Here is a 54,103-nt window from a genome sequence, read left to right on the forward strand (position 1 = left end):
GCGTTTAACCCCATTCTGAAGAACCGTTATCTACAAAGTGAAGCGAAGAATCCCTCCGCTTTTGTATCATGCTTCGCCTTAAAGAGATCCTTCAAGCAGCGTAGCTGCTTTCAGGATGACGTAGTTGGAGTACTCATCTCAGTTGATATAAACGTCATTCTGAACGTAGTGAAGAATCTTCTGTACCTTATCACTGCTGTGATTTGTGAGCATACAATTAAGCTGTTAACTGAAATAATGCTATACTCGACGCGCATTAAGTAGAGAAATAATTTAGCGATGTAGGGATAGATTTCTGTCAGTGATTCCTCATAGATAAACTATTCTCTGCAAATGCGAGCTTATAAACGGTTTTTTTGTCTTCGCTGTATGATCACTATAGCTTGAAATATACAAAGGATTTCGAAAGATGTTTAATTTTACGGGTAATTATACTGACAAGTATCAACTTACTATGGCGCAAATTTACTTTTTAAAAGGAGTAAAGGAGCCTGCCCTATTTGATTATTTTTTTCGAAAACTTCCTTTTAATGGAGGCTACGCAGTTTTTGCTGGTTTAAATGACTTATTAGAAATACTTGAAAATTTTCATTTCAAAAAAGAAGAAATTGATTTCCTGAAAGAGCAGGGATTTGATGCTAATTTTCTTGCTTACCTAAAGGATTTTCGTTTTAAAGGCAATATCTTTTCGTGCCAGGAAGGGGAGATAGTTTTTCCGGTTTGTCCCATTTTAACCGTTGAAGCGTCAATTATTGAAGCGCAGATTATAGAAACCATTCTCCTAAATACATTGAATTTTCAAACCCTTATTGCAACAAAAGCTCGTCGTATGCGCTATGTGGCAGGAAAGCGGCAATTGATTGAATTTGGTTTAAGAAGAGCGCAAGGTCCTGGTGGTCTTTATGCAAGCCGTGCGGCGATTATTGGTGGATTTAATGCCACCAGTAACGTTTATGCGGGGCAAAGGTACAAACTTCCAATAGCGGGAACAATGGCCCATTCATTTATACAACGTTATGACGATGAATTAGAGGCTTTTCGCGATTTTTCTAATTTATGGCCAGAGGATTGTATTTTATTGGTGGATACTTATAACACCCTAGAAAGTGGATTGCCTAAAGCTATTGCAGTTGGTAAAGAAATGCAAAGAAGGGGGCAACCATTAAAAGGAATTCGCTTGGACAGTGGTGATTTGGCTTATTTAGCGAAGGCTGCACGTGAAATGCTTGATGAAGCCGGTTTGCACCAAGTACAAATTATTGCCTCTAATCAATTGGATGAGTATGTGATTAAAAGTTTAATTGATCAAGAGGCTCCTATCGATGCTTTTGGGGTGGGTACTAATCTAGTTGTTGGACATCCTGATGCTGCTCTCGATGGTGTTTATAAGTTAGCTTTTGCGAATGGCAAGCCCCGTATTAAGTTGTCTGAAAATATTAGTAAAATTACCTTGCCAGATAAAAAACAAGTTCTGCGCATTGTTAATGAAGAGGAAATTTTTTATGGTGCTGATGCTGTCGTTATAGAAAGCGAAAAGGATGTGACCCTGATGCACCATCCTTTTGATGTTTCAAGAAAACTCAGTTTGCAAAACTATAAAAAGGAACCTTTATTAAGAAAAGTAATGGAGAATGGTAAATCCTTACAACAAGCTATAACGCTTTCCAGTATAGTACAATACAGCCAGGAACGATTTAATCAATTACCTGAAGAATATAAAAGATTTGATAATCCACATATTTATAAAGTCGGATTAAGTTCTGCACTTAGAGATGAGCGTGATGCATTAATAAAGAAGTATAAAATATTATGAAAACATTAATTATTCTTGACGTACAAAATGATTTTTTACCGGGGGGTAGCCTTGCTGTTCCTAACAGTGAACCTATTATTCCAGTGATTAATCAGCTATTACCTCGCTTTGAACTGGTGGTAGCCACTCAGGATTGGCATCCAGCAAATCATAAAAGTTTCGCGTCTAATCATATAGGCAAAGAGCCTTTTGAAAAAATAAAGTTACGAGGCAGAGAGCAAACGCTATGGCCAAATCATTGTGTACAAGGAACCTCTGGAGCTGAATTTCATCCTCAACTGGAAACGCACCCTATAGAAGCTATCTTTCGGAAGGGAACTGCGCCTGACATAGATAGTTATAGCGGCTTTTACGATAATGATCACAACAAAAGCACAGGCTTGTCTGGTTATTTAAAAGACAAAGGTGCCGATGATCTTTATTTTTGCGGGTTATGTGCGGATATATGTGTTTATTTTAGTATTAAAGATGCTCTAGCTGAGGGTTTTCAGTGTTCTTTAATAGAAGATGCTACTGCGCCTCTTAATCATGCTGTTTTTGAGAAAATAAGAGAAGAGTTAATTAGCAATGGTGTTCGTCTAATCAGGAGTGATCAGCTGATATAGCTTTTTCAGGGCACATAATAAATTTAGCATTGTCATCTTGCGAAAATTGCCGCCATCCTGAGCAAAGCGAAGAGCTCCAGCAGATAACTCCTTTATTTTTAAACAAAGAGATCTTTTGTTTTGCTCAGGGTAACGTCGTTTTGTTTGTATTTTACATAGAGTATGATTTTGCCCTTCAGGGCAATAATTTATTGTCTTTGCACAAGTAATTATTTATTCAGGTAATTTATCCACTAAATTATTTTCTGCTTTAGGTATAACCAACGCTTCTCCAAAATAGACACGCCCATCTTCTCGTATTCTAAGCTTAACTTCTTTCACCCAAGGTAATTTGTTTAAATAATCGAGGATAGTGTTAATAATGGGATAATAAATTTTACTCGGTTAATTGTCGTTTAGCCATGGTTTGAAATAATCCTTCCACTTTCATTAGTTCAATATAAGAACCCGATTGAACAACTTCTCCTTGTTGCATGACCAGTATCAAATCAGCTTTTTCAATAGTGGATAATCGATGCGCGATAACAAGACGTGTCACGTTTAATTTTTCAAGGCTTTCAATAACAATAGCTTGTGTGAGATTATCTAAAGAGCTAGTCGCCTCATCAAAAAATAAAATTCGCGGGCTTTTAGCAAGCGCTCTTGCTATTAATATTCGTTGGCGTTGTCCTCCAGATAATGTCCCGCCACGCTCAGAAATCACAGTATGCATCCCCATAGGCATTTTACGAATATCATCTGCCAAACCGGCCTTTTCTGCGGCTATCCAGGCGTCTTCCTGTGTCAGAGGGGCTGAGCCCACAATATTGTCAAAGAGCGTACCTGATATTAAAAAACTGTTTTGTAACACAACTCCACATTGCTCACGAACGCGTTGGATATTTAATTGTTTAATATCGTGATCATCAAAAAAAATATTACCTTGGTCAGGCTTTTCAAATCCTAGCAGAAGGCGCAGCAGCGTTGATTTTCCTGAGCCTGATGGGCCGGTAACTGCTACATACTGTCCGGGTTCAATGGAGAAGGATACGTTTTTAACAACTGTTTGCTCCTTAGTATAAGAGAAGCGTAGTTGGTCCACTTCCAATTTTCCTTTTAAAACGCCCGGATCATGCTTTCCGGCATGGATTTCTGGTATGTTTTCAATAATTGGGGTTAGCCGCTTCATAAGAGGAATACTGTTAATAACAGTACTAATAGCATCAGTCATTGCTAGCATGCCTGCAGCAAATTGTCCGAGTGCCGCATTAAAGGCTAGAAAAATACCCAAACTCAACGCGTTTTCACGGCTAACAAATTGGGCAAAAATAATTACAGACAGTAAAGTCAACCATAATGCATTTAAGCTCGATAATAAAGCGTTATACCAATTCGCTTTATAAGTTTCGTTTTTTATCTGGCTATTTTTGAGGGCCCATAACGAAAAGGCTGTTTTTTCGCGGCCTGTTGCTTGAATTTTTCCAATACCACCGAGTAGCTGAATGACCATTCCAGAAAGTTCACCACTGATGGCTGTAACCGATTTGTAATGGGAAAGTTGTTTTTTGCTAATGAACAGCGTATAGATGCAAATAAGGAGAATAATGAGTGTAGCAGTCAAAGCTAATCCGCGATCATAATAAAATAGCAGAGCCAGGCTAAAGAGAGAAAAAATCCCGCTCAGGAGGGAGTTTATGACTACGCCTGCCATAATTTGACGTACACTACTGGCTGCCATGGCTCTTTTAGCTAAATCGCCACTGGTAAATTCACGAAAAAAAGTAGCTGGAAGGCGAATAAGACGATCCCAAATAGCAATCTCAAGATTAAGATTTAATTTACTTCCAATTCGAAGGACGGTAACTGCACGAACAAGCTCAAATAAACTTGCTGAAAGGGCCGCCACAGCTAAAGCCCAAATAATCTGTTTAAGTTGTGAGAAATTCCCTGCTGGGACGACTTGTTCAAATAAAACACCGGTAAACCAGGGGGGAACAAGACTGAGTATCGCTGCTAAAGAGCCTACCGTTATTAAACGCAGCAGATCACGTTGGGTGCCACGAAATGAAAAAGGAATTAAATTCCGGATTTTTAGTTTTTCTGAAGGCAAGGGGCAATAAATCTGCCAGGCTGTTAATGCAAAATGTTGAGCCTCCTTTGCTGTAAGTTTTTTTCTTACCCCATCGAGTGGATTAATCAAGATTAGTCCATACGTTAACCTGGGAACTGCTAAATAGAACCCTTCTTCATTAGGTTTTTGTAATAATAAAGGATTCGTGGCACTACGCCACCATTTTGCGCCAAGTTGCACCTGACGTACCAACAGGCCTGATTTTTGAGTAATTTCTTCCATTGTGCCAATGTGAAGAAATTCAGGAATTATTAACTGATAAAAGTGCGCCACATGCCGAATACAAAACGTTAAAGTGTTTTTTCGCCCGGCTTTACCAATAGCTGTGTAAGGCTGCAAAGTGGAAAGCATTTGTCCATAGGCACGTTTGAGTAAATTATTCTCAATTTTTTTTCGTTGAGTGGCACGTTGTTTTTCAGTTTGCCGAATTAAATGAGTTATCTTAATGAGTGACTCATGGATGTTTCTATAAAATCTTAAGGTTATTTCAGATTTGTTTTGTTTGCTCTTAATTAGCAATGCTTTGGAATCAGTGACTTTGTGTTGATGCAAATAATCTATAAAATGTTGCTGCCATTGACGTAATGCGGTGTTTTTTATGTCTTTCCAGTCAATAGGCGTAAGTTCAATGTCTACTGAGGAAGAGGCTAACAATTGCCACTTTGACTGAATATTGCTTCCTTTTAACCCGATCAGTAACTCACCTGTTCGCCAATGTCCCAGCGGGTAGCGCTTGCCAGATTCAATACCTTCCGTAGGAATCAAAAAAAGATCAACATTGCCTTTGGCAATTAGATAGTTGCAATCTATTTCAAATAAATCAAACTCCCGACCAAGGGAATGAATAATTGATTGATCATTCATCACTTAAGCCTCGCTTGCCAATAAATGGCAATAAGCCCCTTTAATGGCTAATAACTCTTCATGTGTCCCTCGTTCAACCACTTGACCTCCTTCCAGTACAATAATCTCGTCTGAGTCACGTATGGTGCTTAATCGGTGGGAGATAATTAAAAGGGTGCAGCCTAATTGCCGTAAATGTGAATCTATCATTTGTTCCATTTGAGGATCGAGTGCAGAAGTGGCTTCATCCAGAATAAGTATACTCGGTTTTTGAAGTAGAGCACGCGCTATTTCTAAACGCTGCCGTTGTCCGCCGCTAAAATTGGAGCCTCCTTCACTAATCATGCTTTCATAACCTTGCTCCCGTTCACCAGCAATGGCTTCGTGCATTAAAACTGCCTTACAGGCATTGAGAATTTCCTCGTCTGGAATGGTGGGATTCCATAACGTCAAATTTTCTTTTAAGGTAGCATGGAATAAATTAATGTCCTGATCAATGCTGGCTATTGAATTAATTTTTATTTCGTTGGGGATGTCTTGAAGCGGTTTTCCATCAATGCGTATATTTCCCGTCCATGGTTGATAGTGCCCTAGCAAAAGTTTGCCAATAGTAGATTTACCGCTCCCGGAACTACCTACAAGCGCTACTCGCTTACCTGGTTTAATTTCCAGGGAAAAATTAACTAACAGAGGTTCGGCTAAGGGGCTATAACCAAACGTGATTTTATCAAAAACCACATGACCTGTTAGTTTATGATTTTCGGGAAATTCATTGGTTTGAGGTTTGATATAACGTGGTGCTAGTCGATGTGAAGTAATATCTTTTACAGTAAATAAGTCGGCTGAAATCTCCTGTACTTTTCCTGCCAGCATTACCAGCATTTTAATTGGAGAAATAAAACCACGATACAAAATTTGGAAACCTATCACAGTACCAATAGTCATTTCTCCCAAAATAGTTAACCAGGCACCGATACCCAGAATTATAGTATTGGTAAGTAAATCCAATGCCATGGGGACTATTGAGGAGGCATCTCTTGTCCAGCCTAATTGTTGTTCTGCCAGCAAATGATTGGCATGCATACCGCTAAATTTGCGAAAAAAATCATTTTCAGCACCGGATGCTTTGTAAGTTTCTATAAGCTGTAGTCCACTAACAGCAGTACTCATTAACCCATTGATTGCTTTTGTTTGGCGTTGACTTTCACTGGCTCGTCGATTGGCAATAAGCAATAGCGTTATAATATTGATAAGGGTGGTAAATATAACCAAAAGAGTCAACGGTACGCTAAGCAGGAATAAAATCATAAGATATATTAAAGCTAGCATCAAATTAACCATGTTTGTGCCAAACTGTTGAGAAACCAAATTGGCTATAGCGTCACTGGATTGCAAACGGTTAAGGATATCCCCAAGATAACGTTGATTAAAAAAAGACATCGGAAGCCGCAGTAAATGCCAGAAAAAAGTTGAACCATTCACCAAAGCCATTTTAGTTTCCAGACGGGCCAGCATTATTCGTTGATACCAGGTTAATAGGCCACTAAAAAGGGCTGCTACGATTAGGCCTAACAATACAGGTCTTTGCCAGTTCGTTAATTGTTGTACTAATACCTCATCAATAAAAATTTTATTTAATGTCGCAATAGCAATCCCTGGAATAGCTAAAGACAACGTTGTTAAAATAATGAAAAATACTGCTGCTTGAGAGTGACGTAAACGATTAAACAAGCTGGGTAGAATTCTAGGTTTATTGCCTGCTTTTACGAACTGAAGACTAGGTTTTAGTTCAAGAATTATTCCTGTGAAGCCTTCATCAAATTCTTCCCAGGTTAAAGTACGAGACCCATAGGCCGGATCATTAATATAAACAGCATGCTTACTTGCTCCTTCCAGAACGACGAAATGGTTGAATTCCCAATGAATAATTGCTGGCAATTGAGAGTCAATGATTTCCTCAGGTTCGATACTGTAAGCTTCAACTTCCATTCCATGCTTTTCAGCAGCGCGATAGATATTGTCAGCCCTACTTCCATCACGAGAAACACCACAGTCATTTCGTAATACATCAAGAGGAACCCATCGACCATAATGGGCTAGCACAATACCAAGGGCGACAGCGCCACATTCGACAGCTTCTATTTGTAAGACGGTCGGCGTTTTTTTTATCTGATTGATTACTCTGTCAAATAACATGATAGCTTTAGTCTATTCCTAAAAATTGTTTAATAGCTGGTACGACCAAAGTAATTGGAGGTTGTGTTTTGATAACAATATCGGCGGTGCATAAAGTTCCATTTGTAATAATCATATTAGGTCCTTTTGAGGTAGTCCATTTAAAACGGCTTGGTGTATTCGCCTCTTTTAAATCAATACGCACGTACAACTGAGGGCCATCTTTGGTAAAGTTTTCGACTAATTTTTCATTGGATAGAACGGCCATCATGCTGCTGTGGGTACTGGGAAAACTGGCGACGGTCTCAACCACCCCTAAAATACTGCCATATTCCTGTTTTTTGACGGTACTGGGTACGACATGGGCTACCATGCCGGGAAGGATAACTTTACCCATCCCTGCAGGCACATAAACCGCTGCATCTATTGTTTCAGCATAGGGTTCTATGTCCATAACCTTACTGCCCGTCTGAACAATTTCACCCGGTTTGCCAAGGATATTAATGATTTCCCCATCCACAGGACTGACAATAATGCTGTGAACCTTAATTTTTTTTTGAACTAGAGCCAACTCCATTTGTGCTTGCAGAATACGATTCTTAAGCTCTATTATCCGCTGTTGATTAGCTTCTGTACGCCGTTTAAATTCGATAATGTTGTCGGTCATTTTTTTTTGGATTTCATCGCGCTCTTGTATTTCTTTAAAATAATTACTTTTTAAATCTGCCAGCTCTTGCCGTGATACAGCTTTACCTACAAGTTTTTCACGTTCTGCAATAGCGCTTTTTAAGTACTCCAAATGCAAATTGGCATTTCTTAAATCACTGGCCCAATTTGCTTGAAGGACTGCATTCTTTTCCTGCTCAAGTTTAAAATCCTTTTGAATAAATTGCTGTAAATCATTAAGCTGCCTTTGCAGGGTGCCAAGAAGTTGTTGTTTATTTTCTAATTCCAAATTAAGAAGAGGGAGCTTAAGGGTTGCCAGTTGTTGTCCTTTTTTAACGATTTCGCCGATTTCTACGTCAATTGTTAATAAACGTCCTGATTCTTCGGCGATAGCGTCATAAATTTTTTGTCCACCACTGATTAAGATACCGTTTCCTGATATTCGGGTATCAATTCGACCCCATATAGACCAGGCAACAATCATTAGTAGAAGTAAGGCCAATGCTATCAGTATTAACCAATTTAATGGGGAAACAATTCGAAAAAGGTTGTCTAATTTTTCAGGGTTATTTAACCGAAGAAGACTTTTTTCTCGAAACAATTTTGGCATTAGAACAATATCCAAATCATGCGATGTATGTTTTCAGTATATCCTTGATATTCAAAGATTTCGAATCTTGATGATAAGTTTACGAAAAGATAGTATAGGCCAGCACTAAGCTATAAATCCCTGTTAAATAAACGCGGGAAGTAGGTAGGCGAGCTCAAGTTGGGCAATCAACGATAAGAACCTGCAAGGAATGTTCCTTGATAAATTTAGTTGGCATTGTTTTGTGCTGTCTGATTTAACTTAACACCAAAAAAACGGGTGCTAAGCACATTAATGCAAAGACCGCTTATAACGAGTAGGCCAGCTGCTAATTTCCAAAGCTGAAAAGGCTCACCAAGAATAATTACAGAACTTAAGATGCCCACCACGGGAATCAAAAGGGTAAAGGGCACTATCGTGCTAACTGGATAACGGCTTACCAACCAATTCCAAACCCCGTATCCTACCCAGGTTGAAATATAAACAATGTAAGCTAAAGCAGAAAATCCGCGCCAGGTCAGGTGATTGTAGGTATTGATAACACTGGTCATGCCTTCAAAAGTCAGTGTGATTAAGAGCATAGGGATAATGGCAACAAAGCTACCCCATACAACGAGAGAAATCATATTAACGTTGATTGCCTTTTTAGTGATTAAGTTACCGAACCCCCAGGTTGCCGCTGAGCTTAAGATTAAAATAAAACCTAAAACAGAAATATTGCTATCAAAATGCAAAGCAACTAAACCAATGCCTGAAAAAGACACAAGCGCGCCCACAATTTGAAAAGGGTTAGGATGTTCTTTTAAAAATGCTGCAGCAAAAAACATACTAAAGAAAACCTGCACTTGGATTAATAATGAAGCCATCCCGGGCGTCATGCCTGCATGCATACCAAGGAAAAGTAAAGAAAATTGCAAAGCAAACATAATCAGGCCATAAGACAGGATTAACCTGAAAGGTGCTGCGGGAGGCTTTATAAAAAAAACAGCTGGAATACTGGCTAATAGGAATCTTAAGGTACTTAGAAACAAGGGGGAAATTTCTTCAAGACTTAACTTAACAAAAAGAAAATTAATACCCCAGATAAGAGCAACTAAAAGAGCAAGTAAAATATGAGAAGCTGGCATTTTATTAATATCCGCATAATAAGTGTCCTATTTTAGCGTAAAAATTTAATATTGTTTAGAGAAAAATCAAATTGTTGCAGAAAAATCACCTTTAACGCATTCTTGAAGTGGTTTTTGCAATTGCTGTTTTAAAAAAGCTAAATCGGCGTTTCGCGCTTTTTTTAATGTAAAGAGGGCAACCCAATCAACCATGGCAATTTCACTCGGGAAATCCAAACGTAATGTCGCTTGTGTGCTCCATGCCTTGGATATTGCATAGGAATGGCCTAATGACTTTAAGCAAGCAAACCAATTTCCTAAGGAGTTAGCACCCAAATAACAGTTAAGCGAACGAGTAAACTGTTCTTTTTTAAATGTCGGTGTGGGAGTAAAGGGTACGTTAGTATCACAATAGTGTTGGGCTACATGGGCAGGGACTAGTTGTTGGGCGTCGCTAATTGATTTGATCCGAGTACTTATTGGGGTGTCGCTAAGGCTATAACATTCATTATAATAGGCAGACAATACGCTAATGATTGCAAAGTCGTAGTGTTTTTCGTTAAAAGTATTACCGTTTAACTCATAAATTACCCCATGAGTTTCCACTTCATCCAATTGTTTAGCGAGTTGTAATCGCATCGCTTCCCCTTCTTCCGTATGAGGCAAACAATGCAGCATCATAGGGGCCATGTAGCGCACGTCAAGTGCCCATAAGATGTATTGCCAAACAGAGAGGTTATAAAAGGTTCGGCCAGACAAATCGGTAATCTTATCTTTTTTTTCAATCATCAGTTCAGGATATCGTTGGAGAATTTTTTGAGCTTTTTCTTGATTGCCGCAAATACAGGCGTCGATTAAATGAAGCATTAGCCACTGTTGATGATAATTGTTATAAAAAAACCGACAGCTAAGGTTTAAGTTTCGCTGAGCTTCAGGTTCTTTATTTAGTGCATCAACAATGATATTGATTACTTCGTTTGGCACATCTTCAAAGAGACTTTTCTCTTCTCTTTCTATTTTCGTTTTCATAAGGGGCAATATTGATTATTAGTTGCTCACGTGCCTATGATAAATATTTTACTATCTGTAATAAAATTGATTATTGTTATAGGAGTTATTAAAACTTTATATGGATGGTATTTGAGAGTTGTTTAAGGTTTTCCATGGCATCCGAAGGATAGCTGTTGCACTTTAATGAAGTCGCTAACCGTAATTTTATCCGCAATTATTCACTATACTGTAAGGATGAAATGAAAGGTAATGCTATGAAAACACTGATTGTTGCCATGTGGGATCCAGGTGTTTCTATTCAGAGTTTAAGTCTTCATGAAAAGATTGAGGTTCTTGAGAAAAAATTCAAATTTGCCTATGAATTAGCGAGACCCTCTATTGATGAAGAAACAATGTTTCTCTTTATGTGTCCTGAGTTTAGCTTATTAGATATGAAAGACTTAACCACTAATTTTTCCTATACCAAGCAAGCGTTTATAGAAGCGGAGAAACGCTTGCAGAAGTTAGCAAATGATTATCCTCAGGCTATTATTATTCCAGGTACTGCCTACATTGAAAAAACAATGGATTTGAATAATCCGGATAAAGAAAAAAAATATGCAAGCTTTATTAAGAAATGGCAACTTGAGCACTATCAGACTTTAAAGCCTTTTCGACAAGAAATTAAAGACAAGACTTTTGTGAAAAGCACAGCCTCTATTTTCTTTCAATCGACAACAGCTAAACCTAAACGATACAGTAAACGTATAGAGGCAGGGGAGTATCTTGATTCCATTACCAATTTCCTTTACCCAGGCCATTCAACGCCCTTTTTTACCTATAATGGTATTCGTTTTGGTATAGAGATTTGTGCTGATCATAAAGATGGCATATTAATTTCGGAACAAAAAAAGACAAAAGAACCTGTTGATGTTCATCTTATTATTGCAAACGTTATGCATACTATTCCTGGACGGGTAGCAAATGGCAAAGAGAATGTTATCGTTGTTAATTGTGCTGGTAATTTTAGTTATGTCCCAACGGCGGCCCGGGAGACAGGAGTTTGGGTTGCAGATGAGAATGGAAGGTTGGAGCCAATTACTCCCTCTGATTCTTCAACCAAGGATTTAAAAATTTTTCCAAGTATACTGCTTCCTAATCAAAACACTACCCCAACTCTTAAATAAATATAATATGTTCATTGTCTTTTCTATAGGCCATTTCATTGCTATTAACGCTTAAAGGTTGAGCGGCATAGTCTGTATTAGAAAGAAGACATTGGTAAAGAAAAATAGGGATGATATGTTGGGCGACAAAGCGTGCTGTTTGACTGCCTCCATGGCCATCATAAACGCCTAGAAAAACGGGTTGACCTTGCATAAGGGATTGTACACCGACAGAAATGTTATCCCAGGAATGTAATTTTGCTTTTTTAACTAAGTGTTTTGCAATTTCTTTCTCTGATTTTTGGCCTGGCTGGCCTCCATTTAGCATGGATAAGGTGCTTGCAAGGTAGGCTTCTTGTGTGCTTTTAGTAGCTTCATAGCCTGCAGCATCAGTAAAGCCATCACAGGTTATAATAACTTGTAATTTAGCAATTCTTTTTTGACTAAAAAGACTATCTACGTTAACAATATCTATTGTTGCATTTGATGATATTAATTTTTCAGTGGCTTGACCTTTAATATCATAATCACCAATAGCTCGAGATACAGCTAAAACACCATTTACTCGATAGACACCTCCATTGCAAGTAATAAAACCACCAAGTTCTTTTATTCTTCTTTGTTCTGAGGGTAAATTGGGTTTATGAATGACTGAGTTTAATCGACTTACTTTTGAAACTTGTCCTTGTGGATCATACATGACTAGAAAAGAGGCTGCATCAGCCAGGGTGGCAACTAAGAGACTATTCTGGCCATCGAAAACAGTGGTTGAAGCCGTAGTGCCACTTTTTTCCGGAAGAGATTTGACTGCCTCGTCGAGGTATTTATAAGTTGTCCATAAACGTTTACTTATATCTTGAGGCGTTAGGTGTTTAATTTTTTCTTTCTCTATCACACACCAGGCTAAGGCATCTTCCTGGGTAGGACGGGCATGTCTCGCTTCAAAACAACCAAATTTATAGTCGTTATTTTCTTCCTCTACCTCAGGAGCCTCGGGCAGAGAAATAATTTCAATCACCATAATTCTCAATAAGAATAGATTTAACTATTACTAATTGTAGAACGAAGGCAAGGAGATACCCTTTTAAATTTTTTTAACACCGCTATTCTGTGTAAATTATTTTAAATCAATCATGCATTAGTTAAACGTCCAGCCTGTGGTAGCTGAGGCAAAATAGCTTGTTTCACTTTGATTTCCATTCCAATGTTGACTAACGGGCAAGGATAATCCCAGCTGGAAAAACCATCGTTTGGTTGAAAACCACAATGAAGGGGTCGCGTAAATGATATTACCACCGGAGTTGGGATAGGAATGGCCATCAATTTTATTTTTTCCAAGGTAAGTCCCGTCTAATTCCCCTAAAAGAAAAAATATATATTGTCCAGGTACACTGTGAATATTTCTTCCCAGCCCACATTGATAAAAATATTCTGTACCTAATTGGATATTTTGATTTTTGGTTATCCATATTACTCCAGGCGATGCAAACAATAGCCAATCCACTGACATCCTGTTAAAAGTTGCCCCTGCGAAAACACTGGGGGTTCCAAAACCGGTGGAAGGTTTTTTATTAAAGGATCCTGTAGGAAGCGATAAGCTATTAACAAAGGTGAATTGGTCTACATAAGTTGCAGTGCTCTTTTCAAAAAATGCATATTCAACCTGAAAACTTATATCTCCTATTCCAGAGGAATGATAAGGTTTATTTACATAATCGACAGCCCATGGAAGTGTGACTAAAACGGACGCTTGATCAGATAAACCATAAAGCGCACTGAAAGGTACTGTTAGGTAATGTTGGTTCGGCTCTTTTAAATAATTGGGGTCAACAAAAATCTGTAGCTGATTTTTATCAATGATATTTTGACCAAAAGAAAGTAAAGGTCCCGGCTGTTGGGCTGAAGGTAATGCAAAATTGCCGAGAGATGGTGGCTGGGCTTCTGCCTGGGTAATCTTTGGAAAAAGATAAACCAGCAGAGCAATAAGATAGGGGATAAAATTTATAGCGTTGAATTTTCTCATAAAAGAGCTGGGTTTCTATCTTTAAAAGATTATTTAATGACTTTAAATATTAAGCAAGCACTGGTTTCTATAATTTAGGGTGGGAGAGGCCTCTGCTTGCTTAATATGTGCATAGCCAGCTAAGAAATAATTGATAAACTCGCCTTCAGGTTCTGGTAAGGTATTTTTGATATTTTCTTTGTCAATATTGCCTCGGATGACCAAATGGATAAAGGAATGAACTGCGCTGCCTCTAACCAAATGGTCAGAGTGGTGGGTTGCTTGGCATAAAAGGTTTATGATAAGTGCTTGAGTTTGCCGATTTACCTTATTAAAAAGAAGAGCCATATTTTTTAAGTAAAGCGTGGTGTCCTCTGCATCTGATTCATTAGGGATCAAAAATCCAGGTTTTTGTGTATATTGCTGTACCTGATGAATGCTCAGATAACTGTGCATGATATTTATAATTTCAAGTGCGATGCGTTGCGTTGTGCTATCTTTAGAGTCAAAAAAGTGCATTGCTTTTTGAAAGAATATTTGGCGTTGTTTTTGATTCAATATAGGAAGAAAAATTTGAAATACATCCAATGCCAAGTCAGAATCATATTGATCAAGGCCTTCTAAAATGACTTGATTAACCGCTTCCAAATGTTTTTCTTCCAGTTTTTTAGCTAGACGACTAAAAAAAGTTAATTTTAAAGAAACAATATCTGCTAAATAATCGTGGATATTAAATTTTGTTTCTACAATCAACCGAATAGCGTTATCAGTTTTTTCAGACGTTAACACAATACTTAGGGCGATTAGAATTTGCAACGCAAAATCAAAGAACCCATCTGATTGGGCATAGTAAACTGCTTGGTTAAAAAATTTGTCAATTTGCTTATTGCTGAGAAGGTGGCTATACGATGAAAGAGTCTCAAAGGCTGCTTTAAGTATTTCCGGATCTTGGTTTTCATTGATAGTTTTTGCGGTTATATGAATTGCTTCCTGCTGAACTTCTTTATCGAGATAACTGGCTGCGAGAGCTAAATTTTTGAAAGCGAGTTGTGGCACTTTCGAATTCTGAGCGTTTGAATTAATAAGTTTAAACAGTTTTTCAATTATCTTGGGAAAAAGAGCATGAGAGGCTATAACCGGTATATTATTCTTTAATACTGTCTCCAATACTACTTGAATTAACTGCTCGGAGCTGCATTCAAGAATACTGCGTATTTCCAGTATTGCTTCGCTAAGACTAAGCCCAGATAATTGAGGAATTAATGCTGAGAGTGTTTTTAATGCCGTTTTTTTGGTTGGGATTGAATGTTCAGCCTTTAAACTTTTCCATACAAATGCAAAAGCTGATTTTAACTCTTTTTTACTTAATTTTTTTGTTGCAAGGTATTGCCAAACTAATAATTGTCTCGCCTTTATTGTTTCGGAATGGCTTTGGTTTAAAAAATTTAACAGCTCCGATCGAACCTTTCCCTTACTCAAAGGCAAAAAATAGGCCATATGGTGTTGATCTGCTAGGGTTAACGGCTCTGATTTTTTAACAAGTTTAATACTCTCTGACGCATAGTAGTCAAGTTCAGACTTAGGAATGACTATCGTAATCTTTTGAAACACCTGCCATGCACAGTCGGCAACAGCCTCATCTTGATCATAAAGGGCGTGGGTAAGGATTCCTAAAATGATTAATTGTTGCTCGGGAGCTGCAGTATCAGCAAAACAAGAAAAAAAATACAAAGCCATCAGCCGATTGACACTATAAGTAGCTGCTTGATACTCCTCCTTAAAAAAATAATCAGAAAGAAGAGAAAAGAAATTATTGTGAATACTTAAATCAATCCCATTTTTTGTAGCAAGCAAGAGAAGCCCATGCCAGCAATAATAAGGATCGCTAGATGTTCTTTTGATTGCATCCCATATAATATTGTCATTTTGAGGTATGCTTATGGAATTGCCTTCCCTAATCCATTTCTTTAAAAGTAACAGTTGACGTTTTTGGGCTTGCTCATCGTCTTTTTTAAATAAAGCTTCTATAGCTGCTGCATGGTGTTTTTTATTGGGCATGCCCGATTTAAGAATTTTGTCAGCCGTCATATGGGAGTAGATGTCGACTAAAACGTGATGCGGTATATTGGCGAAAAAGTCAAAGTGAGTAGGCATAAGAGTCCGTTTAAATTTTAATCCAAATTTCTAAATATGAACCATTTTCGCATTGATGAACGAATATTTTAATGGGTAATTCTACCCACAAAAAATAGCTCTTGTTGCCACAAGAGAAAAAGGAATAGGTGTTAAGAGGTATATTGAACACCAGGTAATGCATCAACCTGTTTGATTTGGTTATATAACTCAAAGAAGCAATCGATGAATTCGTTTTCCAGGTCCGGTAAGTGGCCTTTAATATCGTCTTGATTATATCGTCTTGATTATATCGCCTCGAACAATTAGCCCGGTTAGGGTATTCATTTACATAATTACTAAAAACTAATAACGCTCTAAGCGTACAACTTCGTATGCGGGTTCTTCATAAGGATGACTCGATTTCAAAGCCTGCACGACTGATTCAATACAATCTGCCGTGCATAAAATTTCTACTTTGTATTCAGGGACAAAAGTAAGTGCGTCCACTGTCCCAATCATTGGGTTTGCGCCAGGAAGCGGTTTGAATTGTCCTTGTCCTAAACATTGCCAACAGCAATGCTCATAATCACCCTGTCTGCCTGCGCCAGCGGCAAAAACTGCCTGTTTGACTTCTTCAAGGTGAGTTTCCGGGACATAAAATGATAATTTATAGTTAATTAATTTTTCCACTTGATATTGCATCCTAAGCTAGGCTTTTGTTCAATAGTTATTGGCTCGTTAGCTAATAGGCTATCTAATGCTTGTCGCAAATGCTTCCCTGTAACTTCAATGTTGTTTCCTGGGCGAGAATCATCAAGTTGACCTCTATAAACCAAAGAAAGGTTAGAATCATAAATATAAAAATCAGGGGTACAGGCGGCCTGATAAGCCTTGGCAACTTCCTGGGTTTCATCAAAAAGATAAGGGAAGGGATAGTTTTGTTCAAGCGCGGTTTTTTTCATATTTTCAGGAGAGTCATCAGGATAGGCCGTCACGTCATTGGAATTAATCGCCAAAAAACTGACGCCTTTTGGCATATAGTCCTGTGCCAGTTTTGTCAACTCATGGTTAATATGTTTTACATAAGGACAATGATTGCAAATAAACATAATAACAGTAGCCTTGCTATCCCAACTCTCATTGAAATTTACGAGGGTGTTATTAACCGTATTCACTAATGAGAATTGCTTTGCAGGGGTACCTAAAGGAATCATGTTTGAAGGAGTTTTAGCCATAAATTTTTTTATCCTTGTGAAAAAAATAATTTACAAATAGCAATTAAAGCAAAAAGAGAGTTAAGAATAGCCCATAATAAAGTAATCGTTTTACCTTTGTAGGCTGTATAAAAGGCATAAATGGCTATAGAAAAGCTGCCTATGAAAAATATCCATTGGTTCTCGTATGAAAACCCTACGGAGAGCACTGCAATGCCTGTGATTCCTATCAAGAGAAAAATATTATTCAATTGCCCACTCATAAAATAGAAGGCTAGCAATTGAATACAAAGAAGAACAGGCAGCGCCAACTGAAGGGTGGTGCCAATTCCTAAAAGAATGGCACCATGACCCGCCATAAGAATCATTTCAAGTGCGATAAAATAAATTAACTTGAAATGAATGGAGGTAAGAAGAAGTAAAGTTGATCCGATAACATAATATTTCCCGGCAGAGGTGTTGGCTAGCCCTAAAAGCAATATGAACGAGCCAATTATACCTACTAGAAGAAATAGTTGATCCTGTATTGTTGTTTTCACCTAATCACCAACGTAAATAAATTCCTTTTTTTGTTGCATCAGTAATAACTTCATTTTGCGATTTATTGGTAGATACCCAATAATTTCCCATATTACTTAATGCAAACTTGACACGTGGATATTGGCAAACATCTAAAACGTCACGACAATCCAATGTCCTAATGGTTTCTTCTTCTTTAATAAAACATTGAAAATGTAAATTTTCAACATCGGAAGCAAAAGCTGCCCAATTTAGAGGATCCAGTTTTGCGTTTAATGAAGGGCTCATAAACACCTCACGGGTTTCAATTCGCTGCAACTCAATGGGCTTACTGCTGCGATTTTGAATTAAATAAAAAGATTGTTCACCTGTTTCATTGAGAATGAGCTGGGTGTCGCTAAAGCCGAATCCTCTAACTTCGCAACCATGAGGAAATTGAGTGGGCGCAGAAACCGCTCCGAATGCTTTGCCCAGATACATAATAACCATTATTGCTGGCATCATTGCTCTACAAAATGACATGAAAAACCTCGTAAAAATTTTGGAAGCGGTATTTTAATGATAACTGCATTAAAAGTGAATCAACTTTGTATTATTTACTGGTCTACGCAGGAAGTATCTGGTTTCTACATTCCAGATATTTACAGAATCCAGTAATGTTACAACATTTCTTAAGCACGTGAATAAGGCTTCGAGTTAATTCATGCGTAGGCCCCGATATCATTCACCATTAACTGCGACTTTGGTTTGAATCATTGGTGAGTATGTTCGGTACACACTAAGGACTAAATACATCACCACATAGCTCACTGACAAGAATAACCACATATAATCAATATGTGGATAATTCCATAACACTAGAGCAGAGCTAAGTCCATAAATTAATGAAAAGGTATGCATTACAATTTTTAAGTAACGGTATTTAGTCAAATAATCAAGGCGAGATGGATAAACGTATTTAATGGGTACGAAAATAAGTACGCACAAAATCGCTAATATCCACGCATTGGTATACATTGAAGTGTCAAAAATGAACATATAAAAAACAGCAATATTCCAGTAACAGGGAAAGCCTTTAAAGAAATGATCCGGTGTTTTGGCATCACTCTGACAAAATTGATAAGACGAGGTAATTGTAATCGCTATAATAAGGATTAATAAGTAGTTGGCCGGTAACATGTCAGGTTTTACGTAAAGGAAAAAGCAAGGTGTAATGACGTAATTTAAATAATCTACAATATTGTCAAGCAAAGTTCCGTCTATATTAGGGAGTACAGATTTGACACGAACCAATCTTGCTAATGTGCCGTCAACTGCATCGATGACGACTGTAATGGCCATAAACCATAATGCCTGTATGTAATCATGTTGATAAATTTTGACAAGAGTAAGTACACCAAAACAGGCAGCACTTGCTGTGAAAGCATGCACAGCCCAGGCAACCAAATAATGAGCGGGGTGGTAGCCTAGTTTTTTATTTGTCATTGTTTATCCTAATTATGTAATTACTCGTTCGTACTGCTTTTTATTTGTTTTTAATTGAGTAGTCAATACAAATAGCCAATACCCAAAATTAGCAAAATAGTAGCAACAATCAAAAGTGGTGTGCAAGAAACTAAATGAGTAATTCTTTAATTTTATAAATATCAAGCGTTAGAATTATCATCTGTTGAACTTTTTGATTTAAATATAAACTCCTATGAAGAGTTTGCGTAGCGCCTATCATAAGCTACACTGAAGAAAAATACTCGGAGGTAATAACATGATAATTCAAACTGTTAATCCAGCCACGGAAGAGGTATTGAATGAATATCACCTTCTTACTGAAGAACAGATAGAAGCCTGTATTGACGCGGCTCAGGTTAGTTTTAAAGTGTGGAAAAAAACACCTTTTTCCCAACGTAAACAGCTCATGTTGAATCTGGCAAAACTCTTAAGGGATAAAAAAGAGGAGCTTGCCCTATTAATCGCAAAAGAGATGGGTAAACCCATTACATCCGGTAAAGCGGAAATTGAAAAATGTGCCTGGGTTTGTGAGCACTATGCTGAAAATGCTGAGCACTATCTGCAACCACGCTCTATACAAACTGAAATGAAGAAAACGAAGGTATGCTACCAACCTTTAGGTATCGTTTTTGCAATTATGCCCTGGAATTTTCCTTTCTGGCAGGTCTTTCGTTTTGCAGTGCCTGCACTCATGGCTGGGAATGCTGCAATTCTAAAGCATGCCCCTATTTCCACTGGTACAGGAAACAAAATTGCTGCATTGTTTGAAGAGGCTGGTTTTCCAAAGCACTTATTTCAGCATTTTGTTTTAGATAATGATTTAGCTGCCAAAGTGATTGCCAATAATAAAATTGTGGCAGTGACTCTAACAGGAAGTGAAAAGGCCGGCGCTGCAGTGGCTTCCAATGCGGCCGAGCATTTAAAAAAAGCAGTATTGGAACTGGGGGGTAGTGATCCTTATCTAGTCTTGCATGATGCCGATCTTGATTTAGCAGCTAAAGCCATTGTTACTTCACGTTTGAATAATAGTGGCCAGGTTTGCATCGCAGCCAAGCGTATCCTGGCGGTGGAACCCATTCATGATAAATTGGTAGAAAAAATCAAGGCTTTAATGGCGAATTACCAAATGGGGGATCCGCTAGATGAAAAAACGAATATGGGCCCAATGGCGCGTGACGATTTGCGTCAATCTCTTCATGAGCAAGTGGTCAAAAGCGTAAAATCAGGTGCGAAGTTAATAGAGGGCGGGGAAATACCAAAGCGTAAAGGGTTTTACTACCCACCTACTTTATTGTTGAATGTGAAAAAAGGCATGCCCGCTTTTGATGAAGAATTATTTGGACCGGTTTTAGCCGTTACAAAAGTTAAAGACGAGGCTGAGGCTATACAAATGGCCAATGATACCTCTTATGGGTTGGGGGCTGCTGTTTTTACCAAAGATTTAGCGCGTGGTGAACATATTGCCCAATATGAGATAGAAGCCGGAGCCTGCTTTGTAAACGCGCTTGTTGCATCGGATCCCAGGGTTCCTTTTGGGGGTATAAAGCGTTCTGGATTCGGTCGTGAACTCTCTAAAGAGGGTATTTTGGAGTTTGTAAATACAAAAGCGGTTGCGGTTAACTAACTTAAGATCGCAAAAGAAACCAAAAAAATGCTAATTTGATTAAATATATTAAATACTGGCTGTAAGTTGTCGCGTAGAGGTATATAATTCGCGACAATTTTTATTTTTTCATGCCTAAATGAGGTGAAATGAATGTCTTATAAATTCGAAGAGGGTAAAGATTTAATCATTGATGCGGTGGTTACTCGGTTAAAAGAAAAAATGGAAGGTGTACAAGCTTCATTTTGTACTGAGTTTGTTCGCCAATTTTATGGTACGGTAGCACTTGAAGATTTACGGGAATGGGATGTTGAAGATTTATACGGTGCTGCAGTTAATTTCTGGTCTCTTATTCAGCAACGCGAGCCTGATGAAACAAAAATTCGAATCTATAACCCTGATTTTGAACGCCATGGCTGGCAAACAACCCACACTGTAGTCGAAATTATTACAGAAGACATGCCCTTTTTAGTCGATTCATTAAGAATGGTAATTAATCGCCTCGGTTTAGTTTCGCATCTAATTATGCACATGGGTGGTTTGCGATTACAAAGAAATAAAAATAACCAGGTTACAGCGATATATTCCCGTAAAAAAGAAGGGGAGACTGATGGGGATGGAGTGTCCACAGAGGCCGCTATTTTTATAGAAATTGATCGGCAAACAGATCCCTCGATTCTTGAAGATTTACATAATAATTTTGAGCGCGTATTAGAAGATAACCGTGTTGTGGTAAAAGATTGGATTCCGATGCGTAAGAAGGTCCGTGAGGCTATTGCAGAGCTTGATCAGGTTTCCTCAGTCCTTGATCCCGCAGAAGTAGAAGAAACGAAAGCGTTTTTAAACTGGATAGAAGATCACCACTTTACCTTCTTGGGTGTTAGGGATTATGAGCTGGTACAAAAGGGTCAGGAGACCATCCTACAGCCTTTGCCAGAGACAGGGCTAGGGGTGCTCCGTCAAAGTATGAGTAAATCAAGTGCACGCAGTATTTCTGCAATGACCCCGGAAGCCAGAGAACATACCTTATCATCCCGCATCCTGGTAATGTCTAAAACCAATACAGAAGCCACTGTACACCGCCGCGCTTATACCGATTATATTGGTATCAAACGGTTTAATAAAAAGGGACAGGTCATCGGCGAGCGTCGTATTATCGGTTTGTACACCTCGGCAGCTTATAATACCAACCCGAAACATATTCCATTTTTGCGCCATAAAGTGGCGTTAATTATGCAAAACTCAAACCTCAATCCCCGCGGGCATGCCGGTAAAGTTCTTTTGAATATATTAGAAACTTTGCCACGCGACGACTTAATTCAAGGTTCAGAGGATGAGTTATTAGAAATTGCAATGGGCATTTACTATATGCAAGAGCGCCGTCGTATCCGTATGTTTGCTCGCGTTGATGTCTATCGCCGCTTTGTTTCCTGTCTTGTATACGTCCCAAAAGAACGTTTTAATACTGAATTGCGGCAAGAGATGCAAAAAATCCTTTCTGAAAGTTTTAACTCTCATGAAATTACGTTTTCAACCTGGTTTTCAGAGTCGGTTCTAGCACGTATTCATTTTATGATACGTACGAATCCCCAAGATACTACGCAATGGGACTTTAAAGAGATCGAACAACGTTTGATTGAAGTAGGGCGCACATGGACTGATGATATGCAGCATTTTCTTTTCGAGACTTTTGGTGAAGAAAGTGCGAATAGATTATACAGCCGCTACAAAAATGCATTTCCCGTGGCCTACTCTGCGAATTTTTCACCGAGAACGGCTGTTTATGATATCAAGCATATAGAAGCCTTATCGTCAACACATCCTTTAGTGATGAATTTTTATAAATTAATGGATGAAAAAACGGAAAGTTTTCGTTTAAAAATTTATCAGCATGACAATACCATTCCCCTGTCTGATGTGTTGCCTATTGTTGAGCGTTTAGGCATGAGGGCAATTAGTGAGCGTCCTTATCAACTAAAATTTGAAGATGGTAAAGAAACCTGGATTAATGATTTTGCGTTACAGTATACGCGAGGAACGCAGTTTGAAATTGATGATATTAAAGACCTCTTTCAAAATGCATTTGCTAGTGTGTGGTTTGGTGAGGCAGAAAATGATGGGTTTAATCAATTAATTCTCGGAGCGGAACTGGATTGGCGCCAGGTCGCAGTTTTGCGAACCTACGCTAGATACTTTAAACAGATTGGATCGACCTTTAGCCAGGAATATATTGAGTCAGCACTTAATAATAACGCCCTGATTGCTAAAAAATTGGTTGAATTGTTTGAGACACGCTTTAACCCTTCGCTTGAAGGCAATCGTGAAGAAGAATGCACCAGAATAACCAATGAAATTTTTGTGGCCCTCGATGATGTAGCTAATCTTGATGAAGATAAAATCATTAGACAATATATACAAACAATCCAATCAACACTTAGAACTAATTATTATCAAATCGATAAAAAAGGAAACTTCAAAAGTTATATTTCTGTTAAATTAAATAGCAAAGAAATTCCAGGGGTACCGAAGCCTTATCCAATGTTTGAAATCTTTGTTTACTCGCCGAAATTCGAGGGGGTTCATTTGCGCGGGGGGCGGGTTGCGCGAGGAGGATTGCGCTGGTCTGATCGTAGGGAAGATTTCCGCACAGAAATCCTGGGTCTCATGAAAGCCCAACAGGTTAAAAATGCTGTTATTGTTCCTAGTGGGGCAAAGGGAGGTTTCGTACCCAAACAATTACCTGTTAATGGGTCACGTGAAGAAATTTTGGCAGAGGGTATCCTATGTTACAAATTTTTTATCCGTGGACTACTGGATATTACTGATAATTATAGTCAAGGTATGATTGCCAAACCTGTTAATGTGGTCTGTTATGATGAGGATGATCCTTATTTAGTTGTTGCTGCGGATAAAGGAACCGCTACATTTTCAGATATAGCTAACGAAATTTCATTAGAATATGGGTTCTGGTTAGGGGACGCTTTTGCGTCAGGTGGTTCTGTTGGCTATGACCATAAGAAAATGGGGATTACTGCAAGAGGAGCTTGGGAGTCTGTAAAACGTCATTTTTATGAAATGAATCGTGATATCCAAACCAGTGATTTTACAGTAGTTGGTATTGGTGACATGGGTGGGGACGTCTTTGGAAATGGAATGCTCCTATCCAGACATATCAAATTGTTGGGTGCATTTAACCACATGCATATTTTTGTTGATCCAGATCCCTGCCCTGAAGCAAGTTTTAAAGAGCGTGAACGTTTATTTAACTTGCCTCGTTCTACCTGGGCTGACTATGATAAAAAACTCCTTTCTAAAGGTGGTGGTGTTTTTAATCGAAGTGCTAAATCAATCACCGTTAGTAAGGAAATGCAAGAAGCTTTTGGCATCAAACAGGCATCTATCGAGCCTAATGAATTGATACGTGTGCTCTTGAGAGCAAAAGTTGATTTATTATGGAGTGCTGGAATCGGTACTTTTGTTAAGGCCCAAACTGAAAGCCACAGTGACGTGGGTGACAGGACAAATGATGCAATTCGAATTAACGCTAAGCAGTTGCGCTGCAAGGTTGTTGGTGAGGGTGGAAACTTAGGTTTAACGCAATTGGCACGAGTAGAGTATGCATTGAATGGTGGTCTTATCTTTACTGACTTTATTGATAACTCAGCAGGTGTTAATTGCTCAGACAAAGAAGTGAACATCAAAATTTTGCTTGATGGTATTGTTGCTACAGGGGATTTGACCGAGAAACAGCGAAATGAATTACTGAGTGAAATGACGGATGAAGTCGCTGCATTAGTATTACGGGATAATTTTGCCCAACCTCGCGCCATTAGTCTTGCTGCCACACAGTCTGCGCAGTCGGTAGAGCTTCATAGTCGCTATATTAACGATTTGGAACGAAGTGGCAAATTGGATAGAGAACTTGAGTTCCTACCCAATGAAAAAGTATTGATGGAGCGTAAGCTAATGGGTAGGGGTTTGACTCGTCCTGGCATTTCAGTCTTGCTTTGTTACACAAAAACTATTTTAAAAGAGCAAATTCTGGCCTCGAATGTCCCGGAAGATGCTTATTTAAAGGAAACATTAATTAATTGCTTTCCAAAGCCGTTACAAGAGCGTTTTAGCAAGCAAATACAAAATCACCCTCTAAAGCGTGAAATTATTGCAACGAGATTAAGTAATCTTATAGTAAATGAAATGGGCTTTACTTTTGTTTATCGGTTACAAGATGAAACCGGTGCGCCTGTTTCTGCGATTGTGCGGGCTTACATGATTGGAAGAAGTGTTCTTAATCTTGAAACAATTTGGAATGAGATTGCTGCATTGGGTACCACCATTACGGCAGAAAAACAAAATGAATTAATGATGCTTTACTTGCGTTTACTCAGGCGTGTGACTCGCTGGTTCTTAAGAAGCCAACGTATGGGCTTAAATATCAGTAAAGCTGTAAAATATTATAGTGCGGGTGTTAAAGAGTTTAAAAATGCGTTTCCAGACATTCTTGGTGAAAGTAATCGCGCCCAATACGATAAACATTTTGATGACTATATAGAGCTGGGTATACCAAAGGGACTTGCGCATGAGTTAACCCTCACCCGAGCCTTGTTCTCTGCTTTAGACGTTATTGAAGTAAGTCATAATACAGGAATTGGTGTTACAAAAGTTGCGGAAGTCTATTTTGGCATTGGGGAGTTTCTCAATCTGGCCTGGATTCGTACACAGGTCATTTCTCATCCTACAGAAAATCACTGGGAATCTTTATCCAGGGAAGCTTTGCGGGATGATTTGGACTGGCAACAGCGGCAATTAACTGCAGGAATTATCAATCTTTCTGATAGAAAAAAAGACTTTATGCATTGTCTGGCTTCCTGGTCGGAAAACCATCTTGCCCTTATTGATAGATGGCGTCATGTTCTATCTGACTTACGTTCTAGTCCTACTCTTAACTACACGATGTTCTTTGTGGCTATTCGAGAGTTGCTGGATTTAACGCAAACAACAATGCAAATGTCCACCAAAGAGGTTGCCTAATCTTGCATATTCTCTTTGGCAGTAGTCTTTAGATCTCAACGCTATCCTACATACTGCGGCTTGTCCGCAGTATCCAAAAGGTGCTGGTTTTGGTCCTGGTTTCGAATCCTGGATACCGCGAACAAGTCGCGGTAAGTAGGAGTAGGAATTTAGTAGTAGGAGCTGGGTTTAATGACACTGATGAAATGATAGCGTCATCAAGATTATTCCTGTAATCGTATGACAGGTGTCATCGGATCAAGCTTGCGGTGGTCTAAAGGACTTGATTGTAGGATTGGCAGAGGTAAAATGCTCTCTCTTTAATTAATAAAGGAATTAGAATGTTAGAACCAGCTAAGGAATACTCTCCAAGTTTTAAATTTATCCATTGGCTTATCGCCCTGTTAGTAATTCTAATGCTGAGTGCAGGCTTTTTTTTAGAAGACTTACCTGAGCAATACATAGGCTCTGCTTTTATGGTCCATAAATCAATAGGTATTACTATCCTTTTTCTCATGATTTTTCGTTTAGTTTGGGTCAGTCACAAAGGAAAATTGCCGTTACCAGAGTCAGTGCCTTTATGGGAAAAAATATTTTCTCGCTTGGTGCAATATAGTTTTTATCTTTTTTTAATTCTTATGCCTTTAAGCGGCTGGATAATGTCTGTTGCGGGAGAAAGAATACCAGCCTATTTTGGTTTATTCTCGATGCCATTGCCATGGATTAAACCAGATAAGCAATTAGCGCATTTTATGGAAGAGGTACATGGGATAATTGCCTGGGTTTTGATTGGATTGATTGTTCTTCACATTGTTGGCGCATTAAAGCATCATTTTTATGATAAAGACAATGTCTTGCTAACTATGTTGCCCCGGCGCAAAAAAGCGAAGGCAACAGTCGAAATGATTAAAAATTCGTAAGTGAAATAACTTCTTGTTGCTCTTCAAAACGGATTTGTTGCGGGTGTTCTAATAAAACACTCGCAGCAATGAGGAACTGATTATTCCCAAGCGGGCAGAAATCAACCAATTCTCCAACCTCAACTTGTCCATGACTATCCAATAATCGTTTACCTGCAAACAAAGGCGCTGAAGATTCAAGAGTAAACAATCGTAAGCCATGTTTTAATTTTGCCCTATAATGAGTTCGGGCAATAATTTCTTGTCCTTTATAGCAGCCTTTGTCAAAACTTAAATAATCAGACTGGTGTAAATCAAGGCGGTGTGGCAGAAATAAACCTCTGGTCTCGGGATAGATTTGGATCTGCTTTTGCTTAAGCATTTGATAATGCCATGGCAATGAACCATGGTATTGATTGGCTTTGACAAAAGGCTCAATAAATCGATTTGCATACTCACTACTGAGGATAAAGATGTAATAGTTTGGGTAAACACAGTAACAATAGAATGTGGCTGTGCCTAATGCTGACAGAGGTTTTAAAGATAGAAGGGCATGCTCAGGTAGTAAATCGCTCGGGTTTGACAAATAGAAACCATAGATTCGAATTGCGTCATCTGGTTCGATAGTTACTTTGGATAACATCGCTGTTTTAAGCAGCGAAGTTTGTGTTTCCAGCAGTATATCGTTGGGTAAAACCAATTGAAAATGTTGCCAATAAATAACGTCTGGTAAGCTCAGAATCCTTCCTTTTAAATTGCATTGGGCACCCTGGCGCATAGTAGTTGGGTTTACTTTGCGTAAATCGCAGGTTAATTGACCCTGTAAGAACTCTTGCGCGCGTTCCCCTTCCAATCGCAGAATTCCAAGATGTGATAATTCAAATAAATGATTTTTCGATTGCTCTAGCTTAAAATTATTTTCCAGAGGGTAATCATAAGTATATGGACGTTGATTAATTGGGTAATTGGCTAAATTCATTTTATAGTCGAGTTGATTGCGATAGTGATGAAGTTTAGTGTAACATCGCCTTGTTTGACAATCCGGTAATACAATGATTACTCGTTCAAGAAAAGCAAAATTTCTTTGGCACTGTAGACGAGGGATGCTCGAATTAGATTTAATTCTCACTCGTTTTGCTAATACTTATTTAGATACACTGACCGATAAACAACTTACTGCATTTGATAAATTGTTAGGCTGTATTGATCCTGAACTTTATAGTTGGTTAATGGGCTATGAAAGTCCAATTGATAAGGAATTGGTTGAAATTGTTGAGTTTATCAAATTGCACGATCAATTTCGGTAAATCCCGGCATTTCTTGTGTATAGCTGGAGTAATTTATAGCTGTACTCTGCTAATGTTGTTTAACTGCCATTGGTCGATAGTGATTAAATTGATGATAGGTCTTCTTTTACTGATTCAAGTCGCTGCTATTCTCACCAATCCTACTCCTAATCCTCAGTTGCTGCAGTTAACTTTCATGAATAAACAGTGGCTATTGTACAAGCGGAACTGTTCTGAGCCACTTGTTTATGAAACAATTCGCATCATTATTCATACTAAATTATTTTTTCTACTGGAACTGCAAACTACTGGTAAAGGACGGCTTGTCATTATTTTCTCGGATCAAATCAACGATGCTACTATTAGACAATTGAAATTATATGAGAAATGTATTCAGGTTTAAAATGAATCACAGGGAAAAATCATACTTTGACCGAAATAAAACAAAACGACGACATCCTGAGTATCCAACCACACTGTGGCAACATCAAAAAAGATGACCGTCATCCCGAACGTAGTGAGGGATCTGACTTATAATGTCTCACTACGTTCGACATGACGTACGTCTTTGGGAGCAAGGCGAAGGAACTTCTGCAGATAAATTTCGATCTTTAAAAGAAGATTCGTCGCTTTACTCAGGATAATGGTACGAATCAGTTAAAAGAAGATTACCGTAAAAACCTGTGTTAGAATGCGTTAATAATAATAAAACCCCGACTTTTATGCTTGAAAGTGATCGTTTGATAAGTGCAAGTTCAGCAGTATCCGAAGAAGTGCTGGATCGTGCTATTCGACCTTTAAGTCTGGATGAATATATTGGCCAGGATGCTGTCTGCTCGCAAATGCGTATCTTTATTGATGCCGCCAAAAATCGACGAGATGCGTTGGATCATGTGCTTATTTTTGGACCTCCCGGTTTAGGTAAAACCACATTGGCAAATATTATTGCCCATGAAATGGGGGTTAATCTACGGCAAACGTCTGGACCGGTGCTTGAGCGAGCCGGAGATATCGCTGCAATTCTGACCAACCTTCAGGAAAATGATGTTCTGTTTATTGATGAAATACATCGTTTAAGTCCTGTTATCGAAGAAATTTTATATCCAGCCATGGAAGACTACAAACTGGATATCATGATAGGAGAGGGGCCTGCTGCCCGCTCAATTAAACTTGAATTACCCCCATTTACACTCATTGGAGCGACGACAAGAGCAGGATTATTGACTTCTCCGCTAAGGGATCGATTCGGTATCGTGCAGCGTCTGGAATTTTACTCCGTCAATGCTTTGCGCCATATTGTATCCCGTTCAGCCAAATTACTAGGAGTAAAGACGGATGAAGAGGGTGCGATAGAAATTGCGATGCGTTCGCGAGGAACCCCTCGAATTGCAAACCGACTTTTGCGTCGTGTTAGGGATTATGCTGAAGTAAAAGGCAGCGGTATTATTACGCTTGAAATTGCTAAACGCGCCTTGGAAATGCTGGACGTTGACCAGCATGGTTTTGATTTGATGGACAGGAAATTAATACTTGCAGTGATTGAGCGCTTTGATGGCGGGCCTGTGGGTATTGATAGCATTGCGGCCGCAATTGGAGAGGAGAAAGGGACAATAGAAGATGTACTGGAGCCTTATTTAATCCAGCAAGGATTTTTAATGCGTACTCCCCGGGGCCGGGTAGCCTCGCAATTGGCTTATCAACATTTTGGCATTCCTATGGTCGAACAGGAATAGATTGTCATGAGCAGTCACCATCATTGCACTATCAGAATATATGCTGCAGATACAGACATGATGGGTATTGTTTACCATGCCAATTATTTAAACTTTTTTGAACGGGCAAGGACTGAAATGATACGTGCCTATGGTTTTTCTCTAAGCAAATTGGCAACCTACGATTGTCACTTTGCGATTCATAGTGCAAAATTGCGTTATTTAGCGCCTGCTCGTCTGGATGATTTGTTAACTGTCGTTTCCAGAATTGCTGAGAAGTCGTCCTGTAGTTTAGTATTTGATCAAATTATTTATAACCAGGATAATAAAGAGCTTTGTCATGGCTTAATTCAAATAGTTTCCATCGATGGGCGAATGAAGCCTAAGCGGATACCTGAAAATTTGTTTGAAGTTGAAATTTGAATTGTTAAAATTGTTGTCATTATGCAGTATAACTGGCTTCTAGCCTGTTCACCACGAGTGGTGATGTATTGAATGCCTGGATAAACAAAATTAGTTGGAGGACAAAGTGGGTAGCCATGCCAGTGTATTAGGTTATTTTATGCAGGCCGGTCTGGTTGTTAAGACGGTGATGCTGATTTTGCTTGCGGCATCAATAATATCGTGGACCCTTATTTTGCAAAGGGCGTGGTATTTCAAACGTAAAAAAGAAGAATGTGAGGCTTTTACCAGACGTTTTTGGGCAAGTAGTGATTTAAGCAAACTCTATGCGGATATTGATAGCAATGTTGATATTCGACAAGGATTAGCTGCTATCTTTCATGCTGGCTTTAAAGAGTATGTGCGTTCTCGTAAATTAGGTGGCGTAGTCATAGAATCTATCCAACGAGCCATGCAAATAAACCACGCGAAAGAAGCAGCGAGACTTGAGCAGCATCTTCCTTTTTTTGCTTCTGTTGGGTCTATTGCCCCTTATGTTGGCCTATTTGGTACGGTATGGGGTATTATGACTTCCTTCCAGGCATTGGGTCAGGCACAGCAAGCCACCATTGCTATGGTTGCCCCAGGTATTTCTGAAGCATTGGTTGCAACCGCGTTAGGCCTTTTTACCGCAATTCCGGCGGTCATTGCCTTTAACCGTTATTCAACACGTGCTAATAATTTACTCGATCGTTATGACTTATTTCAGGAAGAGTTAGTCTCACTTATTGAGCAGCAGACTGCAGCACCGATAAGGGGATAATTGTCATGTTGAAAAAAAAGCGCTCCTCTTCCAATCCCATCGCTGAAATAAATGTAGTGCCTTACATTGATGTTATGCTGGTATTACTCGTTATTTTTATGATTACTGCACCCATGCTAACACAAGGGGTTACCGTTGATCTGCCAAAAGCAGCAAGTCAAACATTAAAACCATCTGAACGAGAGCCAATTATTGTTTCTGTCAACCAACAAGGCGATTATTTTTTAAATATCAGTAGTACACCTGAAAATCCGATTGAACCAAAAGCATTAATGGTTCGTGTGGCTGCGGAATTAGAATTGGCTCGTCAAAATAACCAACTTATTAATGTTTTAGTGAAAGGGGACCAGGGTGTTAATTATGGTAAGGTGGTGGCGGCCATGAGTCTATTGAAACAAGCTGGTGCAGAGCAAGTCGGATTATTAACAGACTCTTCAGATATACCACAGGAGAGTTTCGGATGATAAATGATGAAAGTTATCGCAAATCATTTTTTATTGCGATAGGTTTGCATGTTTTTTTAGCCTTGTTACTTTTGGTTGAGTCTACCAGCCAACGTCCTGTATTAATGGCTGCCAAAAATGAACCTAGTAAGGCCTTGCCGGTAGAATCGACTACCCAACCTAAGGAAATTGTTAAAGCCGTTAGTGTCGATAATCAGGAAATCATGCAAACTGTTAATCGTTTAAAACAGGAGCGTGCAAATCAATTAAAGGCAGAGCAAGCAAGACAGCAAGCTTTAAAACATCAAGCGGAAATGGCGCGTAAAGTACGATTGCAAGAACAACAACGCCTGGCAAGACTTAAAGAAGAAGCTGAAAAAATTGCCATTGCACGCAAAAAACAGATTGAGGAAGAACAAAAGCGATTAAAACAACTGGCTTTGCAGAAAGAACAAGAAGCGAAACGGCTTGCAGAATTAAAAGAAAAACAACAGCAGTTGCAAAAAAAACAACAGGAAGAAGCTCAAAAACTTGCACAGTTGAAGAAAAAACAGGCTGAAGAAAAATTAAAGGTCGAGAAAGATAAAATAGAAAAAGAGAAAGCTGAAAAAGCAAAAGAATTGGCTCGACTCGAAAAGGAGAAGGCTCAAAAGGCAAAAGAAGCTTTAGCACAAGCCGAAAAAGCCAAGGCTGAGAGAGAGCGACAAGCGGCAGCTCAACAGGCTGCTGAGAATGCCAAACAGGCACATATAGCAGGGGAAGTGGATAAATACAAAGCGTTAATTGTCAATGCAATTAGTCGGCATTGGATTTTACCTGAGAATGTTAATCAAGGTTTGTCTAGTCAATTTCGCATCCGATTAGCCCCGGATGGGGCAGTTTTGGAAGTTACTTTAATTCGCAGTAGTGGCGATCCCATTTTAGATCGTTCCGCACAAACAGCCATTTATAAAGCATCGCCGCTGCCTGTGCCCAACGATCCAGAAACTTTTGATATATTTCGTGACATCAGTTTAACTGTACGTCCAGAGAATGTTAGGGGGTAAAAGTGTTGATTAAACGTTTAATAACACCACTGTTTTTGTTATTATCGACCACCGTGTGTGCTGTAGATTTAGAGTTAACGCAAGGTATTAACTCTGCCCTGCCTATAGGTATTGACTCATTCGGCTCTGACTCCTTTGCACAGCAACTTTCTGGAATTGTCAGTAATGATTTGCAGTTTTCAGGTCAATTTAAAATTATTTCTTCGCCTGGGCTTAATGGTCAGCCATCCGTTACTAGCTGGCGTCAAGCTGGCGCTGACAGTGTCTTAACAGGTAGTGTTCGGCGTACTGGTTACAATCGGTATGAAATAAGTTATGAATTGCTTGATGCAGTAGCACAGGGACGCGTTTTATTGTCAAAAAATTATCAAATTAGCAGTAATGAATTACGGCCACTAGCTCATCATATCAGCGATGAGGTGTATCAAAAATTAACAGGCGAACGAGGTATATTTTCAACTCGAATTGCTTATATCCTAGTACAACGTAATGGCGATAAAGCGAAGTATTTTCTCGAAGTGGCTGACGTGGATGGCTATAATCCACAAAGTTTGTTGGTTTCTACAGAGCCTATTATGTCACCAGCCTGGTCTCCTGATGGTCGACAAATTGCGTATGTATCCTTTGAAAAGAAAAAAGCCCAAATATTTACGGTGGATGTAGCAACAGGACGCCGCCGTCTGGTCACTGATTTTACAGGAATTAATGGTGCCCCTGCATGGTCTGCGGATGGGCGACAGTTAGCAGTCGTATTATCAAAAAGTGGCGCTGCCAAAATTTATAGTGTGGATTTAACAACGGGTAATATGAAACAACTGACCTTTGGTGAGGCAATTGATACCGAACCACGTTATTCCCCAGATGGGCGTTCATTGCTTTTTACTTCAGGAAGAGGTGGGGCGCCTCAAGTTTATCGTTTATCCTTAGCTGATGGCAAAGTGAGTCGAGTCACGTATGAAGGCAACTACAATGCTAGGGCATCTTATACACCAGATCAAAAATACATAGTGATGCTGCACCGGGAAGACAAAAGCTTTAACATTGCAGTTCAGGATGCGAGTGGACATATTTCCCAGGTAACATTTGCCCCTATGGATGAATCACCCTCTGTATCACCAAATGGTCGCTTGATTTTATATGCGACTCGCCACAATGAGCAAGGCGTTTTAGGGGTTGTATCCATTGATGGACGCATTAAAATGCGTCTTCCAGCAAGGGATGGTGATGTACAAGAACCAGCCTGGTCGCCTTACTTAGGATAATGTATGATTAGACGGATCTTTTGGAGTTTACTATTAATTTTTGCTATAGCGGGTAATAGTTATAGCTGGAATTCGCTGGGTCACCGTCTGGTGGCCCAAATTGCCTATCATCATCTTAATTCGCATGCAAAACAGCTGTTAAATCATTACAACCATGCACTTGACAAAGTTTATAGACCGCAGAGTTTGGTTAATGCTGCGGCATGGTTGGACAGCTTACGTTATCAAAATGACTTATGGATGGGACAAAGACACTATATCGACATTCCTTTTTCAGTTGATGGCACAGAGTTAATTGAACCCTGCGAGATAAATGCAGTGACAGCCATTGTTTTGGCTAAACAATTGATGCAGGATAGTTCAGTCACCGTGTTTGAAAAAGGTTTTTCTTTGCGCATTTTGCTTCATATCATCGGCGATATTCATCAGCCTCTCCATGCCGTTAGCCAGTTTAGTATCGCGCATCCTAAAGGTGATAAGGGAGGAAATCTTTTTCCACTAAAGGATAATCCCGTTGCTACAAACTTACATGCCTATTGGGATAAGGGTGGTGGTTGGTTAAATACAAATAAACATTACAATGCAGCTCAGCTAAGTAAAATCGCACGCCATATAGAAAAGCATTGGCCGTGTCATTTGCAACAAATGAACCTTGATCCAATGCTTTGGGCACAAGAGTCTCATCAATTAGCGGTGCAAAAAGCCTATCAAATTCGTCCTGGACAGAGGCCTTCAAACGCTTATCAGCGAATGGTAAAAAATACAGCAGAGCAACGCATCGCTTTAGCCGGTTGTCGTCTGGCAGCATTATTAAATCAAATCGCCTAGTGTCTGTGACACTGCCAATAAATTCAACACTCTGCTTTAACCTTAATATTGGCTTAAGCTTGATAGTCTAAAATTGAGGCCTCAAATTAGGTTGTTGAGAGGTATCATGGGGCGACGAGTAAAAAACGGTCAATATACATCGTTTGAAGAAAGCAGTTTGTATACGCTGTTAAGTAAATTGAAGCTGAGTATTCGGGCCTTTAACAATCAACTTTCTACAACTCACCAAGCTGCCAACAGGTCAGTTGAAACAGACTTCACCAAAAATCAATTTGAATCCATTAGCAAACTGATTAGCCTACTTGAGAGTATTGGGCAAATATTCACTAATGGCAAAAAGCCTGGATTTCTTGATCTTAGGCATTTAGCAGGCGCTTTAGATCTAGGTAGTGCCACAAAGGCTTTAAATACCACAAGGTACGTCATCTATCGCCAAATGCTAAAAGAGAAGCTCCCTGGAATTATTAAAAATTGTTACAACAACGCTAAAAATAGCCCGCCCAACCTGTTTGCCGAAAGTTTTAAAAACCTTCTTAAACAAGAAGTCCAGCAAACCCTGGCAGGACTCCATAAAATTATCCCCGTCAAAGATATAGCACCCTATCTTTCAGAAATTAACACTATCATCGATGAGTATCCAATAACCAACAAAGGGATGGATGCAAACGAATTTGTTAAACAGTTTAGGAAAAAATTTTTAAAAGATGACGAAATAATCGAGTTAAAAGTTGCCCATCCTGCTATGTACGAGCTTTTAACGCAAATTTTTATATTTTGTGAAGAAATACCAGCCGAATTGGAAGACTTTTTATCATTCCTTGATCCAGCAGCACTTGAGTTTTCTATACCTGGGATTGTAGCGATTTCTCCTGTTAAGAGTGACACGAGTGATTTTGTGTTTAATTTTGGAAATGGAACAGGGGTAGTAAATTTTGAGCGCCTCTACAGTCAGCATATTAATCACCTACCCTCGCTTCTCTCCGAACAATTAGTAAAATATTTTCAGCATTATGGGGATTCATTCCACGTTAAAAGTGAGCGAGCCAAAATGAAGCTTATTTGCACCTTCTTACAAAACGAAAGTGCTTTATTAAGCGAGAAGGTCAACTCCATTTTAAACGAAACTACTCTTCCCTATGAACATGAGATGGAAAATAACTCAGGTGATGGGGATAATTTAGAGTTAACCATTAGCCAGCTTGAAACTGAAGAAACGAGGGTAAGAATTCTTCTTAATGAACTAGCCAGAAGGGATTACAGTTTACCTTTTAATCAATTATTAAAAGATCATCCAACACTATTAGAAGAACTTACGTCCAGTCAAAATTTGGACACAAGTTATGCTGGTTCTCCGCTCTCGGATAAAGTGCTTATTGAAGGCCAAAAAAGTTTTCAATTACTCCCCGTGCAACAGCTCCTTGCAAAAAATGTAGTAGAGCAACAACAGCTACTTCAAACTCATTTGGTACAGATCAAGGATAAAAAAGAAACATTGGTTCTTCGAGCTCATCAGGAAAGAAATGCTGGGTTCTCGGCTCAATTGGATTTGTTGACGCAAGCCCCATCTGTTCAGTTGCCCACAATATTGGCTACAGACAGTGTTGCTAATTTAAAGGCTCAGCTTCGAACATTACAGAAATTATCAACGGAGTTGGAAGAAAAACAAAGAACCCTTGATAGTTTGCAATTCGAAATAAATAAGACATTTAATTACCCTCATGATTTGCAAATTAAAATTTCGGGTATCTATAGCCATAATAATGAGAAACTTAATCAGGTTAAGCATTCCATTATTGAAACCCAAAAATTAATTGAAAAACAATTGCGATTAGTATCACGCTATTTAGACCAGGCCGCGTTTGCTGAAAATCATAGTGAACGTTTGAAGTTACTCAGGGAAAAGCAGGTAGAGCTTAATGAAAAGTATCATGATAAACAACAAATTGAAAAAGAACTGGATTCCCTGCTGGAAGAACAAATCCGATTAAACAACGGATCAGAGGACATAAGACAACACCATTTAAATATTACAAATTTTTTAAGTTGTAAAGACAAGTACAAAGAAACGGTGCTTGTCTTTAAGCCGTATAGCGAAGAGACATTTGATAACTTATTTGTTGAATCCACATTGCAATCAGATCCTGAAGATACATTGAATTGGTTAGATTCAATTATTAGTGAAGAGGAAATATTAAATCAACAAGAACACCTGCTGCGTGCTAAAATAGAAAAGCTGCAAACAGAAAGTAAAATTCTAGTTGTCCTTTATCAAAAACTAGAAACAATGAAAAAAGAAAGCAGTAAGATTGGGCTACACTCAATAATTACTTCCCTTAAAAAAGACCCTCTTAATGAAATTCTTCAATCAGTGGAACTGAAAGAATTAGCAAAAATTTATAGCGTTCCCTCAATGGTTATTGCATTAATGAAATTGCTAACTATTCATTCGGAAAATGAACTACGATCGTTGTTTGTTGGTGACTTGGAATCTGTTCTTAATCATATACAAGCCCGACAAACAGATATCAGCGAGGAAATTAGAGGCTTAAAAATTATTCAACAAAATATTAAAGAAAATAGAGGGAAACTTGATGACATCAAAGTCCCACTCAGTGAAATCGTGGAGACACATCAATGTTTGGCCACTAGAAGAGACCGGTTGAATAAGGAAATCGAAGTAAAGCAACAAAAGTTAACAGAAATTCATGTACTTGAAGTCGAGGTTTCAATTCTCGGAAAAATTAATGAGTTACTTGATCGGAATCAACAGTTAAGTGAATTAATTAATTCTGAAACTGTAGAGTTAGAGAAAGCCGAGAGTGGATTAAAGGATCTTATTGGAGAGACAGTCGAATTAAATCTATTGGTAGAAAGTTCTGGAAATTCTGAGAATTATGGACAGGCGGTAGCGATCATTCGTTCTCAGCACCTTACAGCTACACAACGAATAATTACTTTAAGAAAGCAAATAATTGCTGAAAAAATTCAAAGAATTAATGTAGAACCGCTAATTACTGCTAGGTGCCAAGATCAATACTCTCTATTTGTAGCGGCATTAGAAGAGTTAGTTGTAATTAGAAAGTTAATTGATTCTTCATTTGAACCAATAGAATCGCTCTTAACACTCATGACGGCAAGCACTCAGGAAAACGATAAAACGAATAACGATAATGACATTGCTAAACATAAAAAAGTATTGGAAGAGCTTCGTACTATTAAGCAGACTTATTGTCTAACAAAAATTGATGAACTTTTAAATTCCTATGCACAGGAGTTGGGGCGGGTAGCTGAAGAGTTTCCCAAAAAATTCAAAATCGATAAATATGATGAATTGAAAAAATCGGTGGATGAAATTAAATCCTACTTTACTAAGATCAAGCTTGATATACAAAAATTACAAACGATTCTGAAGTCATATCGAGAATCTGAATACGATACAACAAGGATTCAGATAGAGGATATACAACAAAAAGAAGAGAGATTTGTTGCTCAATTAAAAAATGTCGAAAGTGCTTTAGAGAATACTAAGGCGCAAATTGATAGAAAGGAATTAGTAGCGATATTTACTAAGGAAGCAAAAGACTACCTTGCAAATCGTGCTAAAAAATACCTCGTTAAGGATTCACTGACCAGTCGAGACGCTTTTCTTAGGAAGCAATTTCTAGAGGAACTAACCAACAAAGGACAGAATCATTATGTTAAGACAGGTGATAGCACAACACTTTTAAATTATATTTATGAAAACCGCGTGAATTTTCCAGGTTTAACGATGCAGTCTTTAATCAATAGATTCATCGTTAAGATCAAAGAACTCGATGGTCCAGTATACGCTTATCAATCCACTACACATGGGCAAGCATTAGAAAAATTAAGCAGTGCTTCAACGAGTTTTCAACGAGCCGTTAAGCATCTGTATGCTCAATTAGAAGTACTTAAAACACATGGTAGTAAGATTGGTGGTGAAAAAGGAGATATAGCCCATAATTTAGCTGACAAATTAGGGAGGAAGGTTGATATTTTTATTCTGCAAAAAGATGATAAGAATGCACGCTATAGTGATTTTCAAAAGTTTCATTCTGATTTTATCGAATGCTTACACAGTTATGATGATGTCATGTCAAAACATCGGTCTTTTTGGAAGCCTTTTTTACTCAACATCGCCGCTGCATTATTCACAGTAGGTATTGCCTTGGGCGTGAAATTAATGAGCTCAAAACTATTAGCAGGTCATGCTTCATTTTTTGGTGAAACCAAGCGATTCCAGCATGTTCAAAACCTGGATGAAGCCGTTTCAAAAATTTCAGTCGCCGTGTCTGCATAACGATAGAACACTTAGAAATCTGATTGCTACTTAAAGCGGCAATCGCGTTTGTCATTTTCCGCGTGGATTTTCTGTCGTTTCACTGTAGGCGTAAATCCATAATACCGTATGGATCTCCGCTTACGCGGAGATGACACAAAAAAATCCTGTTTCAAGGCTTCTGTAACGCTTCTATCACCGCTCCTAAGAATCTGGTTGCTTCACCTCCAGTCACAGCGCGATGGTCAAAGCTTAAAGACAAAGGCAAGAGGCGATGCTTTTCGATCCTATCCTGGTTTACAACTGCCCCTTCATACAAGCGACCTACAGCTACAATGGCAACCATAGGTGGCACAATAATAGGGCTTGCAAATCGACCAGCAAATTTACCGAAATTCGACAACGTAATCGTGGCGCCTTTTAAATTATCAGCTGCAACGGTACGATTTTGAACGTCCGTCTTATAGTCATTGATCAACTGCCTTATTTCCGTATCACTCCGTTTGGCCGCATTGTGAATTACGGGAACAAACAAACCCTCGGTACTATCCATTGCTAGTCCAAGGTTTACTTCCGTAAAACATTTTCGCGCACTATGTTCTGTATTAAACCAGGCATTTAGGGCAGGTTCTTTTTTACAAGCCTCCACAATAGCTCGGATGAGACGGACAGTGATATCGGTCTGAGGTTGCCAACATTGAATATCCGCTTCGTCAAAAATACTTACAGGAACAACTTCCTGATGAGACTGAACCATACTGTTGAGCATCGCACGACGCACTCCACGTAAGGCTTCGAAACCCTCGGGGAGTTGTGTTTGTTTATTAGCTGCATTTTGTACATCGTCTCGGGTAATGACACCATGCTCACCCGTGCCTTTGATTGATTTTAAATCAACGCCTAATTTTTTAGCTAACAACCGCACAGCAGGTGTCGCTTTAGCGCGTTGTGTACCGGAGTGGCTTGAACCAATTGTAAAATTATCCTCACTGATGTCAGTGCTTTCTTCAAGATTACCAACTACGGTTCCTTTATCGGAGCGTACAGCTTCAGTTGCCTCAAAGCCTACTAATGGCTCGCCAGTTTTTATGACATCACCGGGTTTACCGAATAGCTTGATAATTTTTCCAGCCTGGGGGCAGGGAACATCCACTACTGCTTTTGCTGTTTCCATTGAAACTAAAGGTTGATCGACTTCAACTGTATCACCTTCTTTGACAAACCACTCGTGAATTTCAGCATCAGGCAAACCTTCGCCTAAATCAGGTAAATTGAAAATATTCATTATCACTCCATTATGCTCATGACACTGTTTTTAATTCGAGAAACACTCGGTATGTAGTGTTTTTCTAATTGAAAATAGGGCATTACAGTATCGTAACCAGTCACTCTTTGAACCGGGGCTAATAAATCATGTAATAAGTTTTCCATGAGCTGTGCGGCAATTTCCGCACCAACCCCACAGGTTTTAGCGCCCTCATGAACGATGACGCAGCGCCCAGTCTTTTCGACGGAAGCAATAATAGTCTCAATATCTAAGGGCTTCATGGATGCCACATCAATCACTTCACAAGAAACCCCTTCTTCTGCTAACTGTTTTGCAGCCTGCAAGGTTTCATGCATGCTTGCTCCCCAGCTGACTAAAGTAATGTCCTCTCCTTCCTGAAGAGTAAAGCATTTACCCAAAGGCAAAGCGATACCATTATCTTCTACGGGCTGTTTAGCTAATCGGTAAATTCGTTTGGGTTCTAAAAAGACCACTGGATCAGGGCTTCGAATTGCTGCTAATAACAAACCATACGCTCTCTTAGGCGAGGAGGGGATAACCACCTGTAAACCAGGAATATGAGCAAATAACGCTTCGGTGCTTTCTGAGTGGTGTTCAGGAGCGCGAATGCCTCCACCGAAAGGTGCTCGAAACACGATAGGGCAATGTAATCTGCCACGTGTTCTATTACGCATGCGGGCGGCATGGGAAATAATTTGGTTCATGGCAGGATAAATAAATCCCATAAATTGAAATTCTGCGACGGGTTTTAATCCCTGAACCGACATACCCACAGCAAGGCCTGCAATCATCGATTCAGCAAGCGGAGAGTCAAAAACACGATGCTCACCAAACCGCTCTTGTAAACCAACAGTGGCACGAAAGACACCACCATTTTTACCCACGTCTTCACCAAAAACGATCACATCTTCATCCTTGGCCAACTCATATGCCAAGGCTTGGGTTACTGCTTCAACAAGCGTTATATCAGGCATGAGCCGCTTCCTCCATGGCTATTGCACGTTGCTCTATGAGATAATCGGGCAGCTGTGCATAATGATAATCAAATATACTACTAACAGGTTGCGGCGGACGGTTTAAGTATTCGGTCACTGCTTCCTCAATCATTTTGCCACTTTGTTCAAGCAGTCTTTCCTCTTGCTTGGCATCCCAAATATTTTGTTGTTCTAAATAATGTTTGAAGCGGCTTATAGGTTCTTTTAATTTGGCTTGTTCAACTTCTTCACAAGGTTGGTATCGTGTAGCATCGTCAGCAGTCGTGTGGTCACAAAGACGGTAGGTTAATGCTTCAATTAAAGTCGGACCTTCGCCACGGCGTGCTTTTTCAATAGCTTCACTAATTACTTCACGACAGGCCAGTACATCATTACCATCAATTTGAATGCCTGCAAATCCTGCGGCTATTGCTTTCTGAGCAATCGTTTCACAAGCAGTTTGCTTGGATAATGGTACAGAAATAGCCCATTTATTATTATTAACCACAAAAACAACGGGTAATTTCCAGGCGCCAGCCACATTCATGGCCTCATAAAAATCGCCTTCTGAGGTACCGCCTTCACCAATACAAACAACGGCAACACGAGGTTGTTTGCGATAGTTAAAGGCAAACGCGACACCAGTGGCATGTAAACATTGAGAGGCGATAGGGACACAAATTGGAAGATCTTCTGATCCGCAAGCAAATTGGCTTCCACGTTCATCGCCACCCCAATAGGCTAAAATTTCAGACATTTTAACACCACGTTGGAATTGCGCTGCGTAGTCGCGATAATAAGGAACCAGTACATCTTCTTTCCGCATCGCATGGCCAATAGCCGTTGAAATAGCTTCCTGGCCGTTAATTGGAGCATAGGTTCCCATTTTTCCTGTACGCTGGAGAGCAATGGCTTTTTTATCAAAAGCTCTTGTACGGACCATAATACTGTATAGTTCCTTTAAAACCTCTTTATTGGCAGTAAACGATGGTAAATTGCCTGAAGGTTTTCCTTGTTCATTAATGAATTGAACAAAAGGTATTTCAAAACGGGCGACTGTTGTCACGTCTGTCTCCTTGTTAGCAACGCCGCCATAGGATACTCACAATTGCTCTTAAAAACTAGAGGTTGGTGATATTTCCACGGCTGTCCTCATATGCCTTCTTTCAGAGTATCCTAACCACACTGTGGTAAACATCAAAAAAGACAACCGTCATCACGAACATAGTGAAGGAGTTCCTTTGTATCAGGAATGTCTCACTACGTTCGACATGACGCACGTCTTTGGGAATGTAACGAAGAAAGGGCCGTATATTTTTAATGGACAATCTTAGATATTTGCCTCATGTATGTTCACTATAGTCAATGTGGTGATATTTTATCTGATTCAATTATTCAATGACCCAACGCAAACTACCTATGAATTTCAGTGGTGGGTTCGAAACGACCGACCACTGCTGTACGCATGAGCAAATTAAGTATTAAATTAACGTAGGAGTGAATGTTTCCTCGTGATCCAACTCGTTGCTGCTGGTAGCTTTATTGAGTTGAACAGAAGCTTTTAATTCCTCTTCTATAAGTTGCATGAGAATATCCTTAAGTTTCAAAGGTAAGTCCTTTTTCTTTATTTTACCCAAATCAGTTTCATCAAGCGCTTTTTTCAACGCATTCTCTAGGGATTTGGATAGATAAATATCTTTATGAGCCGTAGAGGGTATACCAATATGCTTTTTAGCTTCCGTGTCTGCGGCATACGTATCTATGAGGGCTCTAATCGTCTCGGTAACAGTCTCCTCAGTCAATGCATTATGCACAGAATCTTTTTCTTTAGACAATTTTACTTTTAGGAATTTAAGCATAACCTGGTAGCAAGAATACACATTAGCCACACAAGCTGCTTTGCCTTCTATTTTCTCATTTAGCTCATGCATCAGTAAATCAAAGGCATATTCTATTTTTCCTGCTTCAATGGTTAGTTTTCTTAAGATATCAAGATTTTCGGCAAATAAGTCTTTTTGGTTGCATGTACTAAATTTAATCCTGAGTAACTCCAATTTATCAGCTGTTTCTTTATCTTTTGTTAGCGAGTAAGCGGTCATTTCAGAAGAGATGAAAAATAATAGTCCCCTCAGCATTACATTCACACGAGCGATATATTCTTGATAAATTGCAAATTCACACTCATGCTTATTATCGGAGAATTTTTCATCGCGTTCTTCAGGAGACAATTTTTCAGTGGGTGTGGGACCATAATTTAAACGCTTATTCGTCATCATCTGATCCACCATGTTTCGTAAATAAGCACTCAAATTTCTTGGTAATTCTTCCTGCGGGGCCATACTGTCATAAAGAGGTGCCAAGATGTCATTAAAAAGGGCGCAAATAATTTCCATTTGTTGTTGCTTTACCGGATACAACGCTTCATTTTTTTTATATTGAAGATTTTTGGGTAGATCATAAGCAGAAAAAACGAGATCTACGGTACGGTTTCGGGCATCCGATTTATTCTTTTCTGTAAAATACGACAAACAACTTAGTGTATTGCCCCATTCAGTAGGCCAATTTTCTTTATTAATAAAATTCTCAATGCGAATACCTTTGCAATCTTCTGCAGAATTGGAAGAGATGCTAATTGTGGTCTTCTTCTCAAAGAAAGTTGGAGAAGATTTGGAGTGTGGTCTTTTTTTAGGCTTTTCTAACTCATAAAGAGGCATCAGGGGATTGGTTTTGATAAAATGATTCACATCATTAATAACGGCAGTTTCACTCTCGATTGAAACCCCTTCGACCGTTCTCAAATATTTAAGTAAATCAGATTTGTTGTAGTTTTTATTTGTCCCTGCTAATTTTAGTGTACACTCAGCGCGGTTAGCTTCAGGGTTATATTCCCATATGAACGGGTGCTCGAAATACATAATCGAAGGGAAGCAAATTTTCATACATTGTCCTGATTTGAGAAAAATAATGCCAAATGTACAATTACATTCCACTTATGTAAAGATTTTTTCTAAAAAAATTGTACAAAAAGGTATCGTCTGATGGGTTTTACAATATTTAATCTGCAATATTCTGCGGATTTGCTTAAGAATTATCAAAACCTAACTGCATTACCGGGTTTTGTATTGCTTGAAAGTAGCGATAAATGGCGCGGTCGCTATGATATTTTGAGTGCTTGCCCTTACCGGTTAATTAAATTAAAGCAGGATTCTTGTACAAGTTTGGCATTCAAACAGATGGAGGAATGGGTTCCTTTGCGAGAATCTGTTGCTGATTTGCCATTCCAGGGTGGCGCCATTGGCTTTTGGTCTTATGATTTAGGGACGAGCCTTTTTGATATCCACTCCCATCCGCAACCTAATTTACTAGGAATACCTTTGGCAAATATAGGTTTGTATGACTGGGCAATTATTGCGGATCATGCACAAAAAAAAGTTGTCTTATTTTCTGCAAATACCCAGCCTGAAACGCTTGCTATCACCCAGGAAATCTTAACACTGTGGGAACTTGGTCATGTAAAAGATAAAATGTTTGGTTTGAAAGAAACGTTTAAACCGCTACTTACTAAATCTTCTTATTATGATGGATTTAAAACCATTCGTAGGAGTTTGGAGGAAGGGCGTTGTTATCAAGTGAATTATACCCAACCATTTAATGCACCTTACGAGGGTGATGCTTGGGAAATGTACAAGCAAGTGAGGCTAAAAAATCCGGTGCCCTATTCCGCGTTTTTGCGTACTGAAGACAGTGATATCTTAAGCTTTTCTCCCGAACGTTTTTTGTTACAGGATAATGAGTTATTACTAACTTCCCCCATTAAGGGATCGGAAAAAAGAGCTAACGACGCCCTAGAGGATGAATTATGGCGTAAAACATTACTGGAAAGCAGTAAAAATCGCGCAGAAAATGTGATGATAGTTGATTTGTTGCGTAATGATTTAGGTAAAATCGCGCGTCCTGGATCAGTTTCAGTCCCATCTTTGTGTGAAATCCAAAGTTATACTGCTGTTCATCACTTGGTAAGCCATATTGAGGCACTTCGCAGGGCTGATGTATCTCCCTTTCAAGCATTTGAAGCCTGTTTTCCCGGCGGTTCTATCACCGGTGCGCCTAAACTTGAATCGATGCGTGTTATTGCTGAAAATGAAGCTTACGCTCGAGGGATTTATTGCGGAAGTATTGCCTATTTTTCTCACCATGGCCGTTTTGATAGCAATATAGCCATCCGTACGGTAGTGGCACGTAATAATATTTTGCATCTAGCGGCTGGTGGTGGAATAGTCATTGACTCGAACTGGGAAGATGAATACTGTGAATGTTTTACAAAAATAGCGGCAATTCTCAATGGGCTTCAAAACTCCGGATAAAACTTCTTTATGTCAAACCGCCTCCGTATTGGTGCTTCACAATTTATCGAATAACTCCTTAATCCTCACTCGACGGAGTTTAACCTTAAGAAATCATCCTGGTGAAATCTGCTTTCCGGGAGGACGTTGGCAAGAGGGGGATAAGGATCTATTAGCAACGGCTTTTCGGGAACTACAAGAAGAGCTGGGTATTGCTCCATCACGGGTAAAGTCACCACGATTAATGATGCCTGAGTCCACTTTAAGTGGTTTTTTTATTTATCCCTGGTTTGCGACGATTGATGCATTAGAGCCGTATTCGGTTAATTCGGATGAGGTTCTTGATGTGTTAAATTTACCGTTACAAGAGGCGAAAAAGTTAGAACACTATCAGGAAATTACGGTATATAAGAGTGGAGTTGAATTTAAAAGTTGCCTATATACTGCCAGCCCGCATCTTGTATGGGGGGCCACAGCCCGGATCATGAGACAACTTTGCAGCAAGATAAAATAGAATACATGATAGCTTGAGATACGGACAATCTTTATATCCCGCGACATTTGTTCGCTGGATCCAGAAGCACTGCGCGTACGCAGAGATGTGATCAGAAACAGGAATACGCCGCGGTAGGTCGAGCTATAAGTAAACAACTCAAAGTGTACGGTATTATGCAGCAGTAGCCTCTTCTGTTTTAAGGGCACGCCTTAAAATTTTTCCTACATTTGTTTTTGGCAATTCGTCATAAAATTCGACAATTTTTGGAATTTTATAGCCGGTTAGATGCTCTCGACAGTGAGCAATAATCTCTTCGGAGGTTAAATTGGAGTCTCGCTTAACGATACAAGCTTTAACACGCTCCCCGGACTCCTCATCAAAAACGCCAACAACACCTACTTCAAGGACACCAGGATGCATACTGATAACTTGTTCAACTTCATTAGGATAGACATTAAAGCCCGACACATCAATCATGTCTTTTTTACGATCGACAAGATAGACATAACCTTTTTCGTCCATTCGCGCTATGTCCCCTGTTTTTAAGAAACCATCCGGTGTAAACACCAGCGCTGTTTCGTCCGGTCTCTGCCAATAGCCGGCCATAACCTGTGGGCCCTTAACACATAATTCACCTGCTTCACCGGGCAAAACATCCTTGCCTTCGTTGTCACGGATTGCCAGATCTGTGGAAGGTAAGGGTAGCCCTATGCTACCGTTATAATCTTCGAGATACATAGGATTAATAGTTACAGCAGGACTTGTTTCTGTTAAGCCATACGCTTCAAGCACCCTCGTGTGCGTTTTCTCTTTCCATTTTAAAGCGACACTTTTCTGTAAAGCCATCCCTCCGGAAAGGGCAAGTTTTAATTTCGAGAAATCAATTTCATGTAGTTTGGGATGATTTAATAGGGCGTTGAATAAGGTATTTACTCCGGTAATGGCTGTAAAGCCGCTGTTTTTAATTTCAGAAATAAAATGGGCTATATCACGTGGATTGGTAATTAAAATATTTTTTGCACCGGCTCTTATAAAAGTTAGACAGTTGGCTGTCAGTGAAAAAATATGATAAAGGGGAAGGGCTGTTACGATAGTGTCTTGACCGTCTTTTAGAAGTGGAGCTATCCATGAAGAGGCTTGCAATACATTAGCAATCATATTCCCATGCGTTAAAATAGCACCTTTGGATACCCCAGTTGTCCCACCTGTATATTGTAGAAAAGCAATAGATTGATGATCAATGTGTACAGGTTCGAGATGGCCGCTTGCGCCCTGCATTAATGCGTCATTGAAGCTGATAGCATGCGGGATGTGATAAGCCGGAACCATTTTTTTTATGTATTTAACGACGGCATTGACGATCATTTTTTTTACCGTAGGGAATACATCGCCGATTTGTGTGATGACGACGTGTTTAATCTTCGTCTGAGGTAACGCCTTTTCGACTGTGTTAGCAAAATTGGCCAATACCACAATTGCTTCTGCACCTGAGTCATCCATTTGGTGGGCTACTTCATCACTGGTATAAAGTGGATTGGTATTAACAACAATATAGCCAGCCCTTAAAATTCCAAAAAGGGCAATGGGATATTGCAGCAAATTAGGCATCATAATGGCAACGCGAGCCCCTTTCTTTAATCCCAACTGCTGTAAATAGGTCGCAAATTGAGCGCTTTTTTTATCAAGCTCTGCATAAGTTAGCGGGCTACCCATGTTCATATAGGCAACTCGGGATGCGTATTTACGACAAGATTCTTCGAATAATGCTACAACCGATGTGTATTCGTTGACATCAATACTATAAGGAACGCCTTTTTGGTAATGTTCAAACCAAACTTTATCCACGTTTATTTCCTTCTGTTATTAATCCCCTCATGGTAGTATAAACAAAAATAAGGGTGATGGATATCGAGATTATGGCTGATAATTTATTGAAATCACAGGCTTTTAAGCTCAAAGGGCGTTTGTATACCTTTACTGTATTGCAATTACTGAGCCGTGATCGCTCCCTCTTTGAGCAACAATTAATTGAAATCGTTGCAAAAGCGCCGCGACTTTTTGACAGGACTCCTGTAGTACTGGACTGCAGCGCGCTCGAAGACGGAGAGATTGATCTGCAATCATTCTGCCAATGCATGCGTGAAAACCATCTATTACCTGTTGCTGTCCAAGGCGCCAATTCTTTTTTGAACACATTGGCTCAATGCCAAGGATTGGCAGTACTAAATGCTTCTTCGAGCCATGACAAGCCATTGCTGGAAGAGCAAGAAACGGCCGTTGAGTCCATTAAGACAAAATTACTGACAACGCCTGTTCGCTCTGGACAACAGGTGGTGAGCAAGGGAGGTGATTTAGTCATTACTGCATCGGTAAGTCATGGCGCTGAGTTACTCGCTGATGGCAATATCCATATTTATGGGGCGTTACGGGGTAGGGCGCTAGCTGGAATCTCTGGTGATAAACAAGCACGTATTTTTTGCCAATCCCTCGACGCAGAATTGGTTTCAATTGCAGGCTTTTATCGATTAAGTGATGCTATTGAGCCTTACTCAGGACCCTGTCAAATTTTCTTACAAGATGAACATATTCAAATAGAACCCTTATGTTAGATGCTGTTTTTATATCGGATTTACATTTGCATCCAGACGAAGCTCAAATAAACGCCCGGTTTAATGCGTTTATTGATTGGGCGGCTGCCAATACCCGGACCCTTTATATCCTGGGTGACTTCTTCCATGCCTGGTCGGGTGACGATGGGCTTGAACCATGGAGCAGAGCCATTGCACAACGGCTACATTGGCTCTCCCAACAAAAGGTAAAAATCTATTATATCCATGGAAATCGAGACTTCTTGTTAGGTGGCCAATTTGCAAATCTGGCTGGCATGGAGATACTTTCAGAGCCCACTATTATTTCCTTGCATACAAGAGTGATGTTGATGCATGGTGATAGCTATTGTACTAAAGATCGAGCCCATCAGTGGTTTAGACGATTAACGAGAAATCCTTTGTTTATTAAGATTTTCTTGCACTTGCCATTATCGCTGCGTAATCGATTGGTCCACCAGGTAAGGCAACATAGCCAACATAACAAGAAAAAAAGTGTAGCAAAAATGGATGTGGTAGAAACGACGATGCTTAAACACATGCAAAAAAACAACATAAATATTCTAATTCATGGCCACACGCATAAGCCTGGCTTAAGAAAATATGAGTATAATAAAAATAAGTATAGTCAGTACGTCTTAAGTGATTGGGATAACAGTCCTCAGCTTTTGTGTTATGATAAGACAAATGGCTTTAAATTTTTGCGATTTTAGTGGAGAAAGTGTAATGGCAAGTTTAAAAGATATTAAAAATGGTCTTTTTCCCAATAAAGAACAACAAGTGCCTGTCGATCCTTTTGTCAAGGTTATGGCCGAGCGCGAGGCTAAGGAAACCGAACAAAAAAATATTGAAAGAACAAGGGATATAAAAGAAAGAAAAAGTAGCGCGGCACATGACAGACAATATTCGAAAGAGGTTATGGAAGCGAAGAAAATAGTTGAAGACAATATTAAAAAAATGATCTCTGGCCGCTCCGAAGCGTATGTGGAATGGGCTACCGGCATGAATATGATTGTAGGCTATCTGCGCGATTTTGTTGATTACATTTATAAATCAATGGATTATGAGGCCACACCTAATATTTCTTGGGATAAATCAAATAGTGATAACCTGAATATAAAAGGTGATGGCAAAGCACTACCTGATATAAGTTACAGCGTTACTATGGATGATACTGGACATATAAAAACAGCAGTCAAGGCTGATAAGAACATAATTACTGCCGAAGAGAAGAAATATTTTGACGTAGCTTTAGCTGCCTGGGCTAAGGAAAAAGGGTATACACTAGAAGCCGATCATGCCAATCTTGATGCAGGATTCACCTTAAGAGATGACAAAACTAAAGAGCTAGTGACTGATAAAGCGGTTTTTGATAACTTGAAAAAAGATTCTACCAATGGGCTGCATAGTTATTTAACGGATAGATTTGCTATGGCCTTAGAGGAGCTAAATACCCCCGTAGTAGACAGACCCTAACTTTGAAAAGGTATTCCACTATGAAAGCGGAATACCTTATCCTCTGAACCAATTAATTTATTTTCCACCTGTAGAAAAAAATCGATACGTTCCTCAATCTCACCGCCATACAGTATTGCAAGGCGTAAATAATCTTGAAAATGACGCGATTCTGATTTGACTAACGAGGCATAAAATTTTTCAAGCTGTGAGTCCCTCAGTACGGAAAGTAAGGAATGGAAACGCTCACAAGAACGCGCTTCAATAATGGCCCCTACTATTAGTTGATCACGTAAACGCTCTTTGCAGCCTCCTTTGGTGACATATTGATGCATTTTTTGAGCGTAATTGGAGGGTTGTAATGGCCCAAAGTCAATTTGTCGTTGTTTCATCAGATCGATGACTTTTTCAAAATGTAATAACTCTTCCCTGGCCAACGGTGACATAACAGCAACAAGCTCCTCTTTTTCTGGATACTTGCTTATAAAATTGATTGCAGTAGCTGCCGCTTTCCGCTCGCAGTGGGCATGATCAATAAGAAGAAGAGGCAAGTTTTGGGTGGCTGCTTTTAGCCATGCTTCAGGCGTTGGAACACGAAGAAAATCAATTAAAATTTGCAAATCACTGACTTTTGTGCTTAGCATGATAATTTACACTATACTATTTAAAAATAGTGCGTTTATATCACAGACTGTTATAAAAATCATATTGGATAAACAATGAGCGTAGAAAAATCAGAAGTGGAAAATGACTTATCTGAGTGGTTATCAACCTATGGTTTGGTAACGGTGGAACGGATAATGGAACGGTATAAGATTCGTCTTCAGCAAGAGGATTTAATAAGTGTTATAAAAAGCCCTAATACGTTTTATCATCAGTTAGTACGTGTCCCTTTAAAAAATGTTTTAAATGGGATTATTTTACAACAAGCACACGATTATCAAGTGTACGCTCAAAAGTTATTTGTTGATTATTTATTATCAGGAGAATCAAGTAAAAGCGCGGATTCTCCTGGGGGTTATACACGTGAAGATTTAGAAAAAGAACGTCAATCCCTGATAAAAATGGGGGAAGCCTTTCATGAGCAGGAGTTAGCACATACCCGTTTAATTGCTGATAGTCAGAAAAGCCTGATAAAACAAGTTGAAGAGTGGCAGAAAATTTTACAACAGGTAGCAAAAAAAATTAAAACTGCCATGCAATCACAGCAAATCGTTGTAAGTGAAAACGCAGTTATTCAAGCAATCAATATTTTATTAATCCTGCAAGATGTTACAAAAACATCCGATGTAGCCCTAAAAAATGAAGGGTGGACCCGTGTTGAAAAAATACTACAACAAAAACTTTCTGAAGATTTAAGACAACAATTTGTTGAACAAATAGCGAGTTTACGAAATTTTATGTTAGAAACAGAATCCTTATTACAGGGGTTTATTGATGTCATCGCTGCAATGACTGCAAGGCTGCGGGACTTTCGTACTCAATTTTATAATTTAATTCTGAAAGTAACAGAGCTTATTCGACAGCTTCCAGAGTATCGTGCAAATTCTGTACAAACGGAAGAAAATCGCGAATCTCTCCATTTCGATAAAGCTATCGGTGATCAAAGTTAAAACAGTGAATTTAATTAGCCAGTTAACTAACATCTCGTGTATAATATGGCACTTTTAATCTCAAGTAGTGGAGTGCATTATGGCAAATGAGTTAACTTTATCGATTATTAAACCTGATGCTGTAGCAAAATCAGTGATTGGACAAATTTCTGCACGTTTTGAAAATGCAGGACTAAAAATAGTAGCTGCAAAAATGAAACAATTATCTCGCCAGGAAGCAGAAGGTTTCTATGCGGTGCATAAAGAGCGTCCTTTTTTTAATGACTTGGTGTCATTCATGATTTCAGGGCCCGTGATGATTCAAGTATTACAAGGTGAAAATGCGATCACTAAAAATCGGGAGCTAATGGGGGCAACCAATCCAAAAGAAGCTGCTCATGGTACAATCCGTGCTGATTTTGCAGACAGCATTGACGCAAATGCGGTTCATGGTTCTGATAGCGCAGAAACTGCGGCACAAGAAGTTGCCTTTTTCTTTGAACCTCATGAAATCTGCAAAAGATAATAAGTTGTTGAGGTAACAAATGAATCAGAAAATCAATCTTTTGAATTTTAATTATCAACAAATGCGTAATTTTTTTAGTGATTTGGGTGATAAACCTTATCGTGCGCAACAAGTGATGCAATGGATTCATCAGGTTGGTTTTCATGATTTTTCACAAATGAGCAATCTGGGTAAAGTACTGCGAGAAAAGCTGGCTCAGATTGCTGAAATTCGCTTGCCAGAAATTGTCACTTGCCAGAAATCTAGCGATGGAACTCACAAATGGTTGTTAAAACTTGATTGTGGGAACTGCATTGAAACTGTTTTTATTCCTGAAGCAAATAGAGGCACCTTGTGTGTATCTTCTCAAGTGGGTTGCGCCTTAAATTGTAGTTTCTGTTCTACTGCCAAACAAGGTTTTAACCGTAATCTAAGTACAGCAGAAATTATAGGGCAGGTCTGGCTTGCCGTTAGAGAATTATCCCAGCAACAAGGAGCCCATGATAAAAAAATTACTAATGTAGTAATGATGGGCATGGGAGAACCCCTGCTTAATTTTGATAATGTCGTTGCTGCGATGGATATCATGATGGATGATTTTGCATATGGTCTGTCTAAACGCCGAGTCACCTTAAGTACCTCAGGTGTGTTACCAGAATTACAGAAACTGCGCGAGGTTAGTCCCGTTGCTTTAGCTGTTTCATTGCATGCGCCTAACGATAAATTACGTAATGAGTTGGTTCCAATTAATAAGAAATATCCTCTCGTGCAGTTAATGGCTTTATGCAAAGCTTATTTTAAAAATGAACCCAAACGGAAAGTGACTTTTGAATATGTCATGTTGAAAGATGTGAATGACCAGCCAGAACATGCAGAACAACTGATTAAACTTTTAAAAGACGTTCCTGCGAAGGTTAACCTTATTCCCTTCAACCCGTTTCCTTTGACGCAATATGAGCGTTCCTCTCAAGCAACTATTGATGCATTTCGTGACAGATTAATCGCAAAGGGAATTAATACCATCACACGTAAAACACGTGGGGATGATATTGATGCTGCTTGTGGTCAATTGGCTGGGAACGTAAAAGACAGGACCAGTCGTTCGGCACGATGGCAAAAATTACATTTTATTCCATCACAAGGGTCGGTAGAAACCAAGTAACAATACAGGGGTGAAATCCTATCATTTTGAATGAATTGGAAGACCGTTATCTTACACAAATTACCGTCCTCCTGAGCGCACCATCCATACTGTGACAAACATCCAAAAAGACGACCGTTATCCCGATCGTAGTGAGGGATCTGCCTTGTATCAGGAGATGTCTCACTACGTTCGACATGACGTATGTCTTTGGAAGCGTCCTAGTCCCTGTGGAGCAAACATCAGGAAAGACTTACGTCATCCCGAACGTAGTGAGGGATCTGCTTTGTATCAGGAGATGTTTCACTACGTTCGACATGACGTATGTCTTTGGGAGCGTCCTAGTCCCTGTGGAGCAAACATCAGGAAAGACTTACGTCATCCCGAACATAGCGAGGGATCTGCCTTGTATCAGGAGATGTCTCACTACGTTCGACATGACGTATGTCTTTGGGAGCGTCCCAGTCCCTGTGGAGCAAACATCAGGAAGACTTACGTTATCCCGAACATAGTGAGGGATCTGCTTTGTATCAGGAGATGTCTCACTACGTTTCATATGACGTATGTCTTTGGGAGCGTCCTAGTCCCTGTGGAGCAAACATCAGGAAGACTTACGTTATCCGAACATAGTGAGGGATCTGCTTTGTATCAGGAGATGTTTCACTACGTTCGACATGACGTATGTCTTTGG

The 54,103-nt window shown here is 39.3% G+C and carries 44 protein-coding genes; 24 read left to right on the forward strand and 20 right to left on the reverse strand.

Going from position 1 to position 54,103, the window contains the following annotated elements; genetic code table 11:
- Positions 1-409: 409 nt before the first annotated feature.
- A complete protein-coding gene (locus tag Ljam_RS11690; protein WP_058450190.1) occupies positions 410-1,813 on the forward strand; it encodes a nicotinate phosphoribosyltransferase in 1,404 nt (467 codons plus the stop codon).
- Complete coding sequence (gene pncA / locus Ljam_RS11695; protein WP_058450191.1) at positions 1,810-2,418, forward strand: bifunctional nicotinamidase/pyrazinamidase; 609 nt, start codon at positions 1,810-1,812, stop codon at positions 2,416-2,418. The genes Ljam_RS11690 and pncA overlap by 4 nt, the downstream gene beginning before the upstream one ends.
- Before the next feature lie 376 nt (positions 2,419-2,794).
- On the opposite strand, the gene Ljam_RS11700 is transcribed toward pncA, so the two are convergent.
- From Ljam_RS11700 to Ljam_RS11720, 5 genes are all read right to left on the reverse strand, one after another.
- On the reverse strand, positions 2,795-5,392 hold the full coding sequence (locus Ljam_RS11700; RefSeq protein ID WP_074881798.1) for an NHLP bacteriocin export ABC transporter permease/ATPase subunit: 2,598 nt from the start codon (positions 5,390-5,392) through the stop codon (positions 2,795-2,797).
- A gap of 3 nt (positions 5,393-5,395) precedes the next feature.
- Positions 5,396-7,567, reverse strand: coding sequence for an NHLP family bacteriocin export ABC transporter peptidase/permease/ATPase subunit (locus Ljam_RS11705; RefSeq protein WP_058450193.1), 2,172 nt, complete (start codon positions 7,565-7,567; stop codon positions 5,396-5,398).
- 7 nt (positions 7,568-7,574) lie between these two features.
- Positions 7,575-8,822 (reverse strand): NHLP bacteriocin system secretion protein, encoded by a 1,248-nt coding sequence (locus Ljam_RS11710; RefSeq protein WP_058450194.1) that lies wholly within the window; start codon positions 8,820-8,822, stop codon positions 7,575-7,577.
- Positions 8,823-9,028: 206 nt separating this feature from the next.
- A complete protein-coding gene (locus Ljam_RS11715) occupies positions 9,029-9,928 on the reverse strand; it encodes an EamA family transporter (RefSeq protein ID WP_058450195.1) in 900 nt (299 codons plus the stop codon).
- Between the two features lie 66 nt (positions 9,929-9,994).
- Entirely contained in the window at positions 9,995-10,936 is a 942-nt protein-coding gene (locus Ljam_RS11720; protein ID WP_058450196.1) for a hypothetical protein, read from the reverse strand.
- A 236-nt stretch (positions 10,937-11,172) separates the two neighbouring features.
- Between Ljam_RS11720 and Ljam_RS11725 the strand changes: the two genes are divergently transcribed.
- Positions 11,173-12,084 (forward strand): hypothetical protein, encoded by a 912-nt coding sequence (locus Ljam_RS11725; protein ID WP_131762505.1) that lies wholly within the window; start codon positions 11,173-11,175, stop codon positions 12,082-12,084.
- On the opposite strand, the gene Ljam_RS11730 is transcribed toward Ljam_RS11725, so the two are convergent.
- The 8 genes from Ljam_RS11730 to pcsA all read right to left on the reverse strand — a co-directional run bounded on the left by Ljam_RS11730 (position 12,077) and on the right by pcsA (position 19,398).
- Positions 12,077-13,084: a PP2C family serine/threonine-protein phosphatase gene (locus tag Ljam_RS11730; RefSeq protein WP_058450198.1), complete on the reverse strand. Its 1,008-nt coding sequence runs from the start codon at positions 13,082-13,084 to the stop codon at positions 12,077-12,079. The two genes, Ljam_RS11725 and Ljam_RS11730, sit on opposite strands and share 8 nt — an antisense overlap.
- Positions 13,085-13,201: 117 nt before the next feature.
- Positions 13,202-14,086, reverse strand: a complete 885-nt coding sequence (locus Ljam_RS11735; RefSeq protein WP_238583722.1) for a hypothetical protein — start codon at positions 14,084-14,086, stop codon at positions 13,202-13,204.
- A 42-nt stretch (positions 14,087-14,128) separates the two neighbouring features.
- The gene (locus tag Ljam_RS11740) at positions 14,129-16,219 is read right to left on the reverse strand and encodes a hypothetical protein (RefSeq protein WP_058450199.1); all 2,091 of its coding nucleotides are present in this window, start codon (positions 16,217-16,219) and stop codon (positions 14,129-14,131) included.
- Between the two features lie 324 nt (positions 16,220-16,543).
- Positions 16,544-16,870, reverse strand: a complete 327-nt coding sequence (locus Ljam_RS11745) for a YqfO family protein (RefSeq protein WP_238583723.1) — start codon at positions 16,868-16,870, stop codon at positions 16,544-16,546.
- Positions 16,858-17,415: a thioredoxin family protein gene (locus tag Ljam_RS11750; RefSeq protein WP_058450201.1), complete on the reverse strand. Its 558-nt coding sequence runs from the start codon at positions 17,413-17,415 to the stop codon at positions 16,858-16,860. The genes Ljam_RS11745 and Ljam_RS11750 overlap by 13 nt, the downstream gene beginning before the upstream one ends.
- An 8-nt stretch (positions 17,416-17,423) precedes the next feature.
- Positions 17,424-17,933, reverse strand: a complete 510-nt coding sequence (locus tag Ljam_RS11755; RefSeq protein WP_058450202.1) for a hypothetical protein — start codon at positions 17,931-17,933, stop codon at positions 17,424-17,426.
- Between the two features lie 4 nt (positions 17,934-17,937).
- Entirely contained in the window at positions 17,938-18,435 is a 498-nt protein-coding gene (locus Ljam_RS11760) for a hypothetical protein (protein WP_058450203.1), read from the reverse strand.
- Between the two features lie 198 nt (positions 18,436-18,633).
- Positions 18,634-19,398: a phosphatidylcholine synthase gene (pcsA, locus tag Ljam_RS11765; protein WP_058450204.1), complete on the reverse strand. Its 765-nt coding sequence runs from the start codon at positions 19,396-19,398 to the stop codon at positions 18,634-18,636.
- 277 nt (positions 19,399-19,675) lie between these two features.
- Here pcsA and Ljam_RS11770 point away from each other — a divergent pair, with 277 nt between their 5' ends.
- The 3 genes from Ljam_RS11770 to Ljam_RS11780 all read left to right on the forward strand — a co-directional run bounded on the left by Ljam_RS11770 (position 19,676) and on the right by Ljam_RS11780 (position 26,952).
- Positions 19,676-21,043 carry an NAD-dependent succinate-semialdehyde dehydrogenase gene (locus Ljam_RS11770; protein WP_058450205.1) on the forward strand — a complete coding sequence of 456 codons (1,368 nt, stop codon included), beginning with the start codon at positions 19,676-19,678 and terminating at the stop codon, positions 21,041-21,043.
- A gap of 132 nt (positions 21,044-21,175) precedes the next feature.
- On the forward strand, positions 21,176-26,053 hold the full coding sequence (locus Ljam_RS11775; protein WP_058450206.1) for an NAD-glutamate dehydrogenase: 4,878 nt from the start codon (positions 21,176-21,178) through the stop codon (positions 26,051-26,053).
- 320 nt (positions 26,054-26,373) lie between these two features.
- Complete coding sequence (locus Ljam_RS11780; protein ID WP_058450207.1) at positions 26,374-26,952, forward strand: cytochrome b; 579 nt, start codon at positions 26,374-26,376, stop codon at positions 26,950-26,952.
- On the opposite strand, the gene ygfZ is transcribed toward Ljam_RS11780, so the two are convergent.
- Entirely contained in the window at positions 26,939-27,910 is a 972-nt protein-coding gene (ygfZ, locus tag Ljam_RS11785; protein WP_058450208.1) for a CAF17-like 4Fe-4S cluster assembly/insertion protein YgfZ, read from the reverse strand. The genes Ljam_RS11780 and ygfZ overlap by 14 nt on opposite strands.
- A gap of 73 nt (positions 27,911-27,983) precedes the next feature.
- Between ygfZ and Ljam_RS11790 the strand changes: the two genes are divergently transcribed.
- The 10 genes from Ljam_RS11790 (at position 27,984) to Ljam_RS11835 (ending at position 39,033) form a co-directional block, all read left to right on the forward strand.
- Positions 27,984-28,238: an FAD assembly factor SdhE gene (locus Ljam_RS11790; protein WP_058450209.1), complete on the forward strand. Its 255-nt coding sequence runs from the start codon at positions 27,984-27,986 to the stop codon at positions 28,236-28,238.
- A gap of 91 nt (positions 28,239-28,329) precedes the next feature.
- Positions 28,330-28,620, forward strand: coding sequence for a hypothetical protein (locus Ljam_RS11795; protein WP_131762507.1), 291 nt, complete (start codon positions 28,330-28,332; stop codon positions 28,618-28,620).
- A 319-nt stretch (positions 28,621-28,939) separates the two neighbouring features.
- Entirely contained in the window at positions 28,940-29,950 is a 1,011-nt protein-coding gene (gene ruvB, locus Ljam_RS11800; RefSeq protein WP_058450211.1) for a Holliday junction branch migration DNA helicase RuvB, read from the forward strand.
- 6 nt (positions 29,951-29,956) lie between these two features.
- On the forward strand, positions 29,957-30,352 hold the full coding sequence (locus Ljam_RS11805) for a YbgC/FadM family acyl-CoA thioesterase (protein WP_058450212.1): 396 nt from the start codon (positions 29,957-29,959) through the stop codon (positions 30,350-30,352).
- A gap of 106 nt (positions 30,353-30,458) precedes the next feature.
- Positions 30,459-31,133 carry a protein TolQ gene (gene tolQ, locus Ljam_RS11810; protein ID WP_058450213.1) on the forward strand — a complete coding sequence of 225 codons (675 nt, stop codon included), beginning with the start codon at positions 30,459-30,461 and terminating at the stop codon, positions 31,131-31,133.
- 5 nt (positions 31,134-31,138) lie between these two features.
- Positions 31,139-31,597: a protein TolR gene (tolR, locus tag Ljam_RS11815; protein ID WP_058450214.1), complete on the forward strand. Its 459-nt coding sequence runs from the start codon at positions 31,139-31,141 to the stop codon at positions 31,595-31,597.
- Positions 31,594-32,622, forward strand: coding sequence for a cell envelope integrity protein TolA (tolA, locus tag Ljam_RS11820; RefSeq protein WP_058450215.1), 1,029 nt, complete (start codon positions 31,594-31,596; stop codon positions 32,620-32,622). The genes tolR and tolA overlap by 4 nt, the downstream gene beginning before the upstream one ends.
- 5 nt (positions 32,623-32,627) lie before the next feature.
- A complete protein-coding gene (tolB, locus tag Ljam_RS11825; RefSeq protein ID WP_058450814.1) occupies positions 32,628-33,884 on the forward strand; it encodes a Tol-Pal system beta propeller repeat protein TolB in 1,257 nt (418 codons plus the stop codon).
- A gap of 3 nt (positions 33,885-33,887) precedes the next feature.
- Complete coding sequence (locus tag Ljam_RS11830; protein ID WP_058450216.1) at positions 33,888-34,712, forward strand: S1/P1 nuclease; 825 nt, start codon at positions 33,888-33,890, stop codon at positions 34,710-34,712.
- Between the two features lie 106 nt (positions 34,713-34,818).
- Positions 34,819-39,033, forward strand: a complete 4,215-nt coding sequence (locus Ljam_RS11835) for a coiled-coil domain-containing protein (RefSeq protein WP_058450217.1) — start codon at positions 34,819-34,821, stop codon at positions 39,031-39,033.
- A 151-nt stretch (positions 39,034-39,184) separates the two neighbouring features.
- Here the strand turns inward: Ljam_RS11835 and Ljam_RS11840 are convergent, their stop codons facing one another.
- The 4 genes from Ljam_RS11840 to Ljam_RS11855 all read right to left on the reverse strand — a co-directional run bounded on the left by Ljam_RS11840 (position 39,185) and on the right by Ljam_RS11855 (position 44,213).
- Positions 39,185-40,297, reverse strand: coding sequence for a dihydrolipoamide acetyltransferase family protein (locus Ljam_RS11840; protein WP_058450218.1), 1,113 nt, complete (start codon positions 40,295-40,297; stop codon positions 39,185-39,187).
- Between the two features lie 2 nt (positions 40,298-40,299).
- Complete coding sequence (locus Ljam_RS11845; RefSeq protein WP_058450219.1) at positions 40,300-41,274, reverse strand: alpha-ketoacid dehydrogenase subunit beta; 975 nt, start codon at positions 41,272-41,274, stop codon at positions 40,300-40,302.
- Positions 41,267-42,340 carry a pyruvate dehydrogenase (acetyl-transferring) E1 component subunit alpha gene (pdhA, locus tag Ljam_RS11850; protein WP_058450220.1) on the reverse strand — a complete coding sequence of 358 codons (1,074 nt, stop codon included), beginning with the start codon at positions 42,338-42,340 and terminating at the stop codon, positions 41,267-41,269. Before pdhA ends, Ljam_RS11845 begins: the two co-directional genes overlap by 8 nt.
- A 415-nt stretch (positions 42,341-42,755) precedes the next feature.
- Complete coding sequence (locus Ljam_RS11855; RefSeq protein ID WP_058450221.1) at positions 42,756-44,213, reverse strand: hypothetical protein; 1,458 nt, start codon at positions 44,211-44,213, stop codon at positions 42,756-42,758.
- A gap of 96 nt (positions 44,214-44,309) precedes the next feature.
- On the opposite strand from Ljam_RS11855, the gene pabB reads away from it, so the two are divergent.
- Both pabB and Ljam_RS11865 read left to right on the forward strand, forming a co-directional pair.
- Positions 44,310-45,638 carry an aminodeoxychorismate synthase component I gene (pabB, locus tag Ljam_RS11860; protein WP_162262928.1) on the forward strand — a complete coding sequence of 443 codons (1,329 nt, stop codon included), beginning with the start codon at positions 44,310-44,312 and terminating at the stop codon, positions 45,636-45,638.
- A complete protein-coding gene (locus Ljam_RS11865; protein WP_058450223.1) occupies positions 45,616-46,131 on the forward strand; it encodes an NUDIX hydrolase in 516 nt (171 codons plus the stop codon). The genes pabB and Ljam_RS11865 overlap by 23 nt, the downstream gene beginning before the upstream one ends.
- Positions 46,132-46,284: 153 nt before the next feature.
- On the opposite strand, the gene Ljam_RS11870 is transcribed toward Ljam_RS11865, so the two are convergent.
- Positions 46,285-47,958 carry an AMP-binding protein gene (locus tag Ljam_RS11870; RefSeq protein WP_058450224.1) on the reverse strand — a complete coding sequence of 558 codons (1,674 nt, stop codon included), beginning with the start codon at positions 47,956-47,958 and terminating at the stop codon, positions 46,285-46,287.
- Positions 47,959-48,029: 71 nt separating this feature from the next.
- On the opposite strand from Ljam_RS11870, the gene minC reads away from it, so the two are divergent.
- Genes minC through Ljam_RS11885 form a run of 3 tightly spaced genes read left to right on the forward strand, consistent with a single transcriptional unit; the run spans position 48,030 to position 50,195 of the window.
- Complete coding sequence (gene minC / locus Ljam_RS11875) at positions 48,030-48,722, forward strand: septum site-determining protein MinC (RefSeq protein ID WP_058450225.1); 693 nt, start codon at positions 48,030-48,032, stop codon at positions 48,720-48,722.
- Positions 48,716-49,432, forward strand: coding sequence for a UDP-2,3-diacylglucosamine diphosphatase (locus Ljam_RS11880; RefSeq protein ID WP_058450226.1), 717 nt, complete (start codon positions 48,716-48,718; stop codon positions 49,430-49,432). The genes minC and Ljam_RS11880 overlap by 7 nt, the downstream gene beginning before the upstream one ends.
- A 13-nt stretch (positions 49,433-49,445) precedes the next feature.
- Entirely contained in the window at positions 49,446-50,195 is a 750-nt protein-coding gene (locus Ljam_RS11885; RefSeq protein ID WP_131762509.1) for a hypothetical protein, read from the forward strand.
- Here Ljam_RS11885 and Ljam_RS11890 read toward each other — a convergent pair.
- Positions 50,192-50,818 carry a MiaE family protein gene (locus Ljam_RS11890; RefSeq protein ID WP_058450228.1) on the reverse strand — a complete coding sequence of 209 codons (627 nt, stop codon included), beginning with the start codon at positions 50,816-50,818 and terminating at the stop codon, positions 50,192-50,194. The two genes, Ljam_RS11885 and Ljam_RS11890, sit on opposite strands and share 4 nt — an antisense overlap.
- A 75-nt stretch (positions 50,819-50,893) precedes the next feature.
- Between Ljam_RS11890 and Ljam_RS11895 the strand changes: the two genes are divergently transcribed.
- The 3 genes from Ljam_RS11895 (at position 50,894) to rlmN (ending at position 53,433) form a co-directional block, all read left to right on the forward strand.
- Positions 50,894-51,787, forward strand: a complete 894-nt coding sequence (locus Ljam_RS11895) for a hypothetical protein (protein WP_058450229.1) — start codon at positions 50,894-50,896, stop codon at positions 51,785-51,787.
- 79 nt (positions 51,788-51,866) lie between these two features.
- A complete protein-coding gene (gene ndk / locus Ljam_RS11900; protein ID WP_058450230.1) occupies positions 51,867-52,292 on the forward strand; it encodes a nucleoside-diphosphate kinase in 426 nt (141 codons plus the stop codon).
- 19 nt (positions 52,293-52,311) lie between these two features.
- Entirely contained in the window at positions 52,312-53,433 is a 1,122-nt protein-coding gene (gene rlmN, locus Ljam_RS11905) for a dual-specificity RNA methyltransferase RlmN (RefSeq protein ID WP_058450231.1), read from the forward strand.
- Positions 53,434-54,103: the final 670 nt, after the last annotated feature.

The organism is Legionella jamestowniensis (assembly GCF_001467745.1).
Taxonomy (GTDB): Bacteria; Pseudomonadota; Gammaproteobacteria; order Legionellales; family Legionellaceae; genus Tatlockia; species Tatlockia jamestowniensis.

What these genes read in the sequence shown, in the direction of transcription:
- Ljam_RS11690 (WP_058450190.1), top strand. Translation starts at nt 410, where the DNA reads ATGTTTAATTTTACGGGTAATTATACTGACAAGTATCAACTTACTATG.
- pncA (WP_058450191.1), top strand. Translation starts at nt 1,810, where the DNA reads ATGAAAACATTAATTATTCTTGACGTACAAAATGATTTTTTACCGGGG.
- Ljam_RS11700 (WP_074881798.1), bottom strand. Translation starts at nt 5,392, where the DNA reads ATGAATGATCAATCAATTATTCATTCCCTTGGTCGGGAGTTTGATTTA.
- Ljam_RS11705 (WP_058450193.1), bottom strand. Translation starts at nt 7,567, where the DNA reads ATGTTATTTGACAGAGTAATCAATCAGATAAAAAAAACGCCGACCGTC.
- Ljam_RS11710 (WP_058450194.1), bottom strand. Translation starts at nt 8,822, where the DNA reads ATGCCAAAATTGTTTCGAGAAAAAAGTCTTCTTCGGTTAAATAACCCT.
- Ljam_RS11715 (WP_058450195.1), bottom strand. Translation starts at nt 9,928, where the DNA reads ATGCCAGCTTCTCATATTTTACTTGCTCTTTTAGTTGCTCTTATCTGG.
- Ljam_RS11720 (WP_058450196.1), bottom strand. Translation starts at nt 10,936, where the DNA reads ATGAAAACGAAAATAGAAAGAGAAGAGAAAAGTCTCTTTGAAGATGTG.
- Ljam_RS11725 (WP_131762505.1), top strand. Translation starts at nt 11,173, where the DNA reads ATGAAAACACTGATTGTTGCCATGTGGGATCCAGGTGTTTCTATTCAG.
- Ljam_RS11730 (WP_058450198.1), bottom strand. Translation starts at nt 13,084, where the DNA reads ATGGTGATTGAAATTATTTCTCTGCCCGAGGCTCCTGAGGTAGAGGAA.
- Ljam_RS11735 (WP_238583722.1), bottom strand. Translation starts at nt 14,086, where the DNA reads ATGAGAAAATTCAACGCTATAAATTTTATCCCCTATCTTATTGCTCTG.
- Ljam_RS11740 (WP_058450199.1), bottom strand. Translation starts at nt 16,219, where the DNA reads ATGCCTACTCACTTTGACTTTTTCGCCAATATACCGCATCACGTTTTA.
- Ljam_RS11750 (WP_058450201.1), bottom strand. Translation starts at nt 17,415, where the DNA reads ATGGCTAAAACTCCTTCAAACATGATTCCTTTAGGTACCCCTGCAAAG.
- Ljam_RS11760 (WP_058450203.1), bottom strand. Translation starts at nt 18,435, where the DNA reads ATGTCATTTTGTAGAGCAATGATGCCAGCAATAATGGTTATTATGTAT.
- pcsA (WP_058450204.1), bottom strand. Translation starts at nt 19,398, where the DNA reads ATGACAAATAAAAAACTAGGCTACCACCCCGCTCATTATTTGGTTGCC.
- Ljam_RS11770 (WP_058450205.1), top strand. Translation starts at nt 19,676, where the DNA reads ATGATAATTCAAACTGTTAATCCAGCCACGGAAGAGGTATTGAATGAA.
- Ljam_RS11775 (WP_058450206.1), top strand. Translation starts at nt 21,176, where the DNA reads ATGTCTTATAAATTCGAAGAGGGTAAAGATTTAATCATTGATGCGGTG.
- Ljam_RS11780 (WP_058450207.1), top strand. Translation starts at nt 26,374, where the DNA reads ATGTTAGAACCAGCTAAGGAATACTCTCCAAGTTTTAAATTTATCCAT.
- ygfZ (WP_058450208.1), bottom strand. Translation starts at nt 27,910, where the DNA reads ATGAATTTAGCCAATTACCCAATTAATCAACGTCCATATACTTATGAT.
- Ljam_RS11790 (WP_058450209.1), top strand. Translation starts at nt 27,984, where the DNA reads ATGATTACTCGTTCAAGAAAAGCAAAATTTCTTTGGCACTGTAGACGA.
- Ljam_RS11795 (WP_131762507.1), top strand. Translation starts at nt 28,330, where the DNA reads ATGATAGGTCTTCTTTTACTGATTCAAGTCGCTGCTATTCTCACCAAT.
- ruvB (WP_058450211.1), top strand. Translation starts at nt 28,940, where the DNA reads ATGCTTGAAAGTGATCGTTTGATAAGTGCAAGTTCAGCAGTATCCGAA.
- Ljam_RS11805 (WP_058450212.1), top strand. Translation starts at nt 29,957, where the DNA reads ATGAGCAGTCACCATCATTGCACTATCAGAATATATGCTGCAGATACA.
- tolR (WP_058450214.1), top strand. Translation starts at nt 31,139, where the DNA reads ATGTTGAAAAAAAAGCGCTCCTCTTCCAATCCCATCGCTGAAATAAAT.
- tolA (WP_058450215.1), top strand. Translation starts at nt 31,594, where the DNA reads ATGATAAATGATGAAAGTTATCGCAAATCATTTTTTATTGCGATAGGT.
- Ljam_RS11830 (WP_058450216.1), top strand. Translation starts at nt 33,888, where the DNA reads ATGATTAGACGGATCTTTTGGAGTTTACTATTAATTTTTGCTATAGCG.
- Ljam_RS11835 (WP_058450217.1), top strand. Translation starts at nt 34,819, where the DNA reads ATGGGGCGACGAGTAAAAAACGGTCAATATACATCGTTTGAAGAAAGC.
- Ljam_RS11840 (WP_058450218.1), bottom strand. Translation starts at nt 40,297, where the DNA reads ATGAATATTTTCAATTTACCTGATTTAGGCGAAGGTTTGCCTGATGCT.
- Ljam_RS11845 (WP_058450219.1), bottom strand. Translation starts at nt 41,274, where the DNA reads ATGCCTGATATAACGCTTGTTGAAGCAGTAACCCAAGCCTTGGCATAT.
- Ljam_RS11855 (WP_058450221.1), bottom strand. Translation starts at nt 44,213, where the DNA reads ATGAAAATTTGCTTCCCTTCGATTATGTATTTCGAGCACCCGTTCATA.
- Ljam_RS11865 (WP_058450223.1), top strand. Translation starts at nt 45,616, where the DNA reads ATGGGCTTCAAAACTCCGGATAAAACTTCTTTATGTCAAACCGCCTCC.
- minC (WP_058450225.1), top strand. Translation starts at nt 48,030, where the DNA reads ATGGCTGATAATTTATTGAAATCACAGGCTTTTAAGCTCAAAGGGCGT.
- Ljam_RS11880 (WP_058450226.1), top strand. Translation starts at nt 48,716, where the DNA reads ATGTTAGATGCTGTTTTTATATCGGATTTACATTTGCATCCAGACGAA.
- Ljam_RS11885 (WP_131762509.1), top strand. Translation starts at nt 49,446, where the DNA reads ATGGCAAGTTTAAAAGATATTAAAAATGGTCTTTTTCCCAATAAAGAA.
- Ljam_RS11890 (WP_058450228.1), bottom strand. Translation starts at nt 50,818, where the DNA reads ATGCTAAGCACAAAAGTCAGTGATTTGCAAATTTTAATTGATTTTCTT.
- Ljam_RS11895 (WP_058450229.1), top strand. Translation starts at nt 50,894, where the DNA reads ATGAGCGTAGAAAAATCAGAAGTGGAAAATGACTTATCTGAGTGGTTA.
- ndk (WP_058450230.1), top strand. Translation starts at nt 51,867, where the DNA reads ATGGCAAATGAGTTAACTTTATCGATTATTAAACCTGATGCTGTAGCA.
- rlmN (WP_058450231.1), top strand. Translation starts at nt 52,312, where the DNA reads ATGAATCAGAAAATCAATCTTTTGAATTTTAATTATCAACAAATGCGT.